The sequence below is a fragment of the Chitinophaga sp. genome, from assembly GCF_036569185.1.
Taxonomy (GTDB): Bacteria; Bacteroidota; Bacteroidia; order Chitinophagales; family Chitinophagaceae; genus Chitinophaga.
In genome coordinates, this window is sequence record NZ_DATCRD010000343.1 from 1 (window position 1) to 42,442 (window position 42,442).

Genomic DNA, 42,442 nt, shown 5'->3' on the forward strand with positions numbered 1-42,442 from the left:
GTCCGTGGAGAATGCCCGCCAATGCAAAGCAGCAATTGGAAGATATGTATGATTACCGTGCCAGTGCCACCAAAGAAATGAAACCGCGTTTCCGTGGAATGATGCAAACCGTATGGACGGACGCCGCCGGTTTCCTGGATGAATTTTATGGAACGGGCAAACCGCAGAAAGATACGACGAATACAAGCGCCAATTGTTTCCGGGCAATATTTACCAAATAGGGGAAAGGGAATAACAGCCTGGTTATTCCCTTCTTTTTAATAATGTTTTTTGAGCAGCGGGATAAATATTTCAGAATATTTGGGCCCGTCGAGCGAAATAAAGAAGTGATTCCCGCTCATTTTGAATACGCCTTCCTTACAGTTGGTACTGATAAAGTTGTACATGGGCATACCGGCGGTGGCAAAGTCCATGGGCACCGGCAGTTTGAGATAATTGCCGCCTGCTATCCGTTTTGTGGCGAGATAGGCGTGATTCTTTTGCAGCTGGATATGTGCGCCAATGGCCGATACAGGGATCAGCAGCCCGGCAAACATGGATAGTTTTTCATAATTGGTAACGGGTACCGCGTCGAGTGTGCCTGTAATGATCCTGCTTTGTGGCAGATCGTACAATGTCTGCATCTTTTTGAACAGGTTATGGTAGAAGTTCATCCTGGCAATCATTTCCGCGATAGGGTCATGGCCCCGGGAGATGAAGGAGTAGTAGAGGACGCTGTCCGGCATCCTGATCTTTTCACAGCGATCGTAGTTGAACAGTTCATGGAATGCCTCGTTGCCCAATGCGTTGGTGATGGTTTTAGTGATCTCGAGCGTCCTGTTTTCATTAGGCAGGATGATGATGCGGCGGAAATCCTTTGGGCTTTCCCTGAAGTGCAGCTTGAATGCCTTGCTGAAAGCGGCGGTAGTAGCATATCCGCAATACTCGCTTATTTCGCTGATGTTATAACCGCTATGGCGTAGCAGGCCAGCGCCCAGTTCCAGGCGGTGCCGTTTTACATAGTGCCAGAATGGTTCTCCCATGTAGTTCGCAAAGGTGTGATAGAAATAGGAATAAGAGATACCGAGGCGCTCGGCCACGTCTTTGATGTTAAAGGGATCACTCACATGATCATCTGCATAAGATAATCCCTGTAAAGCAAAATTTTCGAGTTGTTCTTTGGTCAGTAGGGCGGCCATACAATATGAGGGATTTTAGTTGATTTTCATCGGATCCGGTGTGCTGATCTAAGTCCTGTGTCAGAAGATAATTACGCGAAATATGATGCCTAATTTAATTTTTTTATGGTTTCCCGGAAAGTAAATTTTTGGATCATTTTATGTTGTTGATTTTCAAAATGATAGGACGTGTATTTAGAATAAATGTTTTTAATATATAGAAAAATGCTACAGGGAACGGGGCTTTAGAAAGAAGAAAAAATCAAAAAAAGCTAAAATGGACAAACCGTTAAGTGCAGGAATGAATAACTTTGGTGGTCGTGTCATGTATACACCATCAGTCAGGCCAATCAAAGGGATTATTAACCATTAAAGTCATTTTGTCCTATCAATCCTGTTATGGAGTTGCGGCCGTTCGCAACGCCATTGTCCGGTAGTTCAGCATAGTTGGCACAGGGAAGTTTAACCTTTTATTTTATGGTAGCCGTCATCATTGTTTTAGCTTTATTGTTGTTATTGGGCTGGACGATATTGTTCCACCATTTCAAGGCTCTTCGGGCAGCGAATGTTAATCTTGTGAAGCAGGAACAGAAAGAAGCTTCTCTATTATTCCAGCTGCGTGAGGCGAAGGAAAGATACTGCAGGCTGGAGGAGAAGCTGCGGAAACTGCAATGCGAGCTGCAAAAAGAAAAACAAAAAGAGGATCATCGCTGATAATAACATCCACCTTGTATTGATGCCATTACTTCCGGTTTTGCCAATATTTAGTTAGGTTTGTCGGCATGCAGGTAGTTTTTCAGATCACATCCGGTGAGCAGCATGCCCAGTTATCTATGCTTGGGCAAATTAATAATCTCCTTAATTATACCGGTGAACGTGAAACACGTATAGCCGTGGAAGTGGTAGTGCATGGTCATGCCTGGAACCTGCTGCTGGCAGAAGGGCATCCTTTCCCCGAAAAGGTAACCGCATTACATGGCCGGTCCGTCCGTTTCCTTATCTGCCAGAATACCCTGAACGGCCGTGAGTTGGCGGTGCAGCAATTGTTTCCCTTTGTGGAGGTGGTACCTGCGGCCATTGCGCACCTGGTGGAAAGGCAGCACCAGGGATGGGCTTATATAAGATGTTAGTTTAATTGTTTATGAGTTAATTGGTTTATTAGTTTATTTTTACATTTTTATAGTAGTTGTGCCGGGAATGAAGCAGAAAGTTTGAGGGGAGGCACCAAATAAAAATTGCGGTAATAACGTTAAATGGATGCACGATTAAATAGGACTAACCTCTTAAACTTAAATACATTGAAATTCTCCAAATCTACCGGAATACTGTTGTTATTCATGGCAGTTCCCTTTTTTACCTTTGCGCAGGACTGGCATGTCGGCGCTTTTGCAGGTATTACCAATTACAGCGGGGATCTTACCCAGCAACGGGTGGATATGAAATATACCCGACCTGCACTGGGGCTGCTGGTAAGAAAAGACATTAACCGTTACCTTACTATCCGTGCAGCTTTTACCTGGGGAATTGCCACCGGGGCCGATAGCACCAATACGCAAAAAGACCTGGTAGCCCGTAACCTGAGTTTCCGCTCCAACGTATTTGAAGGTAGCCTGATTGGTGAAATCAACTTTTTTGACCTCGATGAAAAAGGGTTCACCCCATTTGTATTTGTGGGAGTGGGTGGTTTTGGCTTTGACCCTACCGCGAAAGACCAGTCGGGCAACCGGGTACGGCTTCGTCCCCTGGGCACTGAGGGGCAGGGATTACCGCAGTATCCCAACCGCCAGCCTTACGACCTGTTTTCCTTCTCTTTTCCTTTTGGCGCTGGTGTAAAGGCCAATATCAATGAAAAATGGACCCTTGGATTTGAAATAGGGCTTCGTCCTACTACAACAGATTACCTGGATGACCTGAGCACTAATTATGTAGACCAGAACACCTTGCTTACCTATCGTGGTCAGAAATCGGTGGATATGGCTTACCGTGGCGATGAAGTAACCGGTAAAGTGGCGCCTGGAACCTATCCTGCGGATGGCACCATACGTGGTTCTGATAAACATAAAGACTGGTACGCATTCTCCGGTTTTACCATTACCTACCGTTTGGGTGGCGGTAGCGGCTGGGGTAAACCAAAGGCTACCCGCTGTCCGATACTGAGACCATAATGGATTAATAATCAGGTTTTAATGATAGTTTAAATCCCGGCATACCGCCGGGATTTTTTATTGGCATAGTTGTTGAATTTATGAGTTCAAACAGGTATAATGCAGCCACCAGCTTATGGCGGATCGCAGTATCACAAATCGCGGAGAGAGTAATGAAACAACAGCCGCAAAAAATAAGTTGGTGCGCCACTGCCTGTTCTGCTAACGAAAAAGAAGTGCCATGAAGAAGTTTTTAAATATAGCTTCCGTGATGTTGATAACAGGCGCCATGAGCGTTTCCGCGCAGCACCGGCCACCTGCACCACCACTGCCACCGAGACCACCGGCACCGGCACATTTACCACATCCGCCGGCGCCGCCTTTGCCGCCAGGGCTGCCCAGGCCACCAAGGCCTCCGCATCACCGGCCACCGGCTCCGCCACATCCACGGCATCATTATAAAAAGCATTATAAGAAACGGCATAAGCCTCGCAGGTATACTTTTATGGAATATCCGAAATCAGTTTATGTTGTTACTGATGCCTTCTTTACCCCGTATACGGGCTGAAAATAAATAACACACCACAACTTTTATTTGCCAACCGATCTTGAACTAAAAACCAAAAAAAATGAAAAAAGTACTGCTGTTGATGCTGCTTATTGGCGGCACTGTGCTCACCACGTATGCACAAAGGGGACGCGGCCATGGATATGGACACGGACGTGGACATGACCGTTGGGATGATGACCGCTGGGAAAGATGCGAGCGCCCAAGAAGAGTGTATGTACGCGACAGATATTACGATGATTGCTACCGCCGGCCACGGGTGGTATATGCAAGACCAGCGTATTATCCGGCTTACCCGGCTGTAGTACCTGTTCCGGTACCTGTACCGGCGCCGGTCCGCTACTACCCATCCAGGCCAAGAGCCGTATTCCACGCGGGTGTTACCATAGTGAACTGATAACTGAAAATGGAATAAATGAGATGCCTCCCATTTTTAAATGGGGGGCATTTTTTATTGCGGTGCGGGATGGTTACTTTTGTTGATTGGTAATAAGATCAACATGGCATATAAACATCTCAGACACTTTATAGATACGCTGGAACAGGCAGGAGAACTGGTACGCATAAAAACTTATGTGGACCCTAAACTGGAAATCGCTGAAATCACCGACAGGGTGAGCAAATCGCCGGATGGAGGCAAAGCCCTGCTGTTTGAAAATACCGGTACTGATTTCCCCGTACTGATCAACTCCATGGGCAGCTACCGCCGTATGTGCCTGGCATTGGGCGTAAATGAACTGGACGATGTAGCCGGTGAAATTGAAAATCTCTTTAAACTATTATCCAAACCCAAGGAAAGTATACTCGATAAACTGGCCCTGCTGCCTAAGCTCGGACAATTTGCCTCCTGGATGCCTAAAGTAGTAAGCGGTAAAGGTAGTTGCCAGGAAGTAGTAATGGCCGATCCCGATCTCAGCAAACTGCCGGTGCTTACCTGCTGGCCTAAAGATGGCGGGCCGTTCATCACCCTTCCGGTGATTCACACGAAAGACCCGCTTACCGGCACCCGTAACGTAGGGATGTACCGCATGCAGGTATTTGAAAAAGATATGACCGGTATGCACTGGCATAAACACAAGGTATCTGCCAAACACTTCATGGAATACAAGAAGCTTAACAAGCGTATGCCCGTTGCCGTAGTGCTGGGCGGAGACCCGGTTTACACCTATTCCGCTACTGCGCCGCTCCCGGAAAATGTGGATGAATACATGCTGGCCGGCTTTCTCCGTAAAAAGAAAGTAGAACTGGTAAAATGTATCTCCCAGCCGGAAATAGAAGTACCGGCAGATGCCGATTTTGTGATTGAAGGTTATGTGGAACCTGCGGAAGACCTCATATGGGAAGGACCTTTCGGGGATCATACCGGTTATTATTCGCTGGCCGATTGGTACCCCCGGTTTCACGTAACGGCTATCACGCACCGTAAAGATGCCGTATACCCGTCGACGATAGTAGGCATTCCGCCACAGGAAGATGCCTGGATAGGTAAAGCCACTGAACGTATTTTCCTGGCGCCTATTAAAATGACCCTGGTTCCTGAAATCATTGATATGGAAATGCCGGTGGAAGGCGTGTTCCATAACCTGGTGATTGCACAGATAAAAAAAGACTATGCCGGTCAGGCCCAGAAGGTAATGAACGCCATGTGGGGCGCAGGCCAGATGATGTTTAACAAGATCCTGGTAGTAACAGACGACGGCACAAAGATCAATGATTACAAACAGCTGGCGCAATATGTCTTCCAACACCTGAACCCGGCTACCGACATATACCTGAGCCAGGGACCAATGGATGTACTGGATCATTCCTGCTCCAAAATGGGCTTTGGCGGTAAAATGTGCATTGATGGTACCCGTAAGTATGAAGAGGAACAGGATACGGCTTTTATAACCGTTCCTGCACCCCGGCAGATAGATACGGCGGCCATCATGCAGCAGTTCCCTGAAATCAAAGGCATTAATGCTTCCCTGCTCCAGCTGGATATTTCCTGCATACTGGTAGCGGTAGAAAAAGCGCGTCCTTCGCATGTACGTGAGCTGAATGAACAACTGTACACATTACCCGCACTGGCCGGTGTTAAAATGATCCTCTTCGTGGAGCATACAGTGGATGTAAGCGACCTGGCCTCCGCATTATGGCGTTTCTGCAATAACCTGGACCCTAAGCGGGATAGTTTTATTGTTCGCGTACCTACTGCTGAACCCGGCAGGTATGCAGGCGGCATTGGTATGGACGGCACTCTCAAAACCAGGCTGCTGGACAATTTTGAGCGCGACTGGCCCAACATCATTGTTGCAGATGATACTACTATCCGGAAAGTGGATACCAAATGGCCGGAATTAGGCATGGGGCCTTTACTCACTTCTCCTTCTCTTAAATATAAACAGCAGATCTATGGCGAAGAAGCGGTGGTACAGCAGTAGTTACCTGCTGCTGATCCTGTTACTGGCCGGCAGCCTGCAAACTGCCGGCCAGGTGAATCCTGCCGATTTCCGTTTCCTGGATAAGCTGGAGGGCACCTGGAAAATGAATACCCGAAAAAGCACCATCGTGGAAACCTGGAGCAGGAGCAACGATTCTACCTGGACAGGGAAAACCTGGCGGGTAGTGGGAGCAGACAGCGCTTTGCAGCAATCCATGCAGCTGGTACGAAGAGGTGCCGACATCTTTTATATCCCGGCCTATGAAGGACAGGACAAACCAGCTACCATACATCTCCGGTTAAGGGTATTAAAAGCCATCGGTTTTGTAGCTGAAGACCTCAACAACGATTTTCCTAAAAAGATCACCTACCGTTTTAAAGATGCAAAACACCTGGATGCCCGCGTAGAAGGCGTACGGGACGGCACTATAGAGGAGTACATCTTCCAGTATTCTATCTCACCCGATTAAAGATTCCCGATTGCGTAAATCATTTTCCCGCTTCGACAAAGCGGAGCGGATGGCTGTGCCTATTTTTGTATGACACACATACACAGCACCAGAATATTCTCAATAAAGCAATAATTTGAGTTGGTCGTACAAGTAATGCCGCGCCTGTTCACGGGAAGCGGCTTTTTTTTGCGCGCCTTCGGCGCTTTTAAATTGTCTTGGAGCAGGATTAGGATGATTATACTGATTTAGATGATTTTCCTGCGTTTTGTTTTGATTTTTTTGAGAGATGAAAAAAAGAAGGGAGACAGCAGCAAATATATATTCGCTTCTATCTCCCTAAAAAATATTGGTGCAAAACGCAGGAAAATCATCTAAATCAGTATAATCATCCTAATCCTGCTCCAAGACAATTTAAAGCGCCGAAGGCGCGCCCTACTTATGGATCTCCGAAGTAAAGTTGAACTGGATATCCGGGTTGTTGGTGCGTTCTGTATTCAGGTACCATTCCGACTGGGCCAGGTACACCAGGTGTCCGTCTTTATCTTCCACGATATTGGAAGATTTAAAGCGGGTGAATTCCTCGATTTTGTTTTTAGGACCGGTGAGCCAGCAGGCCTTATAGAAAGGCAGGGTATTGAACTGGCAGGCGGCGCCATACTCCTGGAGCAGGCGGTACTGGATCACTTCAAACTGGAGGTCGCCCACACAGCCGATGATCTTACGGTTGCCGCCGTGTTGGGTAAAGAGCTGCGCTACGCCTTCGTCTGTAAGCTGGCGGATACCTTTTTCCAGTTGTTTTGTTTTCAGCGGGTCTTTATTTACCAGTTCCTTGAACAGTTCCGGCGAGAAGCTTGGGATGCCGGTGATGTAAAAGTTTTCACCTTCAGTAAGGGTATCGCCGATCTTAAAGTTGCCGGTATCGAACAGGCCTACCACATCGCCCGGAAAGGCGTCGTCTACCACGTTCTTTTCACGGGCCAGGAAGCTGTAAGGGTTGCTGAACCTAACGTCTTTGTCTAAACGAACATGGTGATAGAACTTATTCCTTTCAAACTTGCCGGAGCAAACACGGAGGAAGGCGATACGATCGCGGTGGCGTGGATCGAGGTTGGCGTGGATCTTAAATACAAACCCGCTGAATTTATCTTCGTTCACGTCTATTTCACGTGTGGTAGCCGTGCGGTTACGCGGAATGGGAGCGATGTCCACGAAGGTATCGAGCAGGTCTTTCACTCCGAAATTATTCACAGCGCTGCCAAAGAAAACAGGAGCCAGTTTACCCGCCAGGTAGTCTTCCCGGTTAAAGGCATCGTACACGCCTTCGATCAGCTCTACGTCGCCACGCAGCTGGGCGGCGTCTTTTTCGCTGAAGTGTTCGTCGAGGTAGCTGCTGCTGAGATCTGTAAGCGGCACTACATCCTCATCGGTGGCTTTCTTATTGGGTAAGAAAGATACCAGGCTTTTATCGTACAGGTTGTAAACGCCTTTAAAGTCGCTACCCATATTTATAGGCCAGCTGAGGGGCCTTACACGGATATTGAGTTTTTCTTCCAGTTCATCCAGCAGATCGAAAGGATATTTACCGTCGCGGTCCATTTTGTTCACGAAGATGATCACAGGCGTATCGCGCATGCGGCATACTTCCATGAGTCTTTCTGTTTGTTCTTCCACCCCTTTCACACAGTCGATCACCAGTACCACACTGTCTACCGCCGTAAGCGTACGGTAGGTATCTTCCGCAAAGTCTTTGTGGCCGGGGGTATCCAGGAGGTTCACCAGGATATCGCGGTATTCGAAGGTCATTACGGAAGTAGCTACGGAGATACCTCTTTGTCTTTCAATTTCCATGAAATCCGAAGTGGTATGTTTCTTTATTTTATTTGATTTCACCGCACCGGCTGTTTGAATAGCTCCGCCGAACAGGAGGAATTTCTCTGTCAGCGTAGTTTTACCGGCATCCGGGTGAGCGATGATAGCAAAGGATTTTCTTTTACTGATTTCGTTAGCGTACTTCATATATATCCGAAAAATGGCAGCAAAGGTAACTAAATTTTTTGTCCGGCTATATTTCGTGTTTATTGGCGCTGCCCGTGCCGATAAATCCGCTAAATTTGAAATATGATAGCGACCCTTAAAATATTATGGAATAGTTTCAAAATGGCGATGCAGGAGCTGCGGGTGAATAAATTGCGCACATTTTTATCGTTGTTTGGGATTACCATTGGCATCTTTTGTATCATCGCGGTATTTACGCTTACCGGTAGCCTGGAGCATAATATCAGGAAGGATCTGGCTGACCTGGGCGATGATGTGGTGTATATGCAGAAGTGGCCCTGGGGCGGCAACAGCGAGTATCCCTGGTGGAAATATATGAACCGCCCGGAGCCGGAGTATAAAGATCTTAAACCTATCCAGGACAAGGTGCAGAGCGCCAGTTTTGCATCCTTCAACTTTGAATCGGGCAATAAAAAAGTGGAGTATGGAGATGATTATATGGATGGGGTGACGATGATGGCGGTGACCAATGATTTTGACCAGATACAGACCTTGCAGATCCTGGACGGCCGTTTTTTTGCCAACAGCGAAAGTAACAGCGGCGCAAATGTGGCCATCCTGGGCTTTACCATATGGGACGGGCTTTTTCCTTCGCCGGAAGCGGCTATGGGCAAGGTGGTGAAAGTTGCCGGCAGGGATGTGAAGGTGATAGGGTTGCTGAAGAAGAAAGGAGAGAGCATGATTGGCGGGATCGGGTATGATAATGCCATCATCCTGCCATACCGGTTTGCCCGCACAGTGGTGGATGAGCGCCGTTTTGCGGACCCGTATATCCTCATTAAGGCGAAACCCAATGTAAGTATGGATCAGCTGAAAGACGAGCTGAGAGGAGTGGTGCGTGCCAGTCACCGGTTAAGGCCAAAAGAGGAGGATGATTTTTCGCTGAATGAGATCAGTACGGCCAACGACAGCCTGAACGCCATGTTTGCCGCCATCAATATGGGGGGAGGCCTGATAGCGGTGTTTGCCCTGATAGTGGGGGCTTTTGGGATTGCCAATATTATGTTTGTAACCGTAAAGGAACGTACCAATATCATCGGGCTGAAGAAGGCCATAGGAGCGCGGCGGGGGATTATCCTGATGGAATTCCTGCTGGAAGCGGTGAGCCTGTGCTTACTGGGAGGAACCTTTGGATTGCTGCTGGTATACCTGCTTACAGTGATTATTAACCTGTCGGGTACTTTTGAGATGATACTTTCTGCGGGATCTGTTATATTCGGGCTGAGCATCTCCGCCCTGGTAGGGTTGCTGGCTGGTTTTATCCCGGCGTATACGGCCAGTAAGCTGGATCCGGTGGTAGCCATCCGGAGCAACTAAGCAGGGCTTGAAATAATGGTAACAGCGGGGCTGTTGCACAGGCGGGGTTTTCCCGCCTTTTTTATTAATTTTGTTCCTTATGTCGGTTAAAATATTAGCTATAGAGTCGTCCTGTGATGATACAGGAGCAGCAGTGATCGTAGACGGGAAGGTATTATCCAATCATATTGCAGGCCAGAAAGTGCATGAACAATACGGGGGCGTGGTGCCGGAACTGGCTTCCCGTGCACACCAGGAGAATATTGTGCCGGTGGTGGATATCGCCCTGAGAACGGCGGGAGTGAAGCGGGAGGAGCTGAGCGCTATTGCCTTTACACAGTCGCCCGGACTGATCGGCTCCCTGCTGGTAGGCAGTTGCTTTGCCAAGTCGATGGCAATGGCGCTGGACATTCCCCTGATAGGCGTGCATCATATGCAGGCGCATGTGCTGGCTAACCTGATTGATGACCCCAAACCGGATTTTCCTTTTTTATGCTTAACCGTGTCAGGTGGTCATACCCAGATCGTTTTATGTGAAAGCCCGCTGCGTATGCGGGTAATTGGCGAAACGCTGGATGATGCTGCAGGTGAAGCTTTCGACAAAAGCGCCAAGATATTGGGATTGCCTTACCCCGGTGGCCCATTGATCGATAAGTATGCTCAAACCGGTAATCCTGCCCGGTTTAAATTCCCTGAGCCGCGGATCCCCGGTCTGAATTTCAGTTTCAGCGGGCTTAAAACGGCCATCCTTTATTTCCTGCAGGAGAACCAGCAGAAAGATCCGGTTTTTATCTCCCAAAACCTGCCCGATATCTGCGCTTCTATCCAGCATCGCATCATCAGTATATTGCTGAACAAGGTGCTGAAGGCATCGGAAGAAACGGGCATACGGGATATTGCCATTGCCGGCGGCGTGAGCGCCAACAGTGGTTTGCGTGCTGCACTAACGGAGTGGGGGCAAAAATATCAGTGGCGTACTTTTATTCCGAGGTTCGAATATTGCACAGATAACGCGGGCATGATTGCGATTACCGCCCACTATAAATACCTGGCAGGTGATTTTGCATCACTGGATGCGGTACCTACAGCAAGAGCTGCCTTTTAAATTCCGTTAACAAGCCAGGCTAAAAAGGAACTGCTAATTGTTAAAATCCTATTCTCATCCAACTGTATATCGATTTAGCTTTATGACCAGAGGAATCGCCTTCGGTGATTTTAAATTGTCCTGGAGCAGGATTACGCTGATTATACTGATTAATTGGATTATAACTACCGGTTATCTATGAAGAAATGCTTTATTATTTTATTGGGCCTTGTTATAACGGGCCGGTTATTGTTTGCGCAGGCGCCAGCCGCTCAAACAGAATGGAAGAATCAGAAGTATTCGATGTTCATCCACTGGGGTGCGATTTATTCCACGCTGGGCGGCGTTTGGGAAGGGAAGCCGGTTACCCGGGGATACAGTGAACAGATACAGTCGCACGCCGGTATTTACAGTGATGTTTATGGAGACGTTGCCAAACAGTTCCACCCGGAGCACTGGAATGCCGACTCAATAGTGTTGCTGGCAAAGGCTGCGGGCATGAAATCGGTGGTGATGACATCCAAACACCACGATGGCTTTTGTATGTTCCATACTGCTTATACAGATTATAACGTGGTGGATGCAACACCTTTCAAGCGGGATGTGCTGAAGGAATTATCGGACGCTTGCCGCCGGCATGGCCTGAAATTCGGGATGTACTTTTCGTTGATCGACTGGCATTTTCCGCAGGCTTATCCTATTTCCAGCAGCAACAGTGATCCTGTTACACCGGAGCATCATGAGTTTAATAAGAAGCAGGTAACAGAACTGATGACCAACTATGGCCCTGTATCCGAGATATGGTTTGATATGGGATCGCTTACAGCGCAGCAGAGCCGCGACCTCGCAGATATTGTGCATCGCCTGCAGCCGGGCTGTATGGTAAGTGGACGTTTGGGTAATGATGCCGGTGATTTTTGTGTAATGGGAGATAACCAGTACCCCGATTATAAGATCGCTTCCGCCTGGCAAACGCCTGCATCTGTATATGATGAAACATGGGGCTACCGTAGCTGGCAGCAACATGGCAAAGCTGAAGATAAAGCGCATGAGAAGCTGGAAGGGCTGATTAAAGTGGTTAGTCGCGGTGGTAACTACCTGCTGAATATTGGTCCCCGTGGCGATGGCTCGGTAGTAGACTTCGAAAAAGAAGTGCTGCTGATCAATGGCGACTGGCTGAAGTTCAATGGGGAAGCCATTTACGGAGCTTCTGCCAACCCGTTTGATACTACATTCGCCTGGGGGGAAGTAACCGCGAAACCCGGGAAATTATACCTGCATTTATTACAGCAACCGGAACATGGCACTATTGTGTTGCCAGGACTGACCAGTAAGATCAGCCAGGTTACATTACTGGGCAACGGGAAGAAGTTGCCGGTAAAAATCTCCCTGAAAGATAACAACACTTATCTCCGGTTACCGGCAGATTTCAAACCGGCCGATAAAGAGATCCCGGTGCTGGCCGTTGCTTTTAAAGGAGCGGTGGATATTACGCCTGTTCACTTGCTGCGTAATGCCACCCGTTTAAGCCGGCATAATGCCACGCCGTTATTCAGCTTCTCCGGTATTGATTATGAGAGTTATTACCGTAGTGAAGTGGGCGAATCATGGGCATTTACTGCGCAGCAGCCGGCAGCCCTGCAACTGGTGTACAGCGATGCCGAGAAAGGAAGGCGCATTGCACTCACACTGAATGGCGTTACCAGCGAAGTATTGCTGGATGGAGGAGTAGCTACTACACTGAAAAATGATCCTGCATCCCTGCAATGGGGGCCGATGTACAGCACAGGGCCTTTCTGGTCGGGTATTGACGGTACGCATGGCAGCGTGAAAAACATTGATCCCGCACAGCCATGGCCGGATAAAGATAATGCTGCATGGACATTGCACAGCGACTGGAAAAATGATGCTCCCATTACTTTAACCGCCGACAGGAGCGTAGCCAGTTATATTTTACAGGAAATTACCGCGCCGGAAGCGGGCGATTACCTGGTAGGTTTTAACAGCGGAGATGGAATTGCAGTATACCTGAACGGAGAAGAACAAATATTACATAATAATCCTGAGCGTGGCGGAACGCAATCTGAAACAGTGCTGTTACCGCTTAAAGAAGGAAAGAACCAATTGGTAGTCAAATATTACAACCGCTTCGCCAAGCAGGCAGTAGCAGGCATCAACCGCAATGTACCACAGGTAGTATACGTACAGCAGTTGCCTGTGCATATAAAGGGCAATGGCAAAGTAGAAAACTGTGTGATCAGGGAGGCCAACCCGGTATCTGTACATCGTAATTTGCGGATGCCTAACCTGGCACTGGTGTTAGATTCAAAATAAAGATGGCAAACACATTTTTTAAGTTCAAGCAGTTTACTGTTCACCAGGAGCACTGTGCCATGAAAGTATGCACAGATGCCTGTATACAAGGCGCTTTCACGGCGCAATACCTGGCAGATAATGAAATAACGGCGCCGGCTATACTGGATTTAGGCGCCGGCACAGGGCTGCTGAGCCTTATGTTGGCGCAACAGGTAGACGGGGCAATAACCGCGGTGGAACTGGATGCTGCCGCGGCGCTCCAGGCTATGCAAAATTTTGATGATTCTCCCTGGGCGCACCGGCTAACCCTAACCCGGCAGGATATACGAAAAATGGATGGCGCTGTGAAGTATGATTTTATTATCAGCAATCCACCGTTTTATGAGCATGCGCTGAAAAGCGGGCATGCCCGGAAAGACCAGGCCATGCACGCCACCAACCTGAGTTACCAGGAGCTGATCACGGCGGTAGACCAGCAGTTGTCTGTTTCCGGCGAGCTGTCTGTACTACTGCCCTATACGGCTTTTGAAGGCTTCAGGGAATTGGCGCTGCTGGCAGGGCTTCACCTGAAGCAGGTGTTGTATATCCGGCAAAGTGTAACGCATGGCTTTTTCCGGACCGTTGGTATTTTTTCCAGGAAGCCGGGGAATACGGTGGTGAGCGAACTTTCCGTGTATGATGCGGAACGGGTATATACGCCGGGGTTTGTAGAATTATTGGAGCCGTATTATTTGTATCTGTGATTTTTCGTACTTTGGCACTCTATTTATCCTGATATGCTTCGAGTAGCCAGAATTTGTTTGTTGCTTTTACTATTGCCTATCCTTTTACACGCCCAAAAAGAGATAAATATCTGGTATTTCGGGTATAATGCAGGGTTAAACTTCAACACTAAGCCAGTCACCGTTCTTACTGATGGACAAACCTATACCCGCGAAGGGGTAGCCACTATCTGTGATGGCGCCACAGGCCAGTTGCTTTTTTACACAGAAGGATCTACGGTATGGAATGCCCAGCACGGGATTATGCCTAATGGTACAGGATTGATGGGAGATCCATCCAGCGTACAGTCGGGAATTGCAGTTCCTTTTCCGGGGCATCCGGGGCAATATTACCTCTTTACCACTATGACTGGTAATGGTTTTCGCTATAATATACTGGATATGGCCCTCGATAATGGTAAAGGAGATATTATTCCTTCCACCAAGAATACCCTATTACTCAGTAATAGTGAAAGCACGGAAAAGATGGCTGCCACCCGGCACTGTAATGGCAGGGATTATTGGGTAATAACGCATTCAACCAATGGCGCTACTTTTCACGTATACCTGCTTTCCCCTTCGGGGTTATCTGCCCCCACTACATTTACAGTGGGCGCTGCAATTCATCCCGGAGGTTGGGAGGAGACCGGATATATTAAGTTTTCGCCCGACGGCGGAACCATCGTACATTCCCTGGGATCCATCACCCAGGGTGCTATGAGCGTGGTGGACCTGTTGAAGTTTGATAACAGCACAGGGGTGATCAGTCCGCCGTTTGCTTCTCTTGATGTCATTTTCCCGCTTGGCATTGAATTTACACTCAGTGGCAGGCTGTTGTATGTAGTAAGTATGAATCATCTGCATTGGAGTAAATTATTCCAGTATGACCTGACCGCGCCTGATATCAACGCTTCACAGCAAACTATTGTCACCAGTACCGATGATATCCAGATGGGCGGGCTTCAGATGGGACCGGATGGAAATATTTACATGGGATTTGAGCGGGGATATAATGCCGGCTACCGGTATGTGGGGATGATCCATGCGCCGGAGGTAAGAGGAATTGGCTGTAATTTTGAACGGGATGCGATAGATATGGATCCCACTGGCGTGGGGCACAGAACATCATTGTCGTTCCCCACGTTTGTAAATAGCTTTCTTTACGTTGCTGCCGACTTTACCGTGTCGGATATTTGCGGAGGCGCTCCTCTTTTTAAACTGGTTAATGAAACAGGTGTAAGCAGCGTTTTATGGGATTTTGGAGATGGAACTACCTCTACTGATCTTTCGCCCCGCCATACATATGCTACGGGGAAAAAGTATACGGTAAAGGTAAAAGTAACGGCGCAATGCAGTACAGATGAAAAAACAAAAGAGATCAATGTGGGCAGTAACATTGAAGAACGGGTTACAAAAGCCATTTGCAGCGGAGATACGTATACATTACCGGATGGCCGGAATGTTACTGCGGCAGGCGACTATACCAGTATACTGAAAAGGCTGACAAACGATTGTGACAGTGTTATTATTACTACTTTAAAGATATTACCCGTTTACCGGTTAACAGAAAAGGTCACTATTTGCAGCGGGGATGAGTACCAGTTGCCTGATGGAAGAAAGGTAAACAGTTCCGGTACCTATACATCTTCTCTCAAAACCTACCAGCTTTGCGACAGCATTATCACTACAACGCTTTACGTACCGGTAAAGGATTATAAGGTAGATGCCGCCATTTGCCAGGGAGATACTTACCAGCTGCCAGATGGAAAAGCAGTGACCGTTGCGGGGACCTACAGCACAGTGCTTATATCGTCGTATGGATGCGACAGCATTATCACCACTAACCTGGTGGTGAATCCTGTTTATAAGATAAAAGAGATTATCAATATTTGTGAAGGAGATAATTACCGCCTGCCAGATGGTCGTAGTGTGAGCAATGCGGGGCAATATACGTCGCTCTTCACCACTTACCACGGATGTGATAGTATTATTATAACTGATCTGCGGGTACAGCCTCATTACCATATTACCAAAGCAGTTTCCATATGTGAGAAGGAATCTTATTTGTTACCTGATGGGCGACAGGTAAGCGTTTCAGGAACATATTTATCATCCTTAATTTCCCATTATGGCTGTGATAGTATTATCACGACGCAGGTTACGGTGATGCCTGTCTATAACATTGAGAAGTATGACACCATTTGTGACGGTGAAAGTTATACATTGCCGGATGGCAGGAGCGTACGTAGTGCAGACCGTTATGTAAACGCGTTATTCACCACAGGAGGGTGCGACAGTATTATTATTGTACACCTGGCAGTTAAAGAGAAGCCTCAGGTGCGGCTTGATCCGGAAGTGTGTCTATTTTCCGGTCAGCCTGCTATGGTCACATTAACTCCGGGATACGACAGCTATGAGTGGGAGAATGGGGCAGAGGGAAATGTTTACATCATCCGTTATCCGGGTGTTTACAGGGTGGCTGTTTCCAATGAGTGTGGTACCGTTGTTCGGCAAACAGTGGCAAAGGAATGTGCTGTGGACCTGTATGTTCCAACTGCCTTCACGCCTAACGGAGATGGCCAGAATGATGTATTCAGGCTTCGTCAGCCGAACGGCCAGGTGTTGCTGGAGTTCAGGATATTTGATCGCTGGGGAGTGGAGATATTTGCTACGACTGATATAATGCTGGGATGGGATGGTACGCATAAGGGCCAGGCGCAGCCGGTTGGGGCATATGTTTATTTTATCCGCTATAAAAACATCAATGGGGTAGAGAGACAATTAAAGGGTACTGTTAATCTTTTGCGGTAATATTTCCTTGCAAATAATCTGTCTTAATATTTTATTTCGCAGCTTTATAAATTTTCTTAGATTGATTTATGAAGAAGATACTTTTTTACTCATTGTTGTTTCCACTCGTGATTGCATGTAACAAACAAAGTACAAAAGCGATATCCCGTTTGCCCGGACCAGACCCTGTTATTATCAGGAACTCCTATACTATTGTAACGGCGGCAAGCAGCATATATCCGGACTCCGGAACTGTGTACCGACTGGGTTTGGCGCCATACGCCTCTTTTTTTAAATTTGACCGGCGCATAAAAAACGGCGACTTATACTACGAGGCAATCGGGGAAAGCGCAAAGGGATTCAGGCCATTAAAATTTTTTATTTCCAATAATGGCACCGGGGAAATTGTTGCCATTACAGCCCCCGATAAAATGGAGGTAGAAAAGTTTAATAAACAATGGCATCCTGTAACTAGATAATTTTTTCTGTATTTAATAGTAGCTCATTTTATGAAAAAAGTACAGTTGTTCAGTTTCCTTACAAAGAAAATATATTATCTGCCGTTAACATTACTGCTGGCTGTGAGCCTGGGCGCCGGATGTAAAAAATCATCGCAAAAGAACCCTTGTGAAGGAGTGCTTAGTGAGGGAATGCCTGCCCAGGCAGCATTAATATTCCTGGATAAAGAAACGGGAGAAAATATACTGTTATCAAAAAATATTGATACTTCTGCCATAACAATTAGCCCTGCGCCATCGGGTCTGAAAGGAGGAGTGATTGTAAAGCAAACCGGATCGCCTCTGTATGGAGCGCTGGTAATGCCTGTTGCTGACACGAAAGAAGGGGTGTATAAATACCAGGTAGATATTACCAATGTAGGTAGCATCACGCTCTCTCATATTAACAAGAAAGAGAAATCCGATAATATCTGTAACCCTTATTATATCAGCATAACGGAGCCCGCTATAGAAAATCATCCGTTTACAGTTTCACGATCCGGTTCCCGGCTTATATTTGAAATAAAGCTGTAAGGTGGCTGTTATTTATGAGGATATGCCTTTGCATAGTCTTCGAGATAACTGTACCTGGAAGTCAGCTGACCTTTGTCCGTAATGGTGGCATTGATGATTATTTCGCTGTTCGCTTTCAGCAGTTCATCAAAAACATATTTCATCAGCTGATCTCCGAAGTACTGGGACGCATCTCTTGGTAGCTCATTAGGAAGGTTGCTAACGCACATCATATCTATTGTTTCCGGAAGATAGGGAGCGGTTTGTTCCATCTTGTCTTTGGTAACACCGTATACAGGATCTTCGATGGTGCTGTCGCCCAGGTTACAGGGAACGGAGCCGTTGGTGTCGTCTGTAATATCGGCGATGACCTTAATACGGAAGTTATCTTTTTTCAGGTCATCTGCCTGGAAGAGCGGAGGGATTTTCTTATCCCAGTAAATCCCGTTCATGAGAATATCGCTTGCTGTAACATAGGGCAGGAAGCGGCATTCGTATGCTTCGGGATGCTCGTGGAAGTCGGCGCGGCTGTATGTTTTATCATCTTTCCGCAGGTATAGCTCACCTGCTTTCAGCTGGGTATATACCGGGTAAGAGTAAGTGTTGATCAGGTATTCTTCCGGCGGAAGATATTTGATGCCGAGTAGCCCCATTATTTCCAGGGCGCCAGCAGCCACGCGTCCGGAGCCGGTGATCACTATCTTCAACGGCGGGAGTTTGATCCCGAAGTAATGGTTGATCAGTTCCTGGAAATCGTGGCAGGTATGTACCCTTTTGAAGTGAAAGGCCTTTGTTTTTTCCCCGTAGGCCATAAGCCCGTTATGGGCGCCCACAATACCTGCAAAAAAGCCAAACCCCAGGATACGTTGCCCGTCGGGATGTACAAGACATTCATAATCTATCAGTGTGATCCCTTTTTCCAGGATAGTTTGCAGCATATGTTGGTTATGCGGCTGTTTCTTTTTGGTATGGCTGAAGAACAGGTATGTTTTCCCTGGAATCAGTGTATCAGCGGGTACTTCTTTAATGCCAAGCAGTATGGTGCAGTGAGACAAATCTTCCTGGAGGATGATGCCTGCTTTTTCGTATTCTTCATCTTTATAGCACCGTAACGGGGATGGCTGTACGAATATCTGCACCTGGGGGTAATGTTGCATGATCCATTGGCATTGTTTGGGAGTAAAGGCCACCCTGTTGTCATGCGGGTGTTTTTCTTCCCGGATAAGCCCGATATGTATCTTGTTTTCCATCTTTGAATGTAGGGTATTTTTGCGAACTGCGTATCATTGGCACCTGGCTGAAACGGCCTGTTTACGGGGGGATGGAAAAAAAGTTATACAAAAATGTAAAATTTATTTGTGGATTAGGTAAGAGTTTCTATATTTGCATCCCGCAAGCGAAGCGGTAAAGTTCATTAGTAAGATTGCCCAGATGGCGGAATTGGTAGACGCGCTAGACTCAAAATCTTGTTTCGGCAACGGAGTGCAGGTTCGATTCCTGTTCTGGGCACCATAAAGGCTTGTAAGTCAATTACTTACAAGCCTTTGTTGTTTGTATGCTTGTCAGATTTAATGGTTCCTTTGTTGGCTACTGCCCCGGTATTGCCTGGCGCACCTGTCTGTATATCTTTTTTATTAGTTAGCGTGTATACTAAACTATTATTACCTTCTCACAATACAATCACCAGGATCAAACTACCATTTTGTGCTGCAGTTATTCTCTTTAAAAAAACAATGGTAATGATAAGAACCATCACCATTGACCCATTGATAAAAGAGAAAGTTTTACTTTCCTGCTCAGGCTTTTTCAATCAATCAGGCATTTCTACCTTTTAGAAGACATTTACTTATTCCTCTAATGTTTCTAAAAAATGCAATAATGAATTATACTTTGGTGCCCAGCCAAGTATTTTTCTTGCCTTGTCTGATTTTACCCTGCTGTTACTGCCAAATGCGAAATGCGCACCCTCCGGGTTCCAAAGTTTGATTGCCTCGTCAATATCAATGCTTGCGGTTTCTTCGCCGAAGTTAAACCGTTTATTTATGGCTACTGCAATTTCCTTAAATGAAGCACTTCCATTTTCAGCAAAGAAAATAGACCCTGCTTCGGCATTCTCTAAAGCCAATACATAGAGTGCTGCCAGGTCTTGTATATGGACGTTGCTCCAAATGTTCTCTCCCTTGCCGATGTGAGTGCCTATGCCTTTGGCTTTTGCCAATTCAACCATTTTAGGTGCCTGAATGCTATCCTTTTTAACACCCAGGCCATGACCGTAAATCATTGTAGGTACAATAACAATAGTTCTCACATTTTGTGAAGAATGGGCAAGGACAGATTTATTTATGGCAATACGCCCGATTTTTTCCAAAGCGGCATCTATCTCCATATCCTCGTCATAGATTTTATCAGACCTCTCTCCATTATCCCTGTGAGCCACGATGCTTGAACCGCTTGTATGGATAAAGGTTTTGCCTGTTCCTTTTAGCCTTTCCAAAGCTGTGGCAACAAAAAACGAATTATCGGCATCCGCTACATTAATAACGGCATCGGCTCTGTCGATATATTCTTCTATTGCGTGAACCTCCTCCAATGAGCCCAATAAAGGTTCAATACCAAGTTCCTTAACTTGTGTTTCCTCACTTTTTTTTCTAATCAGCCCTGAAACCTGATAGCCTTTTTTCAAAAGCTGTATAGCAACAGACCCTCCTATATACCCTGTTACTCCTGTTACAAATACTGTTTTCATATAGTATATTTTTTACACTATAAAAGTATCAATACCTGTTTGGGCGTACCTGGTAATACCAAAGGAATAATTGGTAAAAAAAGAGGACTTAGTTACTCTTACGGACTTCCCTGGGATAGATACCCCGTATATTCTTGTAGGTCTTATTCAGGTGGCTTATATCTGTAAAGCCCAATTCATCTGCGATTTGGGATAAGGTAAGATTGCTGTACATCAATCTTGTTTCGACTGACTTCACCCTGTATTCTAAAACATATTGTTTGTAGCTAATCCCTGCGTGTGCCAGGAAGTATTCACTAAAATACTTTTCTGATATACAGAACAGGTTTGAAATATTCTTAACTGATAATTTTTTAGGGTCGCAAATATTGAGGTGGATATAGTTTAAGATGTCCTGTATAGTATCCGGTTGCGAATTGTCTTTGTGTATAATATTTGGGGGCAGGATATTTCTTGTTACAACGTTCAGCAATATCACCAATAGAGATTTTAAATTAATCGTTTTTTCAACGGCGTCTAAGTTGCTTTCATAGGTAAGCAGATTGATAATGTTTTTGATGGCATCAAGCTCTTGCTTGTTTTTTATGATTGTATGTTGTTTCTGCTGGTTGCTGTTCAGTATAAATTCGATATTCGTAAACCAATCAGAAACAGAAAAATCGCTTTGCTTCGTTTGACTGAATAAAACCTTTTGGAACTTAATAAAATGTATAACAGACATTTCTTCCAAATGAATTGAATTTTTTTCATTTGGAAGATGGAGAAAGAAATCGTTCTCTTTGAATGGCAGTTTTAAATCGTCCAATATTCTATACCCTTTGCCTTTTTCCACAAAAACCAATTCAAAGAATGTGTTGTATGCTGGCTTGCAGTCGATAAAGTCTGTCCTGAATGTCTTTACATCAATGGGGCTAAAAATATGTCGTTTCATTTTCTATTGTGTGTATACAAATTTAATAAAATCAGTTTTCAAAACTTTGCAGGTACCGCAAGGTTTTGATGTACGCCAACAAATCCTCACCTTCTTACCCCATCCGGTTATATTTGTGGATGGTGGCTTATTTGGTACTGATAAGGCGTGGGCCGGCAGATTCAAATTAGTGCCAACGAAGGAGATAGGAGAGCATATTGTGCAGTTGCATTACAACAAGCCCTGGCGGCAACGCATGGGGCCCGGTGCACTCTCCAATTATAAATGCCGGTCTTCTTTTTTAAATTAATTATTGTCAGATTGATATTTTATCTCGTGGATGATTTCTTTTTATTATTTTAACGGCATAATTCCACGTATGAAAATATTTTCTATTAAAAAAGTAAGGTATTATGTGATGTTACTGGCGTTAGCTGGTTGTCATCATACACCGCCACCAGGGGCGGTTACACTCAGCGAGGCGGAGCTGCGGCAGCCGGCTCACGCGGTTGAAGGCCTGAAGGTCAGGGAAGGTCTTACCGCCACCCTGTTTGCCAGCGAGCCGATGATGACCAATCCAACCAACATGGACATTGATGAAAGGGGGAGGGTCTGGATCACAGAGGCGTATAACTATCGTAACCAGCTGAATCCCGGGCATCCCTATAAACAGCTTGGCGACCGTATCCTCATACTGGAAGACCTGGATGAAGATGGAAAGGCAGATACTGCAAAGGTCTTTTACCAGGATACCTGTATCAATGCAGCATTGGGCATTTGTGTGCTGGGGAACAAAGTCATTGTATCCTGTAGCCCGAATGTATACGTGTTTACAGATGAAGACGGTGATGATAAGGCAGATAAGAAGGAGTTGCTTTTCCGGGGAATTGGCGGTGTGCAGCATGATCATGCTATCCACGCTTTTACGTTTGGTCCGGATGGTATGCTATATTTTAACTTTGGCAATGCTGGTGATAGTATCCTTGATAAAAATGGCCACCTGATTAAAGATTCCGAGGGCAACATCATTGCGAATAAAGGTAAGCCATACCGCCAGGGTATGGTGTTCCGGTGCAACATAGATGGCAGCGGACTGGAAGTGCTGGCGCATAATTTCCGTAACAACTACGAGGTTGCGGTGGATGCTTTTGGCGGTTTATGGCAATCGGATAATGATGATGATGGTAACAGGGCTGTTCGTATCAATTACGTGATGGAATACGGCAACTATGGCTATACAGATGAGATGACCGGGGCTGGCTGGCAGGCCAACCGGATTAACCGGGAAGATTCGATCCCTTACAGGCACTGGCACCTCAACGATCCTGGTGTAGTGCCTAACCTGCTGCAAACTGGTTCAGGTTCTCCTACCGGGATGGTGGTTTATGAGGGCGATTTGTTGCCGCAGGTGTTTCACAACCAGATGATCCACGGGGAGCCCGGACATAATGTAGTACGTTCCTATCCTGTTAGCAAAGCAGGAGCAGGCTACACGGCCAGGATAGAAAATATAGTGGAAAGCGGGCAGGATAAATGGTTCCGGCCATCGGACGTATGTATCGCTCCGGACGGATCGTTGTTTATTGCCGATTGGTACGACCCAGGCGTGGGAGGCCACCAGGTGGGCGACCTGGACAAGGGACGTGTTTTTCGTATAGCCCCGCCCGGTATATCCTATCATATCAAACCACCTGTGATGAGTACGCCGGCAGCTGCTGTAGCGGCTTTAAAAAGCCCGAATCTTTCTACCAGATACCTGGCCTGGACTAAGTTGCATACCATGGGAACGGCAGCGGAGAAAGCATTGCAGGAAATGTATGAAGATGCAAATCCGCGTTACCGCGCCAGGGCATTGTGGCTGCTCTCCAAGCTGCCGGGCAGGGGACTTGCCTATGCTGAAAAAGCAATGACCGATAAAGACGAGGATATCCGTATAACAGGTATCCGCGCCGCAAGGCAACTGGGGGTTGAAATGGGACCACTGGTTGCCAGACTTGTAAATGATCCTTCTCCACAGGTGCGGAGCGCCGCGCTGATCGCTATACGCCATAGCCGCTGGCCCGGTGCTGCGACCACCTGGGCGCAGCTGGCAAAACAATACGATGGAAAAGATCGCTGGTACCTGGAAGCGCTGGGTATTGCGGCGGATGGTAACTGGGACAATTGTTTTGCAGCCTGGATGCAGCAAACCGGTGGCAACTGGAATACTGCAGCCGGCAGGGATATTGTATGGAGGGCCCGGGCAACGGCCGCACTGCCCTTGCTGGCGCAGTTGATAGAAGACCCGGCGGCAGATCCGCGAGAGCATCTGCGTTACTTCCGCGCCTTTGATTTTTATCCTGCAGCTGCCACTACGCCAGTGCTACTGGGGTTGCTGGAAAAACACCATCCTGCTCACCAGGATATTATCAATGCTTATGCCTTACTGCTGGTCGACAAAAAGGCGTTAAAAATGACGCCTGCCACGAAAATCATGTTAGGGAAAAGTCTTGCTGCAGTAGAAGGCTCCGAAACGTTTATAGAACTGGTCACCAAATACGAGCGTCGTGATCAGAATGAGGCGCTGCTCAGAATCATCACCGGAAACGGTAAAAACAGGCTGAAAGGCCAGGCCATGAAATGCCTGTTAAACGCAGGTGGCCGGCAGCTGGTGATGCAGGCGCTGGAAAAAGATACGGCTGTTTCGTTAGCTATTGTATCCGCTATCGGCGCGAACCAGGATAAAATAAGCCGGCAGTTGCTGGCGGGTATGATCATTAATAAAAAGTATCCATTGCCCTTACGCGCGGAAGCTACGCACAGGCTCGGCAATGGCTGGGATGGCAGCGAGCAGCTACTGGGCATTGTGAAAAGCGGGACGTTGCCTGCGGACCTGGATACCACTGCTAAAAAGGTGCTGCTGAACACATGGCGACAGGACATCAAAGCCAGCGCGTTGGCCTATTACGAGCCGGGGAGTCAAGATACCAAACTGCCGCCTGTTTCACAGCTGGTGACCATGAACGGGGATGTGGCAGTGGGAAAAAAAGTATTCAGCACTTATTGCAGCAGCTGTCACCTGGCTGGAAATACAGGCGTTAATTTCGGACCTGCGCTCACAGAGATCGGTAGTAAGCTGGATAAAGCGGCTATTTATGACGCTATCCTGCATCCGGATGCCGGTATCAGTTTCGGTTATGAGGGAGTGCTGATTAAGGTCAAAGATGGCAGCAGCCGCCTTGGGTATATAGCAGGAGAAACAAAAGATGAAATAGACTTCCGTATGGTCGGCGGAACGGCGATAAAACTGCGTAAACCAGACATCGTTTCCAGGAAGCCATATGGTCAGTCTTTGATGCCAACAGGACTGGCGAATGCCATGTCGCAGCCGGAGCTGGTAGGGCTGGTTGAGTATCTTTCCGGGCTAACCAGCGCGGGGCACGCGGTGGCAAAATGATTTCTCCGGTGTTGCAGAACTGATGTAAAAAGGCATTATCCGGCCGCATATTGCAAAAACGTATCCTTTTTGATGAAATCCCAGTTTTCTGGGATTTCATCAAAATTGAATGTGAATTACCTTCGTGAAAAATAGGTTATGAAACATTCCCTTGTTTGTAGCGCCGTTCTTGCTTTTCTCCTTTCTTATGTAACACCGCTATTTGCACAGCAAAAAAAGGTGGATAAGAAGTTGCAGGCAGCTATTGAAGAACGGTTAGAGTCGGACAGGTTGTTCACGGAAATGCAGCGAAGCAAGTACAATAAAGATCAATGGAGACGATCGTGGATAGGTGCGAAACTTTCAGATCTTTATAAAAAATGGGGTGCTCCAACCAGAAGTTTTCCAGACGAGAATGGTGGCCAGATTGTAGTGTATGAGACCACCAGTTATTCTACCGGCGGGACCTATAAACCCGGATACAGCATCACTGAAAGTCTCACTACCCAGGGAGGGGTTGTATTACAATCAAATACCACAACAGTAGCGGCGGAAGACACACGCTGGGTACGGCAGAATATACGTAGCACTAATGTGTACGTAAGTAAGGAAGGTATTATTACTAATGTTACCGAAACCTATAACTGACGTGAATCATGAAGTTTGCTCATACATACATCCCCGCATTTATAGCCATATTAGTTTCCACGCTGATTTCGAAAAGCTCATTTTCTCAGGGGAAATATTTTGAGATAAGGACCGTAGCGTCCGGAAAGGCGAAGGAATTTCGGGCCAGAACAGAGCCAGATTATTTTGGTGTAATACGGCCGTTAAATGACCAGCCTTATGTTATACTGGAGTATAAAGGCAGGACAATTCCCCAGCTGATGCAGGCTGTGCTAAAATATATAAAGGAGCGAAAAGGTCTGTGGGTTGATGCCCTTCAGGAAACGGATAATGGCGACGGGATATTTATTAAATATGGTGATTTTGCAACAATTGGGGATACGGTGCAGTGCAAGGCCAACCTTGTATCGAAAACGCGTATTGCATTAGCATTTGGTACAGATGGAAATATTAAGGCCGGTCAGATCGGTATATATATAAGCCCGTTAAATGATATTTATTCGTCTTTGTATGGGAATGCTCAGTTTAGGATCAGTCGGGATTTTGTGGTAATTACTGAGAATGGTTTACCCTTTAATGTATACGAGTTTGTGCAACCCAAAGCCCATAAAGGTTTGGCTTACCCTGAGAGCGTTTTTGACCAGGATGGAAAAATCGTGAATCCCGTTAACAAAAGAATTATCGAGGACTTTTATGACAGCTATGTAACCGATCTGAAAAACTATCTGGATGAGCATCTGAAATAACAGGGGAATGTTTCCCGGAATTCGTATGAACGATAGCAGATAGTACTGAAAAACCGGTGCTGAGCCCTCTCTTTCTACCTTTTAACTACAACATTGCGACTTTTGGATACTTCCGCTGATCATTTGTTACGGAACTTTGCTGTAACAAAACGGCAATATCATGGATTTGAAAAACAGTACCATACTTGTTACGGGAGGAACCAGCGGAATAGGATTGGAACTTGTCCGGCAACTGACTGAAATCGGCGCGCAGGTTATCGTGACCGGACGTAATTCCACCGCTCTTAACGAAACGAAAAGGCGCTTCCCGAGTGTTCACACATTTCAAAGTGACATAAGCAAACCGGACAACATAAGGCAACTCTACAATGACGTCACCGCAATGTTCCCGGAATTGAACATACTCATTAACAATGCCGGAGAAATGCGGCTGATTGATATGCAGGAGACGTCAATGCAGCTTGAAGATCTCACCCGTGAAATTGATATTAATCTATCAGGTACCATCCGGACCACTCATCAGTTTTTGCCGCACTTAATAAAAAAGCAGTCTGCTGCCATTGTCAATGTTTCATCGGCCATTGCTTTTATGGCGTATTCCACCGCCCCGGTATACAGTGCTTCCAAGGCCGGGGTACATGCGTTCACAATGGCACTCAGGCTCCAGCTGAAAGACACCGGTGTGAAAGTGCTTGAACTGATACCGCCAGGGGTGAAAACCAACCTCCAGAATAACTGGGTGCTGCAACCTAATCCCGGTCAAATGATGGATGTGGATAAGCTGGTGAAGATAGCTATCCGGGGCATTCAAAATGATAACAGTGAAATCAAACCTACCCTCGTCAGACTTATAAAGTTCGTAAGTCGAATCATGCCTGGTACATTAATGAATTACGGGCACCGGGAATTTGAAAAGTTCAGGCAGCTTACCCGTAACCCGGAGTCTTAGCACTTTCTTTGGCCCTGATGGAAATACCATTTTTAGCAATGCCATACATTATGATTTGATTGACGTATCTGTTTAGAAAATAAATTAACTTACAAAATGGCTAATTCAAGTCCTTACAGAATAGCATCTATATCAGAGATACATCGCCTGATGGGGCTGGCGAAACCTCATCACCCCCTTATCAGCATCGTTGATCTGAAAGGGCTGAGAAACGATACGGGCATTAACGCTGTAGTATTTGACCTGTATGTGATATCCATGAAAAGAGGCTGTGACGGTTTATATTACGGGCAACAGAAGTATGATTTTAGTGAAGGTCTGATGGCATTTCTTTCTCCCGGACAAGTTTTACGTGGCGAAGAAAACGGCGTGCCGCCCAACCTGGACGGCTGGATGCTGTTTGTGCATCCCGACTTTCTATGGAATACATCGCTGGCCAAAAAGATTAAGAAATATGATTACTTCGGTTATGCTGCCAATGAGGCGCTGTTCCTCGCTGAGAAAGAAGAAGCTGTGATTAACGACCTGGTTAAAAATATCCGGAATGAATATCATTCCAATATTGACAAATTCAGTCAGGATATCATCATTTCTTATCTGGAAACGATGCTGAACTACGCCGAACGCTTCTATCAGCGTCAGTTCATCACACGAAAAATAACCAATCACCATATTTTAAACCGGTTAGAAGAGGAACTAACGGATTATTTCAATAACACCGACCTGCTCGCTTCGGGGCTACCCACCGTACAGGATATAGCAGGCAAGCTAAATTTATCACCTAAATATTTAGGAAGTCTGCTTAAACAACTAACGGGGCAAACGACCCAGCAAATGATTCACGAAAAACTGATTGAAAAGGCAAAGGAGCTTCTTTCCGGCACCGGGCTATCGGTTAGTGAAATTGCCTACAAGCTGGGTTTTGAACATCCACAATCATTCAACAAATTATTTAAAAGTAAAACAAACCAAAGCCCGTTGGGCTTCCGGCAATCGTTCAACTAACTGATTACCGCATCCCCGGGACCAGTTATTTTTCAGCTGGCAATGTAAACAGGAAGCTGTATTTTTATATACATCAACGAACCGGTGATCATGGACAAGGAAAACAAACTTCGGCTGCCGCCGGACTTTAGCCAGAATAGTAAATTACCCATACGGGTGGTGTCACCGACTTTTGGCCATTTGTCCGGAGAAGCATCTAAAAATTATCAAAGTAGCAAGCGCCTGTCATACTATTTCTTCCTATTCGTTTTTGAAGGTCATTGTCAATATAGCATCGACGGAGAAAAGTTCGGAGTGGGAAAGAATGAAGTGCTGTTCTCTCTCCCAAATCAGTTTCAGGAGTCTCCTTCAAACTTACACGGAAGGGATTATTACAAGCTGGGCTTCGATGATCAATGCCTTTACCGCATGCCAGGGAAATTTCCTTTCCTGCTTAATCCCCTCAACCAGCAAAAGGTCCGTTTATTGCCCGGCGCTGCGCACCGGCTACAGGCCATATTGGCAATACTATCAGATCTGCTGTCTACCGCTGATGGCGACCCTGACCTTATCGTAGCATATCTGAACAGCATGCTTACAGAAATCAATTTAGCCTATTTCAGGTCGCAGAAAAGGCCAACCGGTCAGGAAGTTGATAAATTTATCGAGTTCAAAATGTTTGTTGAGTCTAATTTTGCCGGTCAGCCTTCCATAACCACTATTGCAGAGAAGCTGGCTCTCGGGGACGACTCTTTATATCGTATTGTAAAAAAACACTCGGGTCTTTCACCCAAAGAGTTTATAACCCAACGCCTGATATTGGAGGCAATGCGCCGTATACACCATGAGCAGAATACTTCTGTTAAAGAGCTGGCTTATCAGCTCGGATTTAACGACCCCGGTTATTTTTCCCGCTTGTTTAAGAAGATCACAGGCAAAACTGTGGCAGCTTTTTACCAGGATTTGTCCGAATAAAAGCGGTTTTTGTGCGGGTCCCGCCAATTGATTAACCGGACATTTGTGTTCATAAAAATATTGAAATTATGAACAGACAATCTGGTAAAATCCTGGTGACTGGGGCAACTGGCCTTGTTGGCTCGCGCCTTCTGCGCAGACTGGTAGAATCGGGCTACATGTGTACTGCATTGGTACGTGGAAAAGAGGTTGCGACTGGTGCAATAGCCGTTGAAGGCGACCTTTTTAATGTAGAAAGCCTTGAACAAGTTGTAAAAGACACAACAGCGATCATTCACCTTGCGGCAGTATTCCGCTCATCTGACACTGATCTGATTTGGAAAAGCAACCTTGAAGGAACACGTAACCTGATCGATGCAGCAAAGAAAAATGCACCCGGAGTGCGCTTCATCATGGCAAGTACCAGCCATGTATATAACATCGATAATCCGCATCCCGGCCGGGAGGATGATCCGCTCAACCCACAACATGCCTATCCCGCCAGCAAAGTAGCCGCCGAAAATGCGCTACGTGAGAGCGGGTTGAAATGGACCATTATGCGCTTCCCGTTTGTGTACGGCGATGGTGACGGCCACCTTGAAGAACTTCCCAGGCATGTATTAGCAGCCAATTTTCATCCGGCTATGAAAATGAGTACGGTTCATCACCGGGACATTTACACGGCAATGAAGATAGCCCTGGAGGGGAGGATGGATGGCCGCATTGTTAATATATCGGACGAGGCGCCAATGTCACTCTATGAGCTGTTAAAAATTATAGGGCAACCTATGGCGTCATCCTCTGAGCCCCTGATAAATCCCTGGTATCTCCACGCAGACAGTTCTCTTGCACGAAGCTTAGGCTTTCGGCCGTCCGTCAGAACAGTGTACCAGGCGGTTGAAGAAAAACTACTCTGACGCCAGGATACAACCCGTCGAAACGATTATAGATCATTCCTTGATTTGCTTACAATTATGAAAGAGAATTCTCTTTCTATAAATTCTTTGCAAAAAGGATCGGATGTAGCATTACATCATTTCTTTAGATGATCTTATTGAATTTATTACGATAATCACCCGGCGTCATTCCTGCAATTTTTTTAAAGGTTTCACGGAAAGCTTTGATATCAATGTAGCCTACTTTATACATCACTTCATTGATCTGCATGCCCGTTGATTCAAAAAGCCGCTTGGCGTTTTCCATTTTAATCCGCTGTATGTAATCTGCTGGCGATAGTTGTGTGGCTTTTTTGAAGCGCCGGGTAAAATTGATCCGGTCCATTGCACTTAACATCGCCAGCTGTTCCACGGTCAGCCGGTCTTCGATATTTTGCTCGATGAACTTCTGAATGCTGCGTATCGCCTCATCTTTATGATCCTTTAAGCCCTCGAATATTATAAATGGCGATTGGGAATTGCGATCGATATCGATTTGTAATACCCGGGCGCAATATAATGCTGTTTCACGGCCATTATATTTTTCGATAATGTACAGCGCCAGGTTTAAGCTGGATATAGCCCCACCTGCCGTATAGACACCTTGTTGGTCTGTTACGATTTTATTGGTATGCAATTTTAATTCGGGGAAAAGCTGACGAAAATAAGCCTCCGCTTTCCAATGTGTTGCGCAGGGCTTTCCTTCCAACAGACCAGTAGCGGCCAACAGGAATGTACCGGTACACAAACTGGCTACCTCGGCGCCCGCCTGGTACTGTTCAATCACCCAATCCAGTGCTTTGCGGCTCTTGCGGATACCAAAGTCGTCCTGTTCGGCAAAACCTGGCAAAATGACGAGGTCAGCTTTATCAGCAGTCTTTAGTGATGCTATCCGGAGAGTGAACAAGCCATTCACCAGGGGTTGCTTTAAATTGGTTCCGGCGAGCCGGATATCATAATAAGGCTTGCCGGTACGCTGCACCTGGAACTCATTGGCTTTCTCGAATATCTCAATGGTGTTAAAAAGACTGCTTGGTTTCAAAACGCCATCTGCAATCAAAAAAATTACCCGTTTCATGATGCTAAGATAGGACTCAAAGTTTGAACAAATACCCCCTGAAATTGCTAAATGTACACCCTGTTGAAGACCATCGGGCACTCTAATTTTGCTTTTATGAAAAACATCAACATCCTGATCAGCGGTGCGGTGGGCCAAAGTGGTACCCTGATCCTGCAGGCGCTGGCTGCCAGGCGTCAGGCAGTCCGCGCCCTCGTGCGCAACAGTACCAAAGTAAATGATCTGGCAGCGCTTCCCGGTGTAACATGGCTCACGGGTGATATGCTTGTAAAGGACACATTGAAGACTGCACTGGATGGTGTGGAGCGCGCTTTGCTGATTTCATCTGCAAATGATCGCATGGTAGAAACACAATGCACTTTTATCGATGCCTGTAAAGAGGCTGGTGTACGTCATGTGTTAAAATTTTCCGGAGAAGAGGCGCAGCGGGGTTACGATCCGCAACGATTCCGGTTTACGCGCGAACATGAACAGATCGAAGATTACCTGGAGCAGTCCGGTCTGCAGTGGACGCACCTGCGCCCAAGCCAGTTTATGCAGGTATATCTGCGCGAGGCGACAGCGATTAGCCGAAGCGGCGAACTGCGTCTACCTCTGGAATCGATCCGTATGTCGCCGGTTGACCTGCGTGATGTTGCCGGAGTTGCGGCGGCCTTGCTGGCCGAAGGCGGATACACCGGCACTTCGCTACGCCTTACCGGCCCCGAAACCTTATCCATGTCCGATATCGCCGATATCTTGTCCCGTGTTGCAGGTAAAGCGATCCGTTATGTGCCGGTGGCCTGGAGCGAGCGGAAAACCATGCTATCGGCAGCAGGCTTGCCGGATTACTTTCTTGATGCGCTTGAGGCACAAACGGCTGAGCGGGTTCGTAACCCGGAAGCGATTGTCGATCTCAGCACGCATGAGCTGTTCCGCTTAAAGCCAACAACCTTTTCAGAATTTGCAGAACAGCATGCAGCAATTTTTAGTCAATGATAAATAAGATCCGCAGCCATACAACAGCTAATGCGTAAATATTATTCACAATAAAATACCCAAAAACAAAATACATGGGAAAACTCATTTCACTGATCAACGTTACCCTTGACGGCTTTTTTGACAGCCAGTATGTTAATGCCAATGCCGAATTCCATGAATTCGTACACACGCTGCTTGCAGAGGCACACACCGTTGGCTTTGGCCGTGGAAGCTTTGAATTGTTCCAGCAGATCTGGCCTGCGGTACTAACCAATCCTGGAAGCGCTGAATCGCAACGGCGGATGGCCCAGGCGCTGAATGATATAGACAAAATTGCCTTTTCAACCATGTTGAAGGAAACAACCTGGGCAAATTCCCGTATTAAAACATTGGATGTTGAGCTCATCGATCAAATGAAAACCGGCAGCGATAAAAATCTGCTGACGATCGGCAGCCCGGGACTTGTCGGCGAGCTAACCCGACTGGGAATTGTAGACGAATATTACTTTTCGGTACAACCGGTGATTGCAGGCGGTGGTAATAGCCGTATGTTTGCCCGGGAGGGTTTGCCTGAACGGCAACCGCTTCAATTTGTTGACAGCCGGTCACTGACCTCGGGCGTGCAGATCCTTCACTATCGCAAATCACCATCTTTTTAATCCAAACAACAATTATAGGTATGGCTAAATCTCCCGACACTGAAAAATAAAATTTTTATTTGATATTTATCGTTTTACGATAATTAACTATAGCTTTGTATGGCTATTGTGTTTAATTATCTGGTTGATGAATCATACGAAGATCATATCCCAAACTTTGTTTGTTGTATGTTGCCTGCTGGCAACAGGATACCTGGCGACAACGTTGTATTCAGTATTCTGCCTGCTTACCGGCAGCGGCATTACGCCTTATGAAGATAATAGCTATCTGCATATTAACTTCCCTTTTACAGTCACACCTTTTCTCAATATTGAGAACAATACGGCATACAAAGTTTTCTCTTTTTTGATGCCGTTGCTGCTGTATGGTTTTTTCTTTTTGCTATCGGCAAGAGTGTTCAGGATATTCTTTCAGCCCAGGTATTTTACGTTGGAAAATTTAGCCAGGCTCAGATATTTTTATGTTGCCAATGTGTTTATACCATTACCGCTGACTGTTATCTCGGCCATTTTTGTTGAAGTAAACCCTACAATATGGCTACTGGTTTTTGTTCATTTTATGTTGGGAATATTCAGCTTGTTACTGGCGAATATTTTCAGGCAGGGATTGAATTTACAGAGAGATCAAGATCTTTTTATTTAGTATGCCGATTATAATCAATTTAGATGTAATGCTTGCCCGGCGCAAGATGCAGAGCAAAGAACTGGCGGAAAAGTTAGGAATAACAACTGTCAACCTTTCTATTTTAAAAACAGGAAAGGCCAAAGGTGTTCGTTTTGATACATTGGAAGCGATATGCAGGATACTCGATTGTCAGCCAGGTGATATTTTAGCGTACAAAAAAGAATAGCGTAAAATATATTTTATATGAAATACCGGTGTCTCATTCTAAGCGTTGCCCTCACAGGATTGTCCCTTATTGTGAATGCACAGAAAAATAGAATCATCTATCCTAAAGCAACATTCAATAAAGCCGAAGCCGAACGCATGATTGCATCGGACGGAAAGGCTTCCATAAAAGGGCAAATGACACAAAAGAGTAATTACATGCACAACGTTGTTACTTTGTATCCCTGCACTGAATATTTTATGGAATGGTATGAATTAAAGAAGAAGGATAAGAAAGAAAAGAAATCAATTTTTATGTCGGAAGAAGCTAACAGTTACAGGATCTTAACCCTCATTAACAAACAAGATGGCTCTTTTGAATTTACAGGACTGAATCCCGGGAAATATTTTTTACATACTACCGTTTATCAAACCAAAGTGGCGAATGTAAAAAAACAGGTAGGTACAGAAACCGTCACCACCACCAACGGACTTGGTATACAAATCTCCTCTTACGACAGGCCGATAATGGAAAACGGCAGGGAGCTGTATCAAACGGTGGAAGACCACACTACTATTGTGGAGCTCACCGGTAGCGGACAAGTACTGAATGTTAACCTCTAAACCTGAACACCTTATGTTTACCAGAATAATCACCACAGCAGCGCTGTTAATGTCATGTTTCACTTACGGCGCACAGGCGCAAATTGTAAAAATCCCTGATCCCAATTTCAAGCAGGCACTTATCAACAAAGGGTTTGATCTCAATGGAGATGGAGAGATCCAGTTGTCGGAAGCCCAAAAGGTGACCGTTCTTTACGTGGACAATGCCGGTATCACTTCCCTGGAAGGCATTAAAAGCTTTTCCAATGTGGAGGACTTAGGTATTTATCAGAATAAAACCAGGATGGTGGATGTATCGGGCATGACCAAACTGAAATATATTTACGGTTTTGATAATGTCATCGAACAACTCAATGTAAAGGGCTGCGTCAATCTTTTAGATATCAGTTGCCATAAAAACAAGCTCAAAACCATTGATGTTTCCGGTTTGAAAAAGTTACAGGTCCTGAGCATAGGTTTTAATGAGATCACACGGTTGGATGTAAGTAATTTAACAGAGCTGGTGGAACTGCATGCCCATACCAACGAACTTCGTGAGCTTAAATTTGATAATTGCCCTGCCCTGAAAGACATATGGATCCGTCGTAACCAGATCGCACATCACATGGATCTTACCAAAATACCGGGTTTACGTTTTTTCAGGGCGGCCGACAACCTGATCCCATCCGTAGATATCAGGGGGCTTGCTGAACTGGAAACATTCGACTGCGATAATTGCCGGTTAACTTCCATCAATCTTTCCGGTACCGTAAAACTGAAAGAGCTGGACTGGTATTAAGAAAAAAATGAAATCCCGTTGATGTGCAATATGTTTTAAAGTTGTTATCTTCATCAACATATGCACAGCAACTACCGTATATCTCCATTGGGCGACCGGGCCGTTATTATTGAATGGGAACAGCAGATTGGCGGCGAAATCCATCGCCAGGTAATGCAGGCATTCCACGGGTTGCGCCAACTGAGGAAGTCTTATATCCTGGATATCATCCCGGCATATGCCTCTTTAACCGTTGTATATGATGCGGTGTTGCTGTACCGGGAACAGCATGGTTACACCGTTGAAACCATCAGTAACCTGATCACCGCAACACTGAACAACGCATCTGCCGTTGCTCCTGGTCCGTCACGCCTGTTGGAGATACCGGTATGTTATCATCCTTCCCTTGCACCTGATCTACCGGTAATGGCTGAACGAAAAAATATCCCGCCGGAGCAGATCATAGCATTGCATACCGCACAAACCTATACGGTGTACATGTTGGGCTTCCTGCCTGGCTTTCCTTATATGGGCAAGGTGCACGACCAGCTGGTAACGCCCCGGTTAAAACATCCCCGTGTAAAAGTGCCGGCCGGAAGTGTAGGGATTGCCGGCGCACAAACAGGGATATACCCCCAGGAATCACCGGGAGGCTGGAATATTATTGGCCGTACCCCCCTGCAGTTATTTGATGCCGCTGCAGAAAATCCCTGCTATTGCGGGCCTGGCGATCAGGTAAAGTTTATACCGGTATCGTTGGCCGACTTCCGGGAGATGACGCATACTATTTGATACATTTAACAGCATAAGACATTGATACAGGTAGTACAACAAGGATTGATGGATACCATCCAGGATGCAGGACGGTACGGTTACCAGCACCTGGGCATTAATCCCGGTGGCGCTATGGACCGTGTAGCGCTTGCCGTAGCCAACAGCCTCGTAGGAAACGATATGTATGAAGCGGCGATTGAATTACATTTTCCCGCATCTGCTTTCCTCTTTGAAACAGATGCCATGATAGCCTTATCCGGTGCTGATTTTGGCGCTGTTATCAATGGCAGGCCACTGGATATCAACAGGCCGGTACTGGTGAGCAGGCAAACCGTATTGCGTTTCAGCAGGCCCGTTTCCGGTGCGCGCTGCTACCTGGCGGTAAAGGGCGGGCTTGTACTACAGCCCTGGCTGGGAAGCTACAGCACCCACTTAAAGGCCGGCGCCGGCGGTGTGGAAGGCCGTTCACTGAAAAAAAATGACCGGTTGCATTTTAAGGCAGGCAGTATTCCTCCATCGTGGCTGCGGGGCAAAGAAGCCGTAGCATTACCATGGACCGCCGATGTAAACCACCTGTACACTACAAAAAGCCTCATACACACGTTACCTGGCAGTCAATGGAGCCTGTTACAGGAGAACGCCCGTAAGCAATTTACCAGTGCTGCATTCAGGTTAACAGAACAAAGCGACCGTATGGGTTTTCGCCTGAATGGCCCGCCGCTGGCCATTCAACCGCAGAAGGAACAACTATCTGCCGGCATCACAAGAGGCACTATACAGCTGCTGCCCGATGGGCAGCTCATTATATTGATGGCAGATCATCAGACCACCGGTGGATACGCCAGGCTGGCGCATGTGATCACCGCAGATATGCCTGCCCTTGCACAACATATGCCGCAGCAGGAGCTGCATTTCAGTATGACCGACGAAAAAGCTGCGATGGCAAAGTTGTGGAAACAGGAACAGGACTTGCACCTTCTTCAAAATGCCTGTAAATTACGACTGGAAGAATGGCTGCAACAGCAGCCTGCTTAACAACTATTATTATGCATTGTATAGATCTTAACTGTGACATGGGAGAGGGGCTGGACAACGATGCCGCCATTATGCCTTTTATCAGCAGTGCAAATATTGCCTGTGGTTATCATGCGGGCAATCATGATACCATGCTGCATACCGCCACGCTGGCGCTTGAAAATAAGGTAGCTATTGGCGCCCATCCGGGGTTTGCCGATAAGGAGAATTTTGGCAGAACAGAACAGCAGCTTTCAGATCAGGCATTATATGAGCTTATTACCACGCAACTCTATGCCATGCAGTTGGTCTGCAAATCGCTGGGCACTGCTATGAGGCATGTAAAGCCACATGGCGCTCTGTATAACATGGCCGCCAGATCGCAGGCTATGGCGCGGGTGATCGTGAAAGCGGTGAAAGATGTGGACCCCCGCCTTTGTTTTTTCGGGCTCAGTAACAGCTGGCTGATCACGGCTGCCAGGGAAGCGGGACTACCAACGGCCAGCGAAGTATTTGCCGACCGGACCTACCAGGACGACGGATCCCTTACGCCCCGCTCACATCCCGGCGCGTTGATTGAAAAAGAAGAGCTGGCCATTGCACAGGTGCTGCAGATGGTCACCACGCAAAAGGTAACTACCATTAACGGGCATACGATTCCGATAACCGCGGAAACGATCTGCATACATGGCGACGGCGCTCATGCCGTGGCATTTGCGCGCACCATCAACACGGCATTACGTGATCACCAATTAACTATACAAAGGCCTTGAGCAAACAAAAATCTTCCGTACTGCTGGGCGCCGCCTTTCTCATGGCCACTTCTGCCATCGGCCCCGGTTTCCTTACACAAACAACCGTATTTACGCAGCAACTGGCGGCGTCTTTTGGATTTGTAATACTGATATCTGTATTGCTGGATATCGGCGCCCAGCTGAATATCTGGCGGGTGCTCACTGTTTCGGGGTACCGTGCGCAGGATCTGGCGAACGCGCTGCTGCCCGGTCTGGGCTATGTGCTGGCGGCTTTGGTGCTGATTGGCGGCCTGGCCTTTAATATTGCCAATATAGGCGGCTGCGGCCTGGGACTACAGGTGCTTACCGGTATGGATACTGTTTACGGGGCATTACTGAGCTGTGGTATCTCGTTGTTTATCTTCTGGATGAAGGAAGCAGGTAATGTGCTGGATCAGTTCACCCGCTGGCTGGGTATCCTTATGGTGTTGCTCACATTGTATGTAGCAGTGAGTTCTCATCCGCCTGTGATGCAGGCGGTGCGGCAAAGCGTATGGCCGGCGGTGATTGATACAAAAGCCATTGTTACCCTGGTGGGCGGAACAGTGGGAGGGTACATCAGTTTTGCCGGCGCGCACCGGTTGCTGGATGCCGGTATCAGTGGCACCACGCAGATACCCTTTGTTAACCGTAGTGCCGTAAGTGGTATTATTATCACCGCTGTTATGCGCGTACTGCTGTTCCTGGCCGCCCTGGGGATTATTATGCAGGGCGCGGTGCTGGACAGCGGCAATCCACCCGCATCTGTGTTCCGGATAGCGGCAGGAGAGATCGGCTACCGCTTCTTTGGGATCGTTATGTGGAGCGCTGCCATTACTTCGGTAGTAGGCGCAGCTTATACTTCCGTTTCTTTCCTGAAAACTTTCCATCCTTTTATCGCAGCCAATGAGCGTTGGCTCATCAGTATTTTTATACTTTTCTCTACGGTCGTTTTTGTACTGGCAGGTAATCCTGTACAACTATTGCTGATGGCAGGCGCGCTTAATGGGCTTATTCTGCCGGTTGCCCTGGCAGTGGTGTTGGTAGCGGCCAACAGCGCCAGGCTGCTGCAGCATTACCGGCACCCGGTATGGATGCAGCTGGCAGGATGGCTGGTAGTGCTTATTATGGGATATCTCGGTGGCATTACCATCGTGAATTGGTTAAAGTAACCAATTGTCTGATCAGCGCCTCACTTTGTCCGTTTCACCCTAAAATGACTGGATGCTTCCCTTTTCCTGCAGCAATTTTGTGTCATCATTAACACTAAATCTACCAGTCATGACACAGAAAACAGTAACAACAATTTATTGGATAGGCGCCGTACTCACCTCTTTATGGTTTGGAGCAAGCGGCTTTTTTGAGATCACCGGGAACCCTGTGGTGTGGGGCATTACACAGCAATTGGGATACCCTGCGCATTTCATTTATTTACTTGGTGTTTTCAAGTTATCGGGTGTTGCCGTGCTTTTAACACCCGGTAAACTGCTCCGGCTAAAAGAATGGGTATTTGCCGGGATATTTTTCGATATCATTTTTGCCTTTGGCTCAAAACTCGCCGTACTGGGTTTGCCGGCAACGCTGGATGCGGTGATTGCGTTTGTAATGGTAAGCGTAACCTACGTGATGTTCCGGAAAATGTATCCTGGTTTGAAGGAGGAGTTTGCCTGGAGAGGAGGATATGCTGCTGAGTTGTAAATTCAAAAAAGGAAGAAGGCGTATCAAAAATAATTTTTATCTGAAATTTCGCTAGCGCGATGTTCATGCCATTCAAATTGTTTTTGATACCTTCTTTCCGGCGGATCCCCCAATATGTTATCCCCTGCGAAAATTTATCGCTAAAGTATTAACTTTACGTATGCAAAACAGAGATTTGGGGGATGATAAATCACTATTATTAAAAATAGCAGGTGGTGATCAGCAAGCATTTCGCCTAATTTTTGACGCCTATGGCAACCGGGTGTTTACCTATGCCTTCCGGTACCTGAAATCAAAAGAGCTTTCCGAAGAGATTGTACAGGAGGTGTTCCTGAAGATCTGGGTAAAAAGAGACAGCTTACCGGGAATCAGCAATTTCGGGGGATTTATCAGGACAGTGACCAACAACCTTACCTTTGACGCGCTGAGGAAACGGGCGCTGGATTATAAAACCGCCAACGATACCCAACAAAAATGGTCGGACCTCGATAATGCCACCGAGGAAGATATTATGCTTAAAGATTCCCGGGCATATATGGCCATGGCAATAGACCAGTTGCCGAAACAGCAGAAACTCGTTTACCAGATGTGTTACATCGACGGGTTAAAGCAAAAAGAGGTAGCCAAACAACTCAATATCTCCCCATTAACAGTAAAGGTGCATTTAAGGGAAGCTATAAAAAACCTGAAAGCACATCTTAAAGATGGCAGCTCCTTGTCATTGATCTCGCTGGTACTTCTCGGGATCTATAAATAATTTTTTCTCCCACTACTCCTTTTTTAATTCCCGTTCGTCAGCTATTATAGAGCGTGTTGAACAACCGTTCATATAAGAATTTTATGGAAAACGAACGAATCGGCTATTTAATTAAGAAATATGCCGGCAACGATATTACGCCTGTTGAAGAGGCGGAGCTGATGCAATTCCTGCTGCAGGAGCAAAGTAACCTGGAGGAGGTAAAAGCTTTGATGAACGAAAGCTGGGACAACGAATCGGCATTAATGACACTGGATGATAAGGCTGCCAACCGGATCTTTGAACAGATCGTAAATCCGCCGAAAAGGTCCCGCCTGCTGGTATTCCGGCCCTGGATGGGATGGGCGGCTGCATCTGTGCTCCTTTGCATCGGTACCCTGCTGTTTTATTCAAAATTCTCTGATCGTCCGCATAACCCGGATCATTTACCCCTGGTGAACGCGGTGGCCAGGTCTGAACATAAAAAAATAGTCCTGCCCGATGGAAGCACCGTTATATTGAACAACAACAGCACCCTGGAATACCCTGAGCAATTCACCGGCGCCACCAGGACGGTGAAGCTGAATGGAGAGGGATATTTCGAGATACAGCCTCATCCTGCCGGCCCGTTTATAGTAGAATCGGGTAAACTGAAAACAACGGTACTGGGAACTGCATTTAACATAAAAACCCTGAACGGGGACAGCGGGATTATTGTAACAGTCACCACCGGGAAAGTGAGCGTAGCGGATGAACATAAAGTATTGGGAATCCTTACGCCCAATGAGCAGATGGTTTTTCATACGGATGATAAAAAGCCCGACCTGGTAAAAGTAGCGGCGGAAGAAATTGTACAATGGCAGAAAAATGACCTGTTCTTTGAAAATATTACGATGGAACAGGCTGCTGCCATACTTTCTCAAAAGTTTAATGTTAAGATCACTTTTTTAAACGATGAGGGGAAAAACTGCCGCTTTACGGCCACCTTCCTGAAAGGGGAAAGTCTTGATGAGATCCTGAAAGTCATTACTTCTTTTAACGATGCAGAATATAAGATCTTACCGGACGAAATTATGATCACCGGGAAAAATTGTAATAACTAGAAAATCAATAACCAGCCAACTCATAAATCAACCAATCAATCAGCCGGTAAACTGGCAATTAATCATTATTAACCAAAAGGATGAGGAAAGAATTATATCACATGCGTATCTGACAGAAACTCCCTGTCGCTAAACAGGGAGCTGTAATTGTTTTGCTCTAACGCTAATTGGAGCAAATCGTTAAACAATTTGGAGAATCATTTAAACATTTAAAATTATGAAATTTTCTGCAAAACCAGCAGAGGGAGGAAAAGTCTGTCCAGACCTTCCCGCTTTTAGTAACTCACGAAATGTAATTCGTCAGATTATGCGTTTAAGCCTGATTACAGCTATTATCACTTTTGCAACTGTTCAACTGATATCGGCTACGCCTGGCAACGGGCAAAGCACTTCGAGGGTGGAAGTGATGGTAGAACTTCAAAATGAATCCGTTTTTTCAGCCATTAAAAAAATAGAACAACAAACTGATTTCCGGTTTGTATATCGCAATAAAGATCTCTCCGGTCTTAAAGATGTCAGTCTCCCGCTCGGTAAACACTCCGTTAAAGAAATCCTGGACCTGCTGTTTGATCCGAAGGATTTTAAGATAACAGAGCTAAACAATAAGATTTTAATTTCTCCCGTAGAAAAAACAGCTTCTCCCACCGCACAGGATATCCGGGTATCTGGTATTGTGGTAGATGAAAGCGGCGATCCTATCCCAGGGGTTACTGTAAGAGTAAAAAACAACAATAGCATAAGTACCGCTACTGATCAGAATGGGCAGTTTCACCTCGTGGTGCCAGAGGCTGGCATTAAGACGTTTATCTTTAGCTATATCGGCTATAAAACCAGGGAGATGGACCTGGGCAATCAAACCGCTGTTAAAGTAGTGCTTTCGCCGCTTGCAGGAAGTTTGAATGAAGTAGTGGTGATCGGTTATGGTACTTCTACCCGTAAAGACCTCACCGGTTCCATCGCCAGGGTAGACTCCAAAACCATACAGGACCAGCCCGTTGGCAATGTGATCAACGCTTTGCAGGGCCGGATGGCCGGTGTGGAAGTATCCCAGTCGAACGGGTTACCCGGTTCCGGAACTTCCATCAAAATACGCGGGCAATATTCCATCAATAGCGG

At 46.5% G+C, this 42,442-nt stretch carries 40 protein-coding genes, 1 tRNA gene and 1 pseudogene; 35 read left to right on the plus strand and 7 right to left on the minus strand.

Annotated elements, in window-relative coordinates:
- Positions 1-221, plus strand: a pseudogene (locus VIM72_RS26075) (glycoside hydrolase); the annotation flags it as partial.
- Between the two features lie 36 nt (positions 222-257).
- Here the strand turns inward: VIM72_RS26075 and VIM72_RS26080 are convergent.
- Positions 258-1,178, minus strand: coding sequence for an AraC family transcriptional regulator (locus VIM72_RS26080; RefSeq protein ID WP_332005756.1), 921 nt, complete (start codon positions 1,176-1,178; stop codon positions 258-260).
- A 456-nt stretch (positions 1,179-1,634) separates the two neighbouring features.
- On the opposite strand from VIM72_RS26080, the gene VIM72_RS26085 reads away from it, so the two are divergent.
- The 3 genes from VIM72_RS26085 (at position 1,635) to VIM72_RS26095 (ending at position 3,322) form a co-directional block, all read left to right on the plus strand.
- The gene (locus VIM72_RS26085) at positions 1,635-1,871 is read left to right on the plus strand and encodes a hypothetical protein (protein ID WP_332005757.1); all 237 of its coding nucleotides are present in this window, start codon (positions 1,635-1,637) and stop codon (positions 1,869-1,871) included.
- Between the two features lie 68 nt (positions 1,872-1,939).
- Entirely contained in the window at positions 1,940-2,287 is a 348-nt protein-coding gene (locus tag VIM72_RS26090; RefSeq protein ID WP_332005758.1) for a DsrE family protein, read from the plus strand.
- A 207-nt stretch (positions 2,288-2,494) separates the two neighbouring features.
- Complete coding sequence (locus VIM72_RS26095; protein ID WP_414649031.1) at positions 2,495-3,322, plus strand: DUF6089 family protein; 828 nt, start codon at positions 2,495-2,497, stop codon at positions 3,320-3,322.
- 131 nt (positions 3,323-3,453) lie between these two features.
- On the opposite strand, the gene VIM72_RS26100 is transcribed toward VIM72_RS26095, so the two are convergent.
- Positions 3,454-3,750, minus strand: coding sequence for a hypothetical protein (locus VIM72_RS26100; RefSeq protein WP_332005760.1), 297 nt, complete (start codon positions 3,748-3,750; stop codon positions 3,454-3,456).
- Positions 3,751-3,930: 180 nt separating this feature from the next.
- Here VIM72_RS26100 and VIM72_RS26105 point away from each other — a divergent pair, with 180 nt between their 5' ends.
- From VIM72_RS26105 to VIM72_RS26115, 3 genes are all read left to right on the plus strand, one after another.
- The gene (locus tag VIM72_RS26105) at positions 3,931-4,266 is read left to right on the plus strand and encodes a hypothetical protein (protein ID WP_332005761.1); all 336 of its coding nucleotides are present in this window, start codon (positions 3,931-3,933) and stop codon (positions 4,264-4,266) included.
- A 103-nt stretch (positions 4,267-4,369) separates the two neighbouring features.
- A complete protein-coding gene (locus VIM72_RS26110; RefSeq protein WP_332005762.1) occupies positions 4,370-6,292 on the plus strand; it encodes a menaquinone biosynthesis decarboxylase in 1,923 nt (640 codons plus the stop codon).
- The gene (locus VIM72_RS26115) at positions 6,264-6,761 is read left to right on the plus strand and encodes a DUF6265 family protein (RefSeq protein ID WP_332005763.1); all 498 of its coding nucleotides are present in this window, start codon (positions 6,264-6,266) and stop codon (positions 6,759-6,761) included. Before VIM72_RS26110 ends, VIM72_RS26115 begins: the two co-directional genes overlap by 29 nt.
- A 414-nt stretch (positions 6,762-7,175) precedes the next feature.
- Here the strand turns inward: VIM72_RS26115 and VIM72_RS26120 are convergent, their stop codons facing one another.
- Positions 7,176-8,759: a peptide chain release factor 3 gene (locus VIM72_RS26120; RefSeq protein ID WP_332005764.1), complete on the minus strand. Its 1,584-nt coding sequence runs from the start codon at positions 8,757-8,759 to the stop codon at positions 7,176-7,178.
- Between the two features lie 102 nt (positions 8,760-8,861).
- Here VIM72_RS26120 and VIM72_RS26125 point away from each other — a divergent pair, with 102 nt between their 5' ends.
- From VIM72_RS26125 to VIM72_RS26155, 7 genes are all read left to right on the plus strand, one after another.
- Positions 8,862-10,115: an ABC transporter permease gene (locus VIM72_RS26125; protein WP_332005765.1), complete on the plus strand. Its 1,254-nt coding sequence runs from the start codon at positions 8,862-8,864 to the stop codon at positions 10,113-10,115.
- 79 nt (positions 10,116-10,194) lie between these two features.
- Positions 10,195-11,199 (plus strand): tRNA (adenosine(37)-N6)-threonylcarbamoyltransferase complex transferase subunit TsaD, encoded by a 1,005-nt coding sequence (gene tsaD / locus VIM72_RS26130; RefSeq protein WP_332005766.1) that lies wholly within the window; start codon positions 10,195-10,197, stop codon positions 11,197-11,199.
- Between the two features lie 177 nt (positions 11,200-11,376).
- A complete protein-coding gene (locus tag VIM72_RS26135) occupies positions 11,377-13,512 on the plus strand; it encodes an alpha-L-fucosidase (protein WP_332005767.1) in 2,136 nt (711 codons plus the stop codon).
- A gap of 2 nt (positions 13,513-13,514) precedes the next feature.
- A complete protein-coding gene (locus VIM72_RS26140) occupies positions 13,515-14,237 on the plus strand; it encodes a tRNA1(Val) (adenine(37)-N6)-methyltransferase (protein ID WP_332005768.1) in 723 nt (240 codons plus the stop codon).
- Positions 14,238-14,270: 33 nt separating this feature from the next.
- On the plus strand, positions 14,271-17,066 hold the full coding sequence (locus tag VIM72_RS26145; protein WP_332005769.1) for a gliding motility-associated C-terminal domain-containing protein: 2,796 nt from the start codon (positions 14,271-14,273) through the stop codon (positions 17,064-17,066).
- Between the two features lie 68 nt (positions 17,067-17,134).
- The gene (locus VIM72_RS26150) at positions 17,135-17,524 is read left to right on the plus strand and encodes a hypothetical protein (protein WP_332005770.1); all 390 of its coding nucleotides are present in this window, start codon (positions 17,135-17,137) and stop codon (positions 17,522-17,524) included.
- Positions 17,525-17,554: 30 nt separating this feature from the next.
- Entirely contained in the window at positions 17,555-18,076 is a 522-nt protein-coding gene (locus VIM72_RS26155) for a hypothetical protein (RefSeq protein ID WP_332005771.1), read from the plus strand.
- An 8-nt stretch (positions 18,077-18,084) separates the two neighbouring features.
- Here VIM72_RS26155 and VIM72_RS26160 read toward each other — a convergent pair whose 3' ends face one another.
- Entirely contained in the window at positions 18,085-19,305 is a 1,221-nt protein-coding gene (locus tag VIM72_RS26160; protein WP_332005772.1) for an NAD(P)-dependent oxidoreductase, read from the minus strand.
- A 175-nt stretch (positions 19,306-19,480) separates the two neighbouring features.
- On the opposite strand from VIM72_RS26160, the gene VIM72_RS26165 reads away from it, so the two are divergent.
- Positions 19,481-19,567 (plus strand) — tRNA-Leu (locus tag VIM72_RS26165).
- A 334-nt stretch (positions 19,568-19,901) separates the two neighbouring features.
- On the opposite strand, the gene VIM72_RS26170 is transcribed toward VIM72_RS26165, so the two are convergent.
- Positions 19,902-20,801 carry an NAD-dependent epimerase/dehydratase family protein gene (locus tag VIM72_RS26170; protein WP_332005773.1) on the minus strand — a complete coding sequence of 300 codons (900 nt, stop codon included), beginning with the start codon at positions 20,799-20,801 and terminating at the stop codon, positions 19,902-19,904.
- An 88-nt stretch (positions 20,802-20,889) separates the two neighbouring features.
- Positions 20,890-21,732, minus strand: coding sequence for an AraC family transcriptional regulator (locus VIM72_RS26175; protein WP_332005774.1), 843 nt, complete (start codon positions 21,730-21,732; stop codon positions 20,890-20,892).
- A 358-nt stretch (positions 21,733-22,090) separates the two neighbouring features.
- Here VIM72_RS26175 and VIM72_RS26180 point away from each other — a divergent pair, with 358 nt between their 5' ends.
- The 7 genes from VIM72_RS26180 to VIM72_RS26210 all read left to right on the plus strand — a co-directional run bounded on the left by VIM72_RS26180 (position 22,091) and on the right by VIM72_RS26210 (position 30,303).
- Positions 22,091-25,147 carry a PVC-type heme-binding CxxCH protein gene (locus VIM72_RS26180; RefSeq protein WP_332005775.1) on the plus strand — a complete coding sequence of 1,019 codons (3,057 nt, stop codon included), beginning with the start codon at positions 22,091-22,093 and terminating at the stop codon, positions 25,145-25,147.
- Between the two features lie 138 nt (positions 25,148-25,285).
- Positions 25,286-25,774, plus strand: a complete 489-nt coding sequence (locus VIM72_RS26185) for a hypothetical protein (RefSeq protein ID WP_332005776.1) — start codon at positions 25,286-25,288, stop codon at positions 25,772-25,774.
- An 8-nt stretch (positions 25,775-25,782) separates the two neighbouring features.
- A complete protein-coding gene (locus VIM72_RS26190) occupies positions 25,783-26,499 on the plus strand; it encodes a hypothetical protein (protein WP_332005777.1) in 717 nt (238 codons plus the stop codon).
- A 160-nt stretch (positions 26,500-26,659) separates the two neighbouring features.
- A complete protein-coding gene (locus VIM72_RS26195) occupies positions 26,660-27,448 on the plus strand; it encodes an SDR family oxidoreductase (RefSeq protein WP_332005778.1) in 789 nt (262 codons plus the stop codon).
- Positions 27,449-27,544: 96 nt separating this feature from the next.
- Positions 27,545-28,453, plus strand: coding sequence for a helix-turn-helix transcriptional regulator (locus tag VIM72_RS26200; protein WP_332005779.1), 909 nt, complete (start codon positions 27,545-27,547; stop codon positions 28,451-28,453).
- 90 nt (positions 28,454-28,543) lie between these two features.
- Positions 28,544-29,407: a helix-turn-helix domain-containing protein gene (locus tag VIM72_RS26205; protein ID WP_332005780.1), complete on the plus strand. Its 864-nt coding sequence runs from the start codon at positions 28,544-28,546 to the stop codon at positions 29,405-29,407.
- Between the two features lie 68 nt (positions 29,408-29,475).
- Complete coding sequence (locus tag VIM72_RS26210; protein WP_332005781.1) at positions 29,476-30,303, plus strand: NAD(P)-dependent oxidoreductase; 828 nt, start codon at positions 29,476-29,478, stop codon at positions 30,301-30,303.
- A 124-nt stretch (positions 30,304-30,427) separates the two neighbouring features.
- Here VIM72_RS26210 and VIM72_RS26215 read toward each other — a convergent pair whose 3' ends face one another.
- Positions 30,428-31,399, minus strand: a complete 972-nt coding sequence (locus tag VIM72_RS26215; protein WP_332005782.1) for a GlxA family transcriptional regulator — start codon at positions 31,397-31,399, stop codon at positions 30,428-30,430.
- A gap of 96 nt (positions 31,400-31,495) precedes the next feature.
- Between VIM72_RS26215 and VIM72_RS26220 the strand changes: the two genes are divergently transcribed.
- From VIM72_RS26220 to VIM72_RS26280, 13 genes are all read left to right on the plus strand, one after another.
- On the plus strand, positions 31,496-32,377 hold the full coding sequence (locus tag VIM72_RS26220) for an NmrA family NAD(P)-binding protein (RefSeq protein ID WP_332005783.1): 882 nt from the start codon (positions 31,496-31,498) through the stop codon (positions 32,375-32,377).
- Positions 32,378-32,451: 74 nt separating this feature from the next.
- Positions 32,452-33,018 carry a dihydrofolate reductase family protein gene (locus tag VIM72_RS26225; RefSeq protein WP_332005784.1) on the plus strand — a complete coding sequence of 189 codons (567 nt, stop codon included), beginning with the start codon at positions 32,452-32,454 and terminating at the stop codon, positions 33,016-33,018.
- Positions 33,019-33,662: 644 nt separating this feature from the next.
- The gene (locus VIM72_RS26230) at positions 33,663-33,869 is read left to right on the plus strand and encodes a helix-turn-helix transcriptional regulator (protein WP_332005785.1); all 207 of its coding nucleotides are present in this window, start codon (positions 33,663-33,665) and stop codon (positions 33,867-33,869) included.
- A 17-nt stretch (positions 33,870-33,886) separates the two neighbouring features.
- A complete protein-coding gene (locus VIM72_RS26235) occupies positions 33,887-34,471 on the plus strand; it encodes a hypothetical protein (protein WP_332005786.1) in 585 nt (194 codons plus the stop codon).
- Positions 34,472-34,484: 13 nt separating this feature from the next.
- Positions 34,485-35,249 (plus strand): hypothetical protein, encoded by a 765-nt coding sequence (locus VIM72_RS26240; protein ID WP_332005787.1) that lies wholly within the window; start codon positions 34,485-34,487, stop codon positions 35,247-35,249.
- Positions 35,250-35,309: 60 nt separating this feature from the next.
- Positions 35,310-36,020 (plus strand): 5-oxoprolinase subunit PxpB, encoded by a 711-nt coding sequence (pxpB, locus tag VIM72_RS26245; RefSeq protein WP_332005788.1) that lies wholly within the window; start codon positions 35,310-35,312, stop codon positions 36,018-36,020.
- Between the two features lie 21 nt (positions 36,021-36,041).
- Positions 36,042-37,037, plus strand: coding sequence for a biotin-dependent carboxyltransferase family protein (locus tag VIM72_RS26250; RefSeq protein WP_332005789.1), 996 nt, complete (start codon positions 36,042-36,044; stop codon positions 37,035-37,037).
- On the plus strand, positions 37,013-37,789 hold the full coding sequence (gene pxpA, locus VIM72_RS26255; protein WP_332005790.1) for a 5-oxoprolinase subunit PxpA: 777 nt from the start codon (positions 37,013-37,015) through the stop codon (positions 37,787-37,789). The genes VIM72_RS26250 and pxpA overlap by 25 nt, the downstream gene beginning before the upstream one ends.
- Entirely contained in the window at positions 37,786-38,961 is a 1,176-nt protein-coding gene (locus VIM72_RS26260; RefSeq protein WP_332005791.1) for an NRAMP family divalent metal transporter, read from the plus strand. The genes pxpA and VIM72_RS26260 overlap by 4 nt, the downstream gene beginning before the upstream one ends.
- A gap of 109 nt (positions 38,962-39,070) precedes the next feature.
- Positions 39,071-39,487 carry a DoxX family protein gene (locus VIM72_RS26265; protein ID WP_332005792.1) on the plus strand — a complete coding sequence of 139 codons (417 nt, stop codon included), beginning with the start codon at positions 39,071-39,073 and terminating at the stop codon, positions 39,485-39,487.
- A gap of 160 nt (positions 39,488-39,647) precedes the next feature.
- A complete protein-coding gene (locus tag VIM72_RS26270) occupies positions 39,648-40,244 on the plus strand; it encodes an RNA polymerase sigma-70 factor (protein WP_332005793.1) in 597 nt (198 codons plus the stop codon).
- 83 nt (positions 40,245-40,327) lie between these two features.
- Complete coding sequence (locus tag VIM72_RS26275) at positions 40,328-41,326, plus strand: FecR family protein (RefSeq protein ID WP_332005794.1); 999 nt, start codon at positions 40,328-40,330, stop codon at positions 41,324-41,326.
- Between the two features lie 307 nt (positions 41,327-41,633).
- Positions 41,634-42,442 (plus strand): STN domain-containing protein (locus tag VIM72_RS26280; protein WP_332005795.1); only part of this gene is annotated, 809 nt, incomplete at its 3' end.

What these genes read in the sequence shown, in the direction of transcription:
- VIM72_RS26080 (WP_332005756.1), bottom strand. Translation starts at nt 1,178, where the DNA reads ATGGCCGCCCTACTGACCAAAGAACAACTCGAAAATTTTGCTTTACAG.
- VIM72_RS26085 (WP_332005757.1), top strand. Translation starts at nt 1,635, where the DNA reads ATGGTAGCCGTCATCATTGTTTTAGCTTTATTGTTGTTATTGGGCTGG.
- VIM72_RS26090 (WP_332005758.1), top strand. Translation starts at nt 1,940, where the DNA reads ATGCAGGTAGTTTTTCAGATCACATCCGGTGAGCAGCATGCCCAGTTA.
- VIM72_RS26095 (WP_414649031.1), top strand. Translation starts at nt 2,495, where the DNA reads ATGGCAGTTCCCTTTTTTACCTTTGCGCAGGACTGGCATGTCGGCGCT.
- VIM72_RS26105 (WP_332005761.1), top strand. Translation starts at nt 3,931, where the DNA reads ATGAAAAAAGTACTGCTGTTGATGCTGCTTATTGGCGGCACTGTGCTC.
- VIM72_RS26110 (WP_332005762.1), top strand. Translation starts at nt 4,370, where the DNA reads ATGGCATATAAACATCTCAGACACTTTATAGATACGCTGGAACAGGCA.
- VIM72_RS26115 (WP_332005763.1), top strand. Translation starts at nt 6,264, where the DNA reads ATGGCGAAGAAGCGGTGGTACAGCAGTAGTTACCTGCTGCTGATCCTG.
- VIM72_RS26120 (WP_332005764.1), bottom strand. Translation starts at nt 8,759, where the DNA reads ATGAAGTACGCTAACGAAATCAGTAAAAGAAAATCCTTTGCTATCATC.
- VIM72_RS26125 (WP_332005765.1), top strand. Translation starts at nt 8,862, where the DNA reads ATGATAGCGACCCTTAAAATATTATGGAATAGTTTCAAAATGGCGATG.
- tsaD (WP_332005766.1), top strand. Translation starts at nt 10,195, where the DNA reads ATGTCGGTTAAAATATTAGCTATAGAGTCGTCCTGTGATGATACAGGA.
- VIM72_RS26135 (WP_332005767.1), top strand. Translation starts at nt 11,377, where the DNA reads ATGAAGAAATGCTTTATTATTTTATTGGGCCTTGTTATAACGGGCCGG.
- VIM72_RS26140 (WP_332005768.1), top strand. Translation starts at nt 13,515, where the DNA reads ATGGCAAACACATTTTTTAAGTTCAAGCAGTTTACTGTTCACCAGGAG.
- VIM72_RS26145 (WP_332005769.1), top strand. Translation starts at nt 14,271, where the DNA reads ATGCTTCGAGTAGCCAGAATTTGTTTGTTGCTTTTACTATTGCCTATC.
- VIM72_RS26150 (WP_332005770.1), top strand. Translation starts at nt 17,135, where the DNA reads ATGAAGAAGATACTTTTTTACTCATTGTTGTTTCCACTCGTGATTGCA.
- VIM72_RS26155 (WP_332005771.1), top strand. Translation starts at nt 17,555, where the DNA reads ATGAAAAAAGTACAGTTGTTCAGTTTCCTTACAAAGAAAATATATTAT.
- VIM72_RS26160 (WP_332005772.1), bottom strand. Translation starts at nt 19,305, where the DNA reads ATGGAAAACAAGATACATATCGGGCTTATCCGGGAAGAAAAACACCCG.
- VIM72_RS26170 (WP_332005773.1), bottom strand. Translation starts at nt 20,801, where the DNA reads ATGAAAACAGTATTTGTAACAGGAGTAACAGGGTATATAGGAGGGTCT.
- VIM72_RS26175 (WP_332005774.1), bottom strand. Translation starts at nt 21,732, where the DNA reads ATGAAACGACATATTTTTAGCCCCATTGATGTAAAGACATTCAGGACA.
- VIM72_RS26180 (WP_332005775.1), top strand. Translation starts at nt 22,091, where the DNA reads ATGAAAATATTTTCTATTAAAAAAGTAAGGTATTATGTGATGTTACTG.
- VIM72_RS26185 (WP_332005776.1), top strand. Translation starts at nt 25,286, where the DNA reads ATGAAACATTCCCTTGTTTGTAGCGCCGTTCTTGCTTTTCTCCTTTCT.
- VIM72_RS26190 (WP_332005777.1), top strand. Translation starts at nt 25,783, where the DNA reads ATGAAGTTTGCTCATACATACATCCCCGCATTTATAGCCATATTAGTT.
- VIM72_RS26195 (WP_332005778.1), top strand. Translation starts at nt 26,660, where the DNA reads ATGGATTTGAAAAACAGTACCATACTTGTTACGGGAGGAACCAGCGGA.
- VIM72_RS26200 (WP_332005779.1), top strand. Translation starts at nt 27,545, where the DNA reads ATGGCTAATTCAAGTCCTTACAGAATAGCATCTATATCAGAGATACAT.
- VIM72_RS26205 (WP_332005780.1), top strand. Translation starts at nt 28,544, where the DNA reads ATGGACAAGGAAAACAAACTTCGGCTGCCGCCGGACTTTAGCCAGAAT.
- VIM72_RS26210 (WP_332005781.1), top strand. Translation starts at nt 29,476, where the DNA reads ATGAACAGACAATCTGGTAAAATCCTGGTGACTGGGGCAACTGGCCTT.
- VIM72_RS26215 (WP_332005782.1), bottom strand. Translation starts at nt 31,399, where the DNA reads ATGAAACGGGTAATTTTTTTGATTGCAGATGGCGTTTTGAAACCAAGC.
- VIM72_RS26220 (WP_332005783.1), top strand. Translation starts at nt 31,496, where the DNA reads ATGAAAAACATCAACATCCTGATCAGCGGTGCGGTGGGCCAAAGTGGT.
- VIM72_RS26225 (WP_332005784.1), top strand. Translation starts at nt 32,452, where the DNA reads ATGGGAAAACTCATTTCACTGATCAACGTTACCCTTGACGGCTTTTTT.
- VIM72_RS26230 (WP_332005785.1), top strand. Translation starts at nt 33,663, where the DNA reads ATGCCGATTATAATCAATTTAGATGTAATGCTTGCCCGGCGCAAGATG.
- VIM72_RS26235 (WP_332005786.1), top strand. Translation starts at nt 33,887, where the DNA reads ATGAAATACCGGTGTCTCATTCTAAGCGTTGCCCTCACAGGATTGTCC.
- VIM72_RS26240 (WP_332005787.1), top strand. Translation starts at nt 34,485, where the DNA reads ATGTTTACCAGAATAATCACCACAGCAGCGCTGTTAATGTCATGTTTC.
- pxpB (WP_332005788.1), top strand. Translation starts at nt 35,310, where the DNA reads ATGCACAGCAACTACCGTATATCTCCATTGGGCGACCGGGCCGTTATT.
- pxpA (WP_332005790.1), top strand. Translation starts at nt 37,013, where the DNA reads ATGGCTGCAACAGCAGCCTGCTTAACAACTATTATTATGCATTGTATA.
- VIM72_RS26265 (WP_332005792.1), top strand. Translation starts at nt 39,071, where the DNA reads ATGACACAGAAAACAGTAACAACAATTTATTGGATAGGCGCCGTACTC.
- VIM72_RS26270 (WP_332005793.1), top strand. Translation starts at nt 39,648, where the DNA reads ATGCAAAACAGAGATTTGGGGGATGATAAATCACTATTATTAAAAATA.
- VIM72_RS26275 (WP_332005794.1), top strand. Translation starts at nt 40,328, where the DNA reads ATGGAAAACGAACGAATCGGCTATTTAATTAAGAAATATGCCGGCAAC.